Here is a 55,697-nt window from a genome sequence, read left to right as displayed (position 1 = left end):
GATCGCGGCCGGCCTGCCTCTGATCACCGCACTGGTCGGCGTCGGCATCGGCGTGGGCGGCGCGTACGCGCTCTCGACGGCCGTCGAGATGAACTCCGCCACCCCCGTGCTCGGTCTCATGGTCGGCCTCGCCGTCGGCATCGACTATGCGCTGTTCGTCGTCAACCGGCAGCGACGGCTGATCCTCGACCAAGGCCTGACCGCGCGGGAGGCGGCCGGCAGAGCGGTCGGCACCGCGGGTAGCGCGGTCTTCTTCGCCGGACTGACCGTCCTCATCGCGCTGAGCGCGCTGACCGTCATCGGTATCGCGATGCTGTCCACGATGGCACTGGTCGCGGCTTCCACGGTCGCCCTGGCCGTGCTCATCGCCCTGACCCTGCTGCCCGCACTGCTGGGTCTGGTCGGGGAGCGGATCTGCTCCGACAAGGCCCGAGCCCGACGCCGCGCCAAGGTCGAAGCGGAGTCGCACAGCGTCGCCGACCACTGGGTCAAGGGCGTGATCAGGTTCCGGTGGCCCGTCATCGCGGGCGTGGTCGCGATCCTGGGCGTGATGGCGATCCCCGCGGCCAGCATGAACCTGGGTATCCCAACCGGCGAGACCGCCAACCAGGACACCGCCGCCCGGCAGAGCTACGAGGCCGTCTCCCAGGGCTTCGGCGAGGGATTCAACGGCCCCCTCCTGGTCACCGCAGAGCCCACCGGCACCGCAGGCCGCGTCACACCCGAGCTGACCGCGAAACTCCTCGGGGAGTTCCAGGGCCGAGACGACATCGTGCTAGCCGCCCCCGTTGGCGTCAACGAGGCCGGCGACCTGGCCGTGTTCAGCGTCATCCCCACCTCCGGCCCCAGCGACGAGGCCACCAGCGACCTCGTGAAGTCGCTGCGCGAGCCCGACAACGCGATCGCCCAGGACAACCAGGTGCAACTCGGCGTCACCGGGTTCACCGCCATCGGCATCGACATGTCCGACAAGCTCGCCGACGTCCTACCGCTCTACCTCGGCATCATCATCGTGCTCTCCGTCCTGATCCTGATGCTTGTCTTCCGCTCGGTCGTCGTCCCACTCAAGGCCACCGCCGGCTTCCTGCTCAGCATCCTGGCCACCTTCGGTGCCACCACCGCCGTCTTCCAGTGGGGCTGGCTCAGCAGCCTCTTCGGGTTCGACACCGGCGGCCCGCTGATGAGCTTCATGCCGATCATCGTGACCGGCATCCTCTACGGGCTCGCCATGGACTACGAGGTCTTCCTGGTCTCCTCGATGCGGGAGGCACACATCCACGGCCAGCCGGCCCGCCAGAGCGTCGTGCGCGGGTTCGACCAGGCCAGCCGCGTCGTGGTCGCGGCCGCGATCATCATGGTCGCGGTGTTCTCCGGCTTCATCTTCAGCCACGACATCATGATCAAGCAGATCGGCTTCGCTCTCGCCGCCGGTATCCTCATCGACGCCTTCATCGTCCGGCTGACGCTCGTCCCGGCCCTGATGGCCGTCTTCGACGAGCGAGCATGGTGGCTGCCCCGCTGGCTCGACCGCGTGCTGCCCGACCTCGACATCGAGGGCGACAAGCTGCTGACCATGCTCAACCAGCAGGCCGAAGCAACCGACCGACAAAACATCGAGGTCCGCAACTGAGCGAACCGAAGCATCCAGAGCCGGACTTCTGGGGAACGCCCAGGACCCCCCGCCGGCAATCGGACCAGCGCTCCCGTATTCCCTCCAATTCGCTGGGCAGGAAACGTCGCTGCCTCGGCCATTCGGCGGCTATCACGGCCGGACTGACCTGAGACCCTTCCGCGAGCGTGGCGGAGGTGTAGCGGTCGTCGTCGTCGAGCATCGCCGAACCCCTTAACCGACAGACGTCGGGTCCCGGCTTCGTTCAGGATGGCCCGCCCTCGGATGCGAGGAACTCGACGCACCCAAAGTTACATACATTCGTGCCTGCATGTAAGGTGTGACTGTGTCAGTGCAGGCAAGGCGGCAGGAGGAACGCTCCGCAGCCACCCGTCACGTGCTGTTGGAGGCCACCGTGGCGTGCCTGGTCGACCTGGGCTACACTGGTACCACGAGTGCCGCCGTGGCCGCGAAGGCCGGTCTGTCACGAGGCGCACAGCTGCATCACTTCGGGACCCGAGACCAGTTGGTGGTCGCGGCGGTCGAGTATCTGGCACAGAAGCGCTTGCGGCGAGTACGCGAGGCGTTGGCCGACCTGTCCCCGGCCACGCCTCAAGGGGCGAAGCGTTCTCGGAGTCGGATCGAGCCGCAGGAGGCTGCGCTCGGGCTGTTGGCAGAGGCTCTTTCGGGTCCGCTGTACGCCGCCACCCTGGAACTGTGGGTGGCCGCCCGCTCACACCCCGATCTGCGAGCCCAGTTGATCCCAGCCGAGGAGCGCGTCAACGACGAGCTTGCGCAGATCTGTCGCACCTACGTCACCGACGACCCGGTCACGATCCGGCTCACCCTCGACCTCCTGCTCGGCAGGGGGGTCAGCGGCCTGCTCACCTCCCACCCAGGCCACCGCCAAGAACAGGTCCTCGCCGCCTGGGCCCAACTCCTGAGAGGCCGTCCACCCCATGACTGACCTGCCATCGATGCTTGCCACCTTGGCTGAGAAGTTCCGCCCGCACGCGGAAGGAGTCGACCTGCCGCCCCACCACGAGCGGTGCCTGGGCTGCGGACCCGACAACCCGCACGGCCACCACCTCCAGGTTCGCCGCCATGGGACGGCGTCGTGGCCGAGCACACCTTCGACAACCGGCACATCGGCGCACCCGGCATCACCCACGGCGGCGCAGTCGCCACCGTCATCGACGACCTCTACGGATTCCTGCTCTGCCTGGTCGGAACCCCCGCGGTCACCCGCCAGCTGACGGTCGACTACCGAGCGCCAGTACTGATCGGCGTCCCCTACCGGATGGAGGCACGCGTGACGAATCAAGAGGGCCGCAAACTGTTCCTCGCCGCCAGCCTGACCGACCGCGACGGATCTCTGGTCGGAACATCAACGGCCGTGTTCCTCACCGTCGGCGTCGACCACTTCACCCGGGGCACGCAGTGACCGCAGCATCGGGCGGGTGAACAACGCACCACACCGTCGCCCGAAGCGAACAGCGGGACCCGCTGCCCGTCAACGCAAGGATGGTTCCTCATGCTTCACAACGCTCTCCCGCTCTGGGCGGTACGCGCGCTCGCGGCCCTCGTCGCGCTGGTCCTCCTCGTCCTGACCCTCGGACTCGCCCTGCTCATCCCCCACATCCCGGCCCTCGCCAAGGCCGCCACCCACATGCCCGAAACCCTCGAGGTCGTCGACCGGGCCCCCGACACCCTCGACCAAGTCCAGCGGATCGACCGCAACGTCAAGAAGGTCACCCCGCCGGTCGTCAGAGCGACGAAAGACCTGTCGCTTGTCGCGCCGCACATCGAGACCCTCGCCGGCCAGGTCGACCGACTTCTGCACGACCTCGAGACGCTGCAACGCACCTCCAAACCCCTCGGCGAGGCCGCACCCAAACTCGCGCGACTGTCCGGCCAGCTCGGCGACCTCCAGACCTCCCTGCGCCGGCTCGACGGTCGCCTCGCCGGCCTCGACCAAAGCCTCGTCGAACCATTGGACAAGATGGAACGGCCGCTGCGCAGGCTCGCCTCCACCACCGGACCACTGCCCGGAAGTCTGGACCGGCTCAACCGAAGCACCGCCGTCCTCGAAGAACTCCCCGGCTACTTCGAGAACCTTCAACGGACCCTGCGGAGAGTGGAGCGGCACGTGCGTAACCTCGACGAGAAGACCGGCCCCAACATCCGCTGACCGAATGGGACCTCAACACCACGATCCGTAGTCTCCGGACACGCCCAGGCGGTTCACAGTGACGCGCTCGATGCAGGTGAACCGTCAGCCGGCCCCGCACCGGGGCATGCTGGACTGCGAGGAGCACGGAAACCGCGGCCATCGGCCCCCCCGCGCGTGCGGGGCTCGCTCCCTTCCTCCACGCCTCGTAACCCATCGCGCAATCGGCCGCCGCCATACTCATCTGAGAGACGGCATGATTGTCGTAAGTGAGTAGCGCAGCAACACGGTGCCGGCCTTGTCACCTCAGCACGGCCGGTGATCTGGGCAGCGGACTGGATGCCGATGGCCAGACGCTGCGGCCTGCGCCGCTCCAGGCATCCACGGAGGGTCACAGACGTAGGGGACGGATCGGGGCGAAGACCACCGAGGGGTCGGCGAGCCACTCCTCCGTGGCCATCACATCGACGTAGAGCTCGATCTCGTGCCCATCGGGGTCGGCGATGTAGAGCGAGTGGGTGACCGTGTGGTCGCTGGCCCCCTGGATCTGCACCCCGTGCTCGGTCAGGTGACGCACGACCTCGCGCAGGTCGTCGTCGTCGTCGCCGACCTTGAGGCCGAAGTGGTACAGGCCCACACGGTGCCCCGGGGGCATCGGCGCCGCGGCCGGGCCCACCTCGATGAGCAGCAGCTCGTGGTGGGTGCGTCCGGAGGAGAACGCCGCCGCGGGGACCGGCAGGGGGACCTCCCCGCGGATCTCGTTCCACCCGAGCACGTCTCGGTAGAACCGCCGTGAGCGCTCCAGGTCGCGGACGTAGAGCACCAGGTGGCCGAGCTCGTGGATGCGCATGATGGATGACTCCGATCTTTGTTCGACTGGTCCGGACCCGAGTGGCCCGGATGCCGAGCACGTCGGCGCTCTGTCAGTACGGCTGGTCAGGCCGGGGGGTTGGTGGCGTACTCGAAGGCGGCGGTCACGATCTGGGAGACCAGCTCTGCCTCCTCCTCGTCGCGGGGTGCGTAGATCATCACCGCGCCCGAGGTGATCAGGCCGCGGCGGGCGATCGGGTGTTGCTCTGCCCAGCCTGTCTCGATTACGCGGGAGGCGACGTCGGGCGGCAGCACCAGGTGCAGTGAGTGGTCCGGGGCGGGGTGCAGGTGAGCGAACTCGGTGCCGATCATGAAGGCCTCGGGCGGGCCCTGCGCGGCGTCTTCCGGCAGGGTCAGGGCGCGCGCTCCCGGGACCGAGATCATGCTGGGGCGCCAGACCACGTCCGGCAGCTGGGCGAGCCGCTCCTCCAGGAGGCGGCGCGGCCGATCGTCGTCCGGTTGTTGATCGAGCTGAGTGTGCGGATTGCTCGGGGTAGTGCGCGGCCTGGCGCCGCCGCGGGCGGGCAGGTCGACCAGCAAGCCGGTCACAGCGTGAACACCGGGCCGAGCACGAGCAGGCCGAGCTCGTCGCCCGCGGAGGCGAAGAACGCGAACAGGGCGAGCGCGGCACCCGCGAGGGACAGGTCCTTGAGGAACTGGGTCTGCTCGTTGGCCTTGCTCGCCGGGTCGGTCTCGCGCCAGAAGCCGTGCATCAGCACCGCCGTCGGCACCAGGAAGGCGACCAGCAGCAGGGCACCGAGGTCGGGCCAGACCCCGACGGCCACCATGAGGCCGCCCAGGATGCTCACCGCACCAGAGAAGGGCACCATCAACCCGGCGGCCGGCACACCCTTGCTCGCCACGTAGCCGGTCATCATCTCCCGCTGGCTGAAGTGGCCCATCCCGGCGCCCAGGAACAGTAGCGCGAAAAGGATCCGGCCGATGAGGACCAGAGCGTCCATGAGAGCTCCTCGTGTGCGAAGTAGACACTTACTCTTTGTAAGTGACTCTAGGAGTATCATTCCGGGAACGGCGTTGGCAAGAGTCAAGGTCCGGCGACTCGTCGGCCGCGGAGGTTGTCTGCATGGACGAGACACAGGGCTACTGTCCGGTTTTCCACCGCGCGGTCGAGCTGATCGGGCGGCGCTGGAACGGCCCGATCATCCGCGCACTCCTCGACGGAGCCGACCGCTTCGGCGAGATCCGCTCAAGAATCCCCGGGCTCACCGATCGGCTCCTCGCCCAGCGGCTCCGCGAGCTCGAGCGCGAGGGCGTGGTGGAACGCGCCTCCTCCGCCACCACCGTGCACTACACGCTGACGACCAAGGGCCACTCCCTGGCGCCGGTGATCGAGTCCATAGCCCAATGGGCTGCGGCGTGGGAACCTCCAGGATCGACCAGCTCGGCGCAGGGCCGCAGCGCCGCGGACTCGCGACGCCGGTAAGCAGACCGACCACGAACGCTGTCGCGTCGAGCTCCGCGAGAAGTGGATCCGCTTGCGGGACTCCTCCTCCACCACTCGAGCCACCGGCTCTGGAATCTCCTTGATGTTTCGGGGGGACGCCGCCTGACCTGCATAAACGCGGTGTAGGGCGCCACGTCCCCCCGCCCTTCGACGGTTCGGGGGGACGGATGGGGGGACGCTGAGCCGCCACGCTGCGGCCCGTGACCAGATTCGTCAGCGCCAGATTGTCCGAATCGTGCGCGCTGCGGTTGCTTATCGGTGGCGTGAGGATGTTGCGACAACTCTCGACCGGCGCCGCGCGGTACGTGAAAGCACGGTCATGGCTGGGTGCCAGGCTGGTCTTCGTTCCTCAGGTCGGGGTGCTCGACGGTCTTGAGGTAGCGGGTGGCGCCTTCGACGCTGAGCCCGAAGAGGTCGTAGATGCGGCGTACGTCGCCGCCGGTGGCGTGGATCTCGTGCAGGATGCGGTCTTCGCGCAGGGCCCGCGGGCGGATGCGGCTTTCCTTCCAGGGAAAGGATGGGCCGCCGGGGACGAGCCGCGGCGCGGTGCGTCGGTTGATGAGCAGGTATGGGTTCGCGGTGGCTGGCCAGGTTCGGTTGCGGTGGTCAAGCCAGGCACTCAGCCTGGCCCGAACGGGTGCTGCGAGCGGGATGTCGCGGCCGCCGAGGTGGAGGCGACCGTCGACGATGTCGGTCAGCTGCAGCTCCCCGACCTGCTTGCCGGTCAGTCCGTGGAAGGCCACCAGAGCGACGGCGAGCGCGACGGCCGGGTTCGGCGAGTCCAGTTCGGCCCGGATCACTGCGGGGTCAAGCGGCAGCGGAAGGTTCGTGGCGACACGGGTGAGGTCGATGCCCCTCATGGGGTTGGTGAAGACGAGTCGGCGGCCTTTGAGGATCTTGAACAGCGACATCAGCCCGTTCTCGGCGAAGTGGCGGTGGCTGGTGCCGGTCGGCAGGGCCGCGAGGGCGGCCAGGATGTCGTCCTTGCTGATCTCGGCGAACGACTGGCGCCCGGCTTCGACCCACGTCTGCACGACGGGCACGAGGCCCTGGATGTGGAGCTCGACGGTCTCGGGTTCGCGAGGCAGCTGGCGTGGCGCTTGTCGGGATCCGCCGAGCATGACCTGGAGCCACAGTTGGAGGTGTTCCCGCATGGTGTCCGGGAGGGCGCCGGATTCGATGAACTTGGCGTTGAAGTACCGCTCGACCCGGGTTGGGACGTCCTCGATCAGCAGGTCGGCTTCGGCGAGGACGTCGAGGGTGGAGGTGATGGTGCCGTCGTAGCGGCGCAAGCACACGACGTCACTGGCGCGGACCTTCGCGGTGGGAGTAGGTCGCAGGATCTGCAGCAGCCGCAGGGACTGGATCACGGCATTGCGCTGCCTGACGCTCCAGCCATAGCGGCGGGCGTGGTTGGCGACGATGGCCGCGCAGTACCGGGTCAGTTCGCTGTCCTCCACCAGGAGGCGTTGGCGCAGCACGTCGGGGTCGGGGTCCATCTCAAACAGGGCCAGCTGCTCAAGCGCGTGATCGTTGAACCTGGTGCCTGGCTGGTAGGGCAGCTGGTTCTTGTTCTTCTTCGACCAACGGCCAGCCCAGCTGACGTAGTCAGGCACCGGTGTCACGCGTCGCTTGAAGACCATGTTGGCGAAGAACAGCTGCTGGCTGTCCTTGTTCCCCGCGGCGACATCGGGTGCCCGCCCGGGTTTCTGTTCGAGGCGGGCATTCTCGAGGCAGAGGCGACAGGCTGGTCGGTCGCTGACGTGGCTGGCGCGGCCGCAGTGGGCGCAGGTGCCCTTCGGGTAGTGGCTCTGCCACCAGCGGCAGGACCAGCAGGTCCAGTTGTGGCGGGGGTAGACGCCCCAGGCCAGGCAGCCCTTGCAGGATCCGATGTGCTCGGGGCTGCGGGGATGACACCGGCTGCACAGCCCCTGACTGAAGTAGTCGGTCCGGGCGCGGCAGCGGTTGCACGGTGGAGCGGCGAACGGGCCGCCGGGCAGGCATTGATAGCAGAAGTCGACTCTGGGGCTGGTCCACGCGACGCGGTTGCTCTGGCAGGCGTTGCACTTGGGCGGCAGCCGCAACGCCGCGTTGGGGCCGGGCGCGGGCATGCGGTGCTCGTCGTGTCCGTGGGCGATGGGGGTGCGGGCTACAGCGGCGGGGTCGAGCGGAGCTTGCCGAGCCGCGGGGTGACCGCCGGTGGCGTGCCGCCGTTGCCGTTCGGATCGCCATCCCCGTTTCCGCCGTTGGCGGCGTCGGTGTTGCGGGGACGGCGCGCAGCGACCTTGTCCGGCTCGGGTGTCATCAGGTCGTTCGGGGTGCATTCGAGCACGGCGCACAGGACGTCGAGCTCTTCGAGGCGCATCGTCGGCGGGGTCCCGGCCCACCACGACGACATCTTCCCGGCGGAGATCTCGAGCCCGGCATCTGCCAGCATCCGCCGAAGTTCTGCGGACTTCCAGATCCCTCGTTCGGCGGCCCGCAGCCGCAAGCTCCACTGCATCTGGATCCTCTCCTTCGATTCGGTTGGGTCAGTCGGTACGGAGGCCCAGGCGGGCCTCGACGCGGTCGCTCGCGCTGTTCCACGCGCGCTCGATGTGATCGCTGCGGACGTGGAGGTAGCCCGAGGTCGTGGCCAGCCACTGGTGGCCAAGGAGCTCCTGGAGCGCCTTGATGTCCATCCCGGCCGCGTACAGCGACGATGCGCAGTAGTGCCGCAGCACGTGTGGCGTCATTCGCCCCGACCACGCCGGCAACCACTCGTCGACCTGGATCCCCAGGGCGCGGCGCAGCGCGTTCGCACCGACACGTCCACAGCGGTCCAAGTCCCTGTCGAACCGCTCAGAGGGCAGCAGTGGCGCGTCCGGGTCGGCCCAATCCTCGCCGTACTGCGGACGGACCTCGGCCAGCCACCAGTCGATCAACTGGTTCGCGCCGTTGATTCCGGGCACCAGCCGCGGCTTCGGTCCGCGGCCGCCCGAGCCCTTGCCGTGGCGGACGTGGAGCTTGCCGAACTCACCCAGATCGGGGCGCCAGTCGCGGATGTCGAGCATGACGGTCTCGTTGATACGCAGCCCGAGTCGGCGCCACAGCGAGGCGGCGAAGTAGTCGCGGGCCGCGGGAAGGTACTTGCGTGCCTGGGTGACCGACCCGCGCCAGGCGGTGAACAGCGAGTCGATCTCCTCATCCGACGGCGGAACCCGGACCTTGCCCAGCGATGCCCCGGACTGGCGATTGAACTCATCGATCGGCTGCTCGACCAAGACACCGGTCGTGCGGCGGATCGCGCCCTCGTAGCGGGCGATCACGAACTCGTAGAAGCCCGCCAGCGCGCCGGCCTTGCCGGCCCGGGTCGACACGCTGAGCCCCATCCGCCGCTGCTGGGCCAAGAACGCGTCCGCGTCCGCACAGGTGGCCTCCCACAGCGGAGTCGACAGCGAGCGAGCGAACTCGATGACGATTGCCCGCGTCCCGCCGATGTGGCGGTCAGTCAGACCTGCCGCCGACATCGCCAGCGCGTACTGGTCCACCAGCTCCTGCTCGAAGTCCTGGGCCGCCTGCGCACCTATAAGTGCCGGATCAACAGCGCTGCCGCCCGGCAACGCCACCAAACCCATCAGTCACCGACTTCAAGGGAAGCGATCATGCATCGATGCTACAGCCAAACCGTCGTTCGAGGTGACGCTTTGTCAATTCAGGCCCGTTGGAGAGCTGAACCGACGCCACCTGCACAAACGCAGATCGGAGCGCATGGACGCCTGATCGAACCTGAGTTCCTAGAGATTGCGGCGTGAATGTTCGCGGGATTTCTGACGGTTTCGCGGCGAACTTGCACCCGTTCGGCGTCTGTCGGAGGAGGCCGTAAGTCGTGAAGAAGGGCGTACTCCTCGGCCTGCCGCTGGTGATGATCGCGCCGCTGATGCTGCTCATGTTGGGCATGGGAAGCGCGAACATCGAGGCGGTCCGCGCGGCGTGCGCGACCACCGGCAGCTCGGGTACAGGCGGGTCGTTCGGGATCGGCACGCTGAACTGGCGGGGGGCGTCGCACTACAAGAAGAACCCCCATCCGGGTGAGCGGCCATACGGCGAGCGCGTGCCGAACATGGTGACCAAGATCGGCGCCTCCGGTGCCTCGATCATCGGATTCCAGGAGTTCGAGCCGCCGCAGGCAGACGCCTTCCTCAACGTCACCAACGGCGCCTGGGCGATCGTGAAGGGCAGGCGTGGTGGCCCGCACGCGTCGACCGTGAACGCGATCGCCTATCAGCCCTCCGCCTGGAAGCTGGATGAGGTCCGCTACGTGTCGATTCGCTACGGCGGACCGATGATCCAGATCCCGATGGCTCGGTTCACCTCCACCGCTGGCCTTGGGTCGGTCTGGGTGCTCAACACCCACAACCCGGCCGGCGCGGTGGGCGGCACGGACGCGATGCGCGATCAGGCCGTGCGTGCCGAGGCGCAGGCACTTCTGCGGCTGCAGGCCGCCGAGCCCAGCACCCCGTTGTTCCTGACCGGGGACATGAACGACCAGGCTCGGTTCAAGCGGTTGTTCTTGTCTCTGGCGTCGGGCTGGTCGGCTGCCAACCCCAGCAACCACCAGATCGACTGGATCATGGGAAGCCCCGGCGTCACCTTCTCCGGGACCGTCGTCGACCAGAGCACCAACGACGGGGCGCACAAGTACACCGACCATCCGTTCGTCCACTCCCGCGTGCAGCTCGCCGGCTCTGCCCCTGGCCAGCCGGGAGGCAGCGCGCCCGGGCTGGGTGTGATGCCCACCGGCAACGCGGCCACACCGGGTGGGCCGGTGAACGGCACGGTCCTGGTCGCGAACGCGAACATCAAGCTGCGGTCCGGGGCGACACCGGGCATCCGCGCCCTCGCCGGGCCGTCGCCTGACTTCATCACCCTCAACGAGGTCGAGGACGTCCCGCTGTCGCAGATGCGTGCCGCTGCGCCCGGCTACGACGCCTACCGCGAGAAGCAGCCTGCGGACAGGAACGATGCGGGACAGGCCATGGGGAGCGCCATCATGTGGCGCTCCGACACCTGGACGATGCTCGACGGCGGGCGAGTCAAGATCGTCGACGACGACCACACCGTGTTCAAGGGCAAGAACAAGCTGTGGGACCGGTTCGCCGCCTGGGGCATCTTCCAGCGCTCCGACGGCGCGGTCGTCTCCGTCATCGCAACGCACCACATGACCAACGCCTATCGGTTCCCCCGCCAGTGGGGGAACCCGTCGATGAGCCGTGCAGAGCAGTACGGCCTCGGCATGGACTACCTGATCGACCTGGTCGGTGTCCTGGCGCCGTACGGACCGGTGCTGGTCGGTGGCGACATGAACTCCCATCCCAACGACGGACCCAACGCGGCCGCGCCCCGGATGGCGGCGGCCGGCTACCGGTACACCAAGGACTCCGGCGTCATCTACAACTTCTACGCCGCCCCGGTGAAGGTCACCAAGACCTGGGAGATCAGCAGGGCCGCCGTCCACTCCGATCACCCCGCGTTGTTCACACGCATGGCCATGAACGGCGCCGGCCCCGGCAGTCCATCCGGCAACGCACCCGGCGATACGCCGCCTGGCGGAACCACCCCGGCCGGCTGCCCGCCGTGCCCCACCTCCGGGAGCCTCAGCACGGTGCTGCTCCAGCCCGTCGCGGCGACCGGCACCCAGGACGCCGCCAAGGTTGCGGCCTCAGCCGCCTACCAGGCCGGCTTCCGCGGCGAGGACCTAGTCACCGCGGTGGCCATCGCCCGAGTGGAGTCGACCTGGAATCCGAAGGCCACCAACGGGACCCACTTCGGGTTGTGGCAGATCTCCGCGCAACACAAGGGCAAGGTGCCCGGCTGGAACACGAAGGCCGACATCTTCGACCCGCTCCTCAACGCCAAGTACGCCTTCGCGCTCTACTCCGCGCGACCCGGGGCAGGGGAAGCCAAGTTCGCCGACTGGATCCCGTTCGAGAAGGAGGACTACCACCAATACCTCGACGTCGCCCGCCAAGCGGTCGCGGCCACCGGCGGCGGCACCACAAACATCGCCAACACCAGCTGCTCCACCTCACCGATCCAGGTCGCCGGCGAGCTCTCGGCCGCGCTCAAAACCCGCCTCGACGCCATGATGAACACCCCCAACGGCCTATGCGCGCTGTCGTGGACCAGGGGCGCGCCCTGCACGTACGACAACCAGTGCCCCAAGGTCGTCGACGCTCTCTACGGCGGACCCGGTGTCGGACGTGGCTACGGCAACGGGCAGGACGTCGCACGAGGCATCATCAGCGCCGGACTGGCCCAATCCCACGGCACGGGCCTCGACCCGCTCCCGCCCGTGGGCGCCGTGGTCTCCTACAACACCGGAAACGGTGTCGGCCACGTGGCGATCTACGTGGGCGGCGGCAAGATCTTCGGCAACGACTACGGCTGTAGCGCGAAAGGCGTCTACGGCTGCGTCGGCTTCGCCGACGTCCACACACCCGGCGGCTCGGTCACCTGGGCGCTGCCCAAGCAGGCGTTCGACCTCGGCGGGATGCCGGCCGCAGCCGCGTAAGCCGCTACCGAACAGCAGGCGATCGCCACCGAAAGTCGAAATCAGTCGCTCCGCGGTGTCCGATCCACGCCGCCTTGAGTTGCCTTTCCAAGCATGGGCGTACGCATCGGCACCACAGTTGACGGCCAGGCCGCCGGGTTCGACACCAGCAGCGCCCGGCCGCTGCTGCTGGTCGGCGACGTCGGCCGAGGCAAGACCACCACCGCGCGCTACCTCACCCGGTGGTGGCTGGCGAACACCCGGCGGCACGCCCACGTGTACGCCCAAGCGCCCAGCGAATGGGCAGACCTGCGCTGCGAGCCGGCACACCCCGACCAGCTGGACGAACCGATCGGGTGCGACTGCCGTCCGGGAGCCTGTCTGGTCGTGGTCGACGACATGGACCTGCTCGACGACGAACGACTCGCCCTGCTGCCCGTCGGCCGGGCACGCACCGTCCTGACCTCCCACGGCGGCAACAGCCTGGCCGGTCGCGCCCTGCTCGCCACCGACATCGCATGCCTGGGCCTGGTTCGCCCCGAGAACGCGGACCCGGCCGAGGCCGCGGTCCTGGACGGGCAGGGACGCCTGGACTGGCCCATGGGCACGGTCGCAGTCATCCCGGATCTACGGGGGCCGATCGACTTCCCGTGCCACCGCTGGCAGGCACCGGCAGGCGCGTGGATGGCGGCTGCGATGAACCCCACCGCTACTACCTCAAGAGAGGACGCCTCATGAGCATGGAACGGTCCCGGCGCGCCCGGTTCACCAACGTCGCCCCGACGGCGGGAGAGTTCAAGGTGGCCGCCCTCCTGGCCGGCCTGTTCTTCCTTCTGGTCACTCCGCTGGTCGTCCAAGGCGTCGTCGCGGGCGCCACCTCGGGAAACTTCGCGCTACCGAACGAACAGCTGCTCGACGCCTACGGCGGTTTGCTACACGGCCACTTCGGTGCGGGCCTGCCCCGCGGCGTCGCCGCTGCGCTGCCCTCGGATGCGGTGATGTGGGTGCTCACGCTCCTCGGCGAGGTGCTGGTTCTCGGTTGCACCGTCGTCGTCGGGATGTGGATGCGCGACCTGACCGGCGCCGGTTCCCGGCACGGCCTGGCCACCCCGACGCAGGCCGCGGAGGCGCTCGGGGTGCCGCGGCTGCGCAAGAGCGCCGCGGTGATCCGACCCGACCTCTACGCCCGCCCGGGGCGGCGGACCCCCGTCGGCACCAAGTAGCCGGACCCCAGACAGCAGAGAGGAATCCCGACGTGACCACCGCCCTCAAGCATGTGAAGCCCCACGACGTCGGCTGGCGACTCGGCCAGGCCGGACGCAGCGGACCCGAACTGTGGGTGCCCTTCGACCGGACCACCTGCGTCATCGGCCCCCAGGGGTCGGGCAAGACCCTCGACCTTCTGGTGCCTGCACTGCTCGACGCGCCCGGTGCCGCGCTGGTGACCCTTACCAAGCCCGAGGACCTGTTCCTCACCCTGGAGGCCCGCCAGAAGCTCGGCCCCGTTGCCGTGTTGGATCCGTTCAACGCCGCACCCGGCACCCCGGAGCTGGTGTGGGACTGCATCGCGGGCTGCGAGGACGCGATGCTCGCGGAACGGCGGGCGAAGGCGTTCGCGAACGGAACCATCAAGGGCGCCACCTCCCAGTCCTCCGACCAGGCCGCCCGGTTCTACGCCGGCGAGTGCGCGAAGGTCCTTCAGGCGTACTTCCACGCCGCGGCGATCGCCGGCATCAGCCTGGAAGAGGTGCTGATGTGGGTCTCCAGCCCGCGCGAGTACCCGCAGGCCGAGGAGATCCTACGTACCCACCCCGCCGCGGAGCCGCTGTGGGACGGGCTGCTGCGCGGAGCCCTGTACGGCGACGAGAGGACCGCCGGCAACACGATCACGACCGTCCAGCAGGCGATGGCGTTGTTCTTCCAGCGCTCGATCCGGGAGCGCTGCGTTCCCTCCGCGACCCGGCCGGCCACCGACCTCGAGGCCCTCATTCGGGACGGCGGCACGATCTACCTGCTCGGCCGCGACGACCCGTACGCCAGTGCCTCGCCGCTGATGACGGCAGTCACCGAGCAGATCCTCGACACCGCCAAGCGGCTGGGGGAGACCTCACCGCACGGGCGGCTGTGCCCCCCGTTCCTCGCCTGTCTCGACGAGCTCCCGTCGACCGCGCCCATCCCGACGCTGTCGACCCGGATGGCCAACGAGCGCGCGCTCGGGCTCTCCTTCATCCTCGCGGCCCAGACATGGCGGCAGTTCGTGGTCTGCTACGGCGAGGACGAGGCCCGCACCATCTACGGGCTGTCGAACAACCTGGTGGTCTTCGGTGGCGGCAAGGACATCGGCTTCTACAAGGAGCTGTCCGACCTGATCGGATCGACCAGCCACACCGAGACCCGGTACTCGGCGCGCGGGCACGAACTGTTCGGGGTGATGGACCGGTCCTACGACCAGCGGCGGGTGCCCATCCTCGAACCGGCCGAACTGCGTCGCATCGAGCAGCGCAAGGCGCTCGTGCTGGCCGAGATGTACGACCCGATCATCGCGAACCTGCACCGCTGCATCGACGGAAAGCGCGGCAAGGAACTCCTCGCCGCGCAGAAGCGTGCCCGGCTCGCGGCCCGCGCACCCCAACCGGAGACGCAGCCCATCCACCCGGCGACCACCGGACCGACGCTGCCAACCGAGCCGGTGTCCCGGACCCGGCAGCGGCTCGGGATGCCGAAGTAGGCGAGGAGGAGCCGATGACAACACAAGGGTTCACTGGGCACCCCTCACAGGTGGCGTCCCGCGCAGCTGCTGGGGCCGCCGCACCGAACGGCAACGGGATGATGCCACTGGTCGGAATGATGGTGCGACCGTTCCCCGAACCCGGCCCCACGATCCGCACGGCGATGGAGCAGCTGCAGCAGGCCACCGTCGAGCCTCCAGCCGATGAGGAAGAACTGCGCGAGCTCGCGCAGATGCCGAGGCCGTGGGACCCGGCCACGTGCACCGGGCTGATGCGCACAGAGCTGTGGGCGTGGCTGGACCTGGTCGCGATGTGGGTCAACGAGCAGCATCTGTGGAACGTGACCCGCCCCGGGATTCCCGAGTGCTGGCCCGCCCACCCGCACCTGGTGCACGACCTAGCGGTGCTCGCTTGCAGCCGCTACTACACCAGCTTTGCCGTCACCCCAGCCGCGCTGGAGGACTGGCACCGCTACGGGCTGCCCGGATTCCTCGAGCGGCTCCGTGACCGGCTCGGCGACGGCTGCCAGCCAAGCAAGCACCAGCCCCGGCCCCGCCGCGAACGCGACGAGACCCACGCCTCCACCCCGGTGCGCCGCGGCCGCAAGCAGCGCTACCGAGACGACGTTGAGCGCGCCGGGGAACTGGCCGCGGTCACCAGCGAGCCCGAGGACCACAAACCCGACCACGACGACCTGCACGAAAGGTGGTAGCCGCGATGGCCACTCCAGACAACAACAGCCGACGGCTTCGGCTCGTCGACGACCAGCAGGACCAACTCGCCGAAGCGCCCGATGGCGGGCTCACCGCCAAGCAGGCGGCGGCGTTCGCTGCGCTGGTCGCCAACGCGAATCAGGCCGCCGTCGCGCGCACGCTCGACCAGATGAACGCCGAGCAGCTGCGGTCGCTCGCGATCGCCCTGGCCACCCAAGTCAACGCCGCTGAGACCGCCACCGGCGAGATGGCCGACGTCGGACCCGACGGCATCTGCGCGATCGCGATCGCCACCGCCGCGCAATCCTTCGGCACAACCCGCGACGCGGTGCTCAGCGCGGACCGCCACCGGGCGGTGAGCGACGCCCGAGCCGTGGCCATGACTGCGGCCCGGCGCGGTGGTCTGACCCTGCCGGCGATCGCGTCCTACTTCGGCAAGGACCACACCAGCGTCATGTACGCCCAGAACAAGGTCGCGAACAACCCCCGGCTCAACGCCGTGTGCGCCCGCATCGTCGACCAGCTCGACGAGCACTACGCGGACCCGACCAGCGTCCCCGCCGGGGACCTCGCCGCCCCCGACGGCGGTCGCAGCACCACGCTGCAGCTCGCGGCCCTCGATCAGACCCGCAACGACACCACCCGCCGCCACCAGGACGAGGACGGCCAGCAGCGCGCGGTCTCGGCCGCGCCCGTCAGGTAGTGCGGGCCGAGCGCGATGCTGAGCCGGGACCAACAGCAACTGCTGGGGTCGCTGGGTGCCGGGATGGCGGCCGACGCCCTCCTCGATCGTCTCCGCGACCGCGGGACGCTGGAAGGCGGCCGGTCGGCACCGCAGGACGGCTGCTGGATCAGCTACAACCGCAAAGCGGTCTGGCTCGAAGACCATTCGGGGTTCTCTGAGGCGATGAAGGCCGCCGGCTCCGACAAGCAGGCCTGGCGCCGAATCCGGCCGAAGGTCGTGTTGAAGGTGACCTGGGCCGAGGCAGCGGCGTACGGCACGTCCCTGCCGCAGGACGTGCGCACCGAGTTGGACACGCTGCGGCGCACCGAGCGCGCTGAGAATCGCCGTTGGAGTGAGTTCAGCGATGCGCGCGGCGGCTGGCCCTGGCGCCGACGCTTCGACTCCGACGAGGAGCATCAGGAGGCTCAGGCCGAGTGGGACAAGGTCTACGGCAGGCACCTCGTCGCGCTGCGTGACGTGTGGGCCCGTCAGAAGGCGGCTATCGCGCGCGCACTCCCGCTCACCGTCGACGACGAACCCGTGGACCTCCTCGAGCTGCTCGATCAGCAAGCAGCCCGCCCAACCGCGCCGACCCCCTCTGCAGCGTTGCAGGCGAGCGCAATCCAGGGCGCGACCACCGGTCCGTCTCCGACGGCGCCGCAGGAGGAAGGGCTCTTCACCCTCCCTAGGAGACTGCTGAACAACTTGTCATCTGGCGGCGTGGGTGGCGGGCGGAGCGCCGCCAAGGCCGTCGAGCGGCGAGTTTGAGTCAGCACTCTGGGTGCGACAACGGGGTCGTTCCGCCCGCCGTCGGCCATCCTGCGCGGCTCTGCAGCCGCGTGCAAGGGGCGGAATTGAGCCCGCGAGGGCCCTGTCAGGCCAGGGCCCAGGCTCCGTCGGTCATCGTGAGGCCCATGGCGAGGAGTCGACGCAGGTTGAGGGCGGCGACGCGGTGGTGGAGCCAGTTGTTGTTCTTCTCGACGCCTCGGTATGGGACGCGTCGGGCGCCGCGGGTGAGCCAGGCGATCGAGCGTTCGACCATCGGTCGGTGCTGTCGATAGTCGGCCTGGAAGCCGTCGTCGGCGGCTCGCTTGCGGTGTTCGCGTTGCAGTTGGTGGTGTTCGCCGATCAACACAGTGCGACCGCTTGCCGAAGTGGTGCATCGCTGTCGTAGCGGGCAGCCGCGACAGGCAGCACCGAAGGTGACGGTGCCCTTCGCGGACCGCTTCCTGGTGATGCCCGCCGGGCAGGTCAGGGCGTCGGCGTCGGGGTCGTAGCGGAAGTCATCGAGGGTGAATCCGCCTTCGACCGTGGGGCGCAGCGGCCACGGTTTGAGCAGCGGTAGCCACTTCTTGCCGTCCAGGGTGTGGAGCATGTCGCCGGTGGCGTAGGCCGAGTCCCCGAGCACCTCGACCTGCTGGTCGGTCGCGAGGGTCGAGTCGGCAGTGACCAACTCGGCACCGACGGTGGCGTCGGAGTTGGCTGGGCCGTTGGTCTTGGTCAATGCACACACGGTGGTCAGCCCGGTGTCTGGCTCCACCACGACGTGGGCCTTGAACCCGTCCTGGCGTCGTTCCCGGGTCTTGTGGGCGTGCCGGGTGTCGGGGTCGACGGTCGAGATCACCCGATCCGGCGCCGTCTTCCGTGCGATGCGCCACCGGCCGTCGGTGCCATCGGAGTCCTCGGCCGGCTCCACGTCCTGGCCCGCGACCAGCGCCAGCAGCGCGACCGCATCAGCCGGCTTCCCGCCCGTCTTGGTGATCGCCTCGACATCCAGCACAGCGAGCAGGGCGAGTGCGTCGCCGACCAGCGCGGACACCAGCTCGGCACGGGCAGCCGGGTCGTCCCACGCGATCGGCGGCTTCCCGGTCGAGTGGTAGTCCTGTCCGGTCAACGCAGCCAGGCGGGTGCAGTGCTCGGTGATCAGGTCCTTGGCGCCAGGAACCTCACGGCCCACGCGGCGGATCTGCGCGATCAGCTGCGTCACGGTGTCCTGGCGGGCGACCGCGTCGTCGAGGATCGTGGAATCCAGCGCCCGACGCTGCTTCCCGGCCACCGCCCCGGTTTCGGTGATCACCTCGCGGACCACCTCGAAGATCCGCTGCGGCCGGTTGCTCGCGGCCAGCCGGCGACGCCAGTAGGTCAGCGTCGACGGGTCGAAGCCCGGCTTGTCGATCGCGTACCCGCACGCTGCCTTCCATCGCAGGTCGAAGGTCAGGGCGTCGACGGCTTCGCGGTCCGAATGGCCGTAGAGCGCCTGGAGCACGATGACCGAGGCGATCACCTCGCCCGGGATCGAGGGCCGACCGCGGCCGGTCGGGAACAGGTCGGCGAACAACTCGCTCGGGAACAACCGGTCCCGGTGCTCGGCCAACAAAGCGAACACACTGCCCGGCTCGAGCAGATGACCAGCGACTGACTCAACGTCCAGCAGCTCACGCTGCCGATCGGACTCACCCTGCATGCCCTCAGGATTTCAGGTCAGCCCGAGGACCTCGGGAGGCGCGCCTTTTGTTCAGCAGTCTCCTAGCCCCAGTCCCGCGACCGGCCGCTGAACAACACAACGAGGACCTCGCCGCCAGTGTCGGTGCCCGCGGCTACGTTGACCGCATGCAACTCACGGCGGACGAGGTCGACCGGTTCTGGTCGCACGTCGTGAAGGGCCCCCGGGAGACCGACTGCTGGCTCTGGGCAGCGGGGGGAACCGCAGCTATCGGTGACGACGGGTACGGGCGCTTCTGGATATCGCGGGACGGTCACCAGAGGGTGCTGAGGCCTCATCGGGTGGCCTGGGCGCTTGCCGAGGGAGTCTCGATCGACCTTCCCCCGGTCGTCGAGCACATCGTGTGTGACAACCCGATCTGTGTCCGCGCCGAGGGCACCTTGCTCGATCACCTCGAAGGGTCCACGCAGGCAGCGAATCTTTCCCGGATCGCCCAGCGTGGCCGCCGCGGTGCGCGTGGTTACCGCAGCCGGATGTTCGGCCGAGAGGCCATGTACCGCCGGTCGCTCGCACTGCGAGCCGCCGTCGCGGAAGGCTGGGATGACGAGCGGATCGCCCGCGCGCTGGCGTCGGTCGACGAAGCGCAGATGGCGCTCTTCTAAGAGCGCCATCTGCCATTCAGTCGCCGGTGAGTCTCGCCGCGTAGCAAAGAGCCTCGTCAAGCGACGTCAAGAGACTGGTTCGCTCGCCCAGGTAGAGGCGTCCGGTCACATAGAGGACCTCTGCCCATATGTGCTCCGGGCCGGGAACGTAGCCGGGGTGGCACGGCCAGCCGCTCGCCGGGCACTGCCGCGCGTCGCCGACCAGCCAACTGCCCACCAGGGTGTACCCATCGACGACACCCGGCTCGAACACGTCGACGTGGCGGGTGGCCAGCTGCTCTGGCGTTCGTGGGTGGATCAGGCGCATCAGGCCGAGGCCTCGTGCGACCGTCAGGGGATCGTGGCGGAGCTGAGTACACAGTTCGACGAGAACACAGTCGGGGCGCGGCAGTGCCCGGCCACTCCAGCCAACGGAGATCATTGGGGGGTCATCGCGGTCACCCTTGTTGGGCCACAGCGATGCCCAGTAGGAGCGGGTGTTCAGGTCGTATCCCCAGGTGCTGTGGTGCTCGTAGCCCGGGATCTCCACGGAGTCGCTCAGCTCTTCGCCCACCACCAGACCCGCGTTCCGAGAACCGAGGTCTATCTCCATGACGGTCGAGTGTTCCACGCCGCGCCGACACTCGACAGCGACACGGGCGCGGCCGACCCAACTCACTCGTCTCGCGCAGATTCCTCACCATCACCGCGGCGCCGTAAGGTGCGCTCCGAAATCCGGCCTGACGCCTTGCCCGTTGCTGACTTGGCTCGGACGAAGGTCTCGTTGCCCACCCGCTTGGCGGCGTCGACCCGGTCGGCGCCCTTCTCCAGGGCCTTCACCTTGACCTCGGAAGCAGCCGTCCGCCAGCGTCGTGCCTCCAGCGCCTCCCGCTCACGCTCGATCCCAAGTAGTCCGTGAAAGTCCAGGATGGAGTCGGAGACCTGGTTGCTGGCCTGCACGAGCGCCGGCGCCTTGGACGGATGCAGCAGCACCCGGCTATTGGCTGTCCCGGCGGCCGCGTCCATGCGGCCGAGCAGGCGCACCGTGCTGCCTGAGATGAGTTCGAGACGGTGCTCACGGGCTGCCCGCAGGCCGAGGCGATGCCGATCCAGCTCCTCGGGGGACGCGTCCAGCACACGGTCGAGTTCGAGGACCGCGATCGCGTCGTGCAGCTGGAAGCAGCGAGCCAGCACGGACAGCCACTTCTGGACTTCCGCCTGAGCGTCCTTGGTCGCCTTGGCGAGATCGCCGACCTTGTTCTTGCGCTCCAACTTCTCAGCAAGATCGTTCAGCTGACGTAGCGCATACGCCTGAGTGTCGAGGATGGTTGACGAAGTGGCTTGCACCTTCGACCAGGTGACCTCGGAGACACGGCCAACCGAGTTGCGCACGCTCATGGCTTCCCGGATCGCGAGGTCAACGCCGTCTACACGCGCCAGCACCTGATTGGTCTGGGCGCGGAGGACGTCATCGAGCTTCTCGTCGATCGTGGCGAGATAGTCGGTGATCTCATCCATCGTCTGTTGCATCGCCAACTGCGCCATGATGCCCGCGGCTCCGGCGAGTACCGCCGGGTTACTGAGCATCGTCCCGGGGCCTTTGGCGAACTCGACGAACCCCTTGATCTGGCCCTTCTTTCCCTTCACCACCCCGGTGCTAAGGCCGGACTTGGAGCTCTCCCGCAGTCCGTGCTTCTTGACGAGTTTCGACGACTCCTTGGTCAGCTTCACCCAGCGGCCCGAGTTGGCGGCGATCTCGGAGCCTGCCTGTGCGGCCGCACCACCGGTACTGAGGACGGTGCCGAGGCGGGGCAGATCGAGGTCCCTCGATGCCAGTCCCTCGGACGCGAGGAAGCGTTCCACTGCCGTCGGCTCCCCGATCACCGCCAGCCCATCGCCGTCGCTGATGAGCTGGATCTCGTTCTCCATTGATCAGCTCCTGAGGGCGGGACTTGGCGGGGGTCGCGGTCTTCCAATTTGCGAGCCTACGGAGGGCATCCGACGGAATGGGCCGGGACCTGCCAAACGCTACCGCCGGGGCGGCCCCTCCAGGCGCCGTTCGGGTGCATCAGCCGCGGCGAGAGAACCGAGAGTCTCAGCTCAGCAGCAGCTGTCGAGACGACAGCGAACATTGGTGACCGCTCCGAGGTCGATCCAGCACCTGGTGAGTCGCCGGTCGCTGGCTCAAGGTAGGCGGCGAAGGCCCAGACACAGTCCTCCGCCGTCGGCCGCCCGCGCACCGTTGCTCCCCGAGCTGTCCTCGCGAACGGCCACACTGGTGCTGTGACCGGGTCCAACTTCTTCGAAGCGATGTTCGTGAGCTCGCCGACGGTGCCGACGAAGGTGTCGTCGCGCACCTTGAGAGCCGCCATCGAGGACGCGCTCATGACCTATACGCGGGTCAACCTGGAGACGGTCTTGGCCGAGGAACTCCGGTTGCCATGGCCCCACACCGACCGACAGCCGAACGACTCGCTCTACACCAAACGAGACGTCATCCAGGCCTACACAGAAGGCTGGGACTTTTCCCGCCTAGCCGGCCTTGCGCGTCGCATAGTCACCGAGCTCGATCTGACCGACGCCGTCCTTGCCGACCTGACCGCACTCCTCGCTGAATACGACCGCGGCGGCGGTGTCGGCACACCAGCGAAGAACCTGATCTTCGCTGCGAACGGACCGAAGCCCGAGCTCGTCTTGCGCGACGCGGTCAACAACGACATCGAGATCGTCCGCAACAGCGAGTACTGCCTGATCTACGACCAGTCCATCCCTGCTGACGGCTTGACCTTCCGCCATCTGATCGACTGGTGGAGAGACCGCCAACGATTCGATGCCGACGTGGCGACCCGCGATGTCGCGCTAGATCTGCACGACCGCCTCCGATCCTCGCTGGCCAACAACCCAGCCGAGCTCCGCGTCTTCGATGCCTACTCAAAGCGCTACCAGGGCGAGCAGTTCGACATCCCCGCTCTGATTCCACAGGTCTACCTGCACTTCGACCCAGTGACCCAACATGCACGCCGCTCCGCGGGCGAGAGCGGGAGCCCCTTGGCCCGACAGCGGATGGACTTCCTCATCCTTTTCTCCAGCAGGCATCGTGTCGTTCTCGAGGTCGACGGCAAGCAGCACTACGCGAGGGGCGACATCGCTAACCCCGCCCTCTACAGCGAGATGGTCGCCGAGGATCGCCGCCTCCGGCTCGCCGGATACGAGGTGTACCGATTCGGTGGTGCCGAGCTCGTTGCGAGCAGCGCCAACGACATGCTCGCCGACTTCTTCACCCAACTCGCCGATCGCATGCATTGAGGCCGGCGCTCCGCGAGTTCCTCCGTATCTGGAAAGGAGGAGATCAGTTGTCCTTCAGCCGTGGCGGGGTAGGCGCGTGCCGCGCCATCAGTCCGGAGGCGGTGGCACGGAATGCCGCACCGCCGTCCTGGGTCAGGAAGAACATCTGCTGTGCCGGGTGACCGATGAAGTCGCGCAGCACGAGCAGCCGCTCGACCAGCTCATCATCGTTGTTCGGCAACCGTCGGTGGTCCAGCGGGTCGAACAGGAGTTGGGCCGTTACCGCACCCCGCGCGGGGTGCTCGGCGCGGATCTGACGTGGCGTGCCTGGGTTGTCAGCCAGCAGCTTGTAGAGGAACTTGGTGGCGCCGAGGACCTTCGGCCGCGTATCGCGGCGGTGTGACTTCTCGTCGAGTTCGTCGATGACCAATAGTGGTACGACGATCCGCAGCTCGTCCTGCATCGCAGGGTGGCTTGGGCCTGCCGCGTCTGCGAGTGCCTGGTGCCAGTCCAGGGCGTCGAGATCGCTGAGCGTCTTCTCCATCCAGAAGTTGGTATCGATCAGGACGTAGTTGGTGAACTGACCATCGTTTGGCGACCAGGCCGCGGCCTGTTGCGCGACGGCCTCGGCGGTCGCCTCGAGTACCCGCCTGCGGTGCTGCAACTCGTCAGTGATCACGTTGACGATGGTGAGCACCGAGGTCCTGTCCGCCTGCGTCGCCCAATAGCGCGGCGTGGTGATCAACCGGTCCAGATCGCTGGGCGAGAGCATTCCCTGGAGCATGCGGACCTGGTCGGCCGCCCAGCGAAGATAGCCGTCGACGACGTCGGTCGCGCCCCCTGACACCGAGTGAGTGGCGTTAGCGGCCGACCGTAGCGTCTCGGCCAGTTGCGCGCCTGTGCAGCTGACGGGCCAGACCATGTTTCGACGGTCCACCACACACACCTTCCTCCGCAATGGCAAACGTACGGACAATGCCACGGACAGCCCGTTCGGGCCAAGTGCTGGTTCCGATCAACACTGACAGGTGACCCCGCACGCCCAGGCGGTTCGCCTGCGCTCGCCGTACGTCGACCGGTAGCCTCGCTACGAGATGTGCGCCGACCGCACCGTCTCGGACGCACGGCATGCGGCCAAGAGGGGTGGGAGCAATGGCAACCAACAGCGCTATCGAGTGGACCGAGGTCACCTGGAACCCGGTCACCGGCTGTGACCGGGTGGCCGCGGGCTGCGACAACTGCTATGCCCTTAGCCTGGCGAAGCGCCTGAAGGCGATGGGTGCCGAGAAGTACCAGAACGACGGTGATCCACGCACCTCCGGTCCCGGGTTCGGTGTGACGGTCCATCCGGCCTCCCTGACCCAGCCATACCGCTGGCGCGGGTCGAAGGTCGTGTTTGTCAACTCGATGAGCGACCTGTTCCACGCGAAGGTTCCGGTCGACTTCATGCGCGACATCTTCGACGTGGTCCGCGAGACCCCGCAGCACACCTATCAGGTGCTGACGAAGCGCGCGCATCGCATGGCACGGCTGGCGGACAAGCTGGACTGGCCCGACAACCTCTGGATGGGCGTTTCGGTCGAGTCGTTCGATGCTGTCGACAGGATCGACCACCTGCGCGCGACGCCTGCCGCGGTGCGGTTCCTATCCTGCGAGCCGCTGCTGAGCGCGCTCCCCAACCTCGACCTGAGGGAGATCGACTGGGTGATCGCTGGCGGAGAGTCCGGACCTCGCGCGCGTCCGATGGACCCGGCATGGGTCGAGGACATCCGCGACCAGTGTGTCTCGGCAGACGTGGCGTTCTTCTTCAAGCAGTGGGGCGGCCGGACGCCCAAGGCGAACGGTCGTGAGTTAGACGGCCGCACGTGGGATGACATGCCCGATCTCTCCGCCGCTGTCGGGTAGTCACCACCAGGGCTGCAAGGTCGGGTCCCAGCAGGGCTCGCTCTTCCACTCCGGCACCTTGGCCGGGGCCACGTCGAACAGCGCCCCCTGGCCACTCTGGGCCTGGAGGGCTTCCTCCTTCATCTTCGGCTCTCGTTCGGCAGCCTTCTGGTAGAGATACGACATGATCTTGAGCCCGGCCTCGTGGTCGGTGGCGAAAACCATGTCGTAGAGGTCGGTCCCGTTGGCCATCTTCATGGGAATCCGGATGGTGTGGGCGTAGCCGAGTTGCTTCTCGAACTGCCAGCGCAGCAGGTTGACCATCTCGGCTCGGAACTCGCCAGCGGTGATCGGCTGCTCTGACTCGAACCGGGCGGCGAGGATCTTGCGCCAGTCTGCCGACCCGTAGAGCCGGTCTACCTGGGCTGCGAACTTGTCCTTGTTGGTTCCTGTGACGCCCTTCACGATCATGGCTGGGGACCAGAGGATCCACTGCTCGGCCTTGGTCTTGCCCTTACGGAAGTCGGCGAGAGCGCACATGGTCTCCCAGTGCAGTTCTGCGGCCTGCTGATCGAGGAACGCGAACGCCGGAGCCCACTTCACGTCGCTGAGATCGGCGAGCATGCTGTGGATCTGGACGTTGCTGTCGCCCGGGTAGACCTTGAAGGGCGCGCCCGGGTGACGGGCGTCCAGATCGGCCCGCAACTTCGCGGCCTTGGGCAGCATCTCGCCGAACGCCAACCGGGTGAACCCTGGCTGGGATGCCAACGCGAGGCGGGCCGAGCCGTCGAACTGTTCCTTGGTGTGCTTGTCGAAGTTGACCGGCTCTCCGGCCATGAGGTCTATGTAGATCCGTTCCGGCGACTTCTGCGCGGCCCGGTTGAACGCGGGCATGTAGCCCTGGAGGATCTCCAGCTTGTTCCGCGACCAGTAACTCCAGCCGCGACCTGACTTGCCCACTGGCGCCTCCCTCGACCCTCGCCTCATCCGCAACGGTGCCAGACCGAACGGGGATCTGTTCGCGGATTCGGGCTCGGCGGCCTCTACTCGTCGCAGTCGCGGGACGTGAGGAGGCGCCTGAAGCTGACGATGACTGGCACGAGCGGCGCCGCTGATCCGCACAGGGGCAAGGCCGCCAGTCGTCGAGGTCGATCTCCTCGGAGTACATGTCGGGCCCAGCGGGGGGTCCGGTTCGAGGAGGTATCGCCAGCCGCTGCGCGCCACTGAAACGAGTAGATGTTGCCTGGCACCCGTGCATCTCGACAGCACAGCAGCGCTTGTTGTTGTGGGTCAGGCGCAGAGCTTTCGGGTCGAGATGCGCTCGCAGTTCGCCCAGATCGCTTCCTGGCGAACGTTCGACGGCAGGATCAGGCACCGAGGCGACCGTGTGGTGCTCCGAGTTCGCTCAGAGCGATCCTGAGCGATGCGGGGTCACCGTAACGGTGCGGCCGGACCGCGCCCCCCAGGGGGCATCGTCTGGTCGGGCGGAATGGTGGCGGCGCTTGCGGCGAGCCTGCTTCCGGCGGCGTGGCGAAGGGGGCTGTCGGATTTGGCGGCCTGCTTGCGGGCCTCGTCGTTGATCTCGTCGATGCGCGCTTGGGCGTAGGCCGGGCGGTTGCGGTCGCGCTCCATGCTCTCGGTGACGGTCTGGTGCTCGAGGATGCCGGGTGCGAGGTGGAGCCGGTTGCGGAGCCGCTCGAAGCCGTCGAGCCAGTGTTCGGACCCGCGGGAGCCGAGCACTCGGGCGGTCTGGTGGATGAGCTTCTGCCGGACGTCGGTGTCGGACCAGTGTCCGGCGGTGCGGAGCAGGTGGTCGATCATCGCGTCGCCGAGGGGGGATCGGTTGTCGATGGCGGCGGTGATCGCGGCGGCGCCCTGGGTCTCGAACAGTTTGGCTGGGTCGAGTCCGTCGGGCAGGTCAAGGTGGGTGGGGTCGAGGTCCGCGGCGGTCAGGTGCCAGAAGGCCTTCTGTGCCGACTTCCAGCCGGCCGGGTCGGAGTCGGTGGCGACGGCGATGCGGTCGCGTCCGTCGACCATGTCGATGTGGGCACGGAGCAGCCTGATCTGGTTGACGGTGAGCGCGGTTCCCATGGGGGCGATGCCGACGGCGGTGCCGTTGCTGCCCAGGGTGATGGCCAGCGCGTCCATGGGGCCCTCGACGATGACCGGGAGCGCGCCGTCGGTGAGAGGTTCGCGGGCCTCGGCGTACCCGAAGAGTGCCTCGCCCTTGGTGAAGACCGGGGTGGTGCGGGTGTTGAGGTACTTCGGTCCGGCGTAGTCGTCGTCGGTCTTGTTGGGGTTGCGGCGGCCGACGAAGCCGAGGATCGCCTGCCCGCTCGGGTCATGGGGGTCGCGGATGGGCATGATGAGTCGGTCGCGGAAGAAGTCGCGGTAGTACGTCGTGCCGTCGTTGCGTTCACGCTGGGAGACGAGGCCGGCCTGCTCCAGCTCGTCGGGGGTGGCTCCCTGCTCGGTGAGGTGCCGCATCAGGCTGCGGCCACCTCCGGGTGCGTACCCCACGGCGTAGGTGGTGTGGTCGGCGAGGTCGGTCCCTAGCCGCTCGCGAAGATAGCCCGGTGCCCACGAGCGCGGGTAGCAGGACTCGAAGTAGGCCAGTGCCTGCTGGTTGAGTTCGTGGATCCGCTCGGCCGGGATCTGGTTCGGGTCTGGGAAGGCGTGCTCGGCGGTGACCTCGTCGGCCTGTTCCCACGGCAGGGGGGTCGCGTACGGGTCCTCGACGTACAGGTGGTGAGCGGCCGCGCCGGCGTCGTACGGCGCTGGCTCGTGCTCGACGAGGTCCGGCTCCCAGGCGACCGGCTCGGTCGCGAGGGTGTCGTAGTCGTCTGGAGTGGGGGCGTGGGCGAGAGGGATATCGGTGTCGTCGGGTCGGTCACGGTAGAAGGCGGCCATGAACTCGTCGGCGTCCTCCGGCGGCAGCAGGTCCGGGTCCGCGGGCATGTCGGCGTCGCTGTACGGCGAAGGCTCGTCACCATGCACGGGCGGCTCTGCCGGCTGGTCGGTGAGCATGGCGATGCGCAGCACGAGCGCGTCGGCGACCTCGACACCGGTCAAAGACCCGTCTTGCGGCACGCCGGCGAGAGCGCTGGAGAGGATCTCGGTCGGATTCCAGCCGTGGTGTTCGCAGGCTTCGTCAACCGCCGCCACGAGCGCGGGCCACGCTGGCGCCTTCTGCAGATACTCGGCCTTGGTGGTGCCGACCAGTTCGGTCAGCGCGCTGCGCCATGTCGGCTGCAACAGGTTCGCTGAGTGCTCGTCGGCGCCGAGTGCAGCCGGCCCGAGGTGCGGAACGAGCCGCCACCAAAGCGCGGCAGCCTGCTGCTCGTCGGGCAGCGGCCGCGCGCCTGCAGACGTGTCCGCGTCGGTGGCGGACTCGCTGCCCGAGAGCGAGGGATCGGCGGCGAGCGCCTGCTGGATGTAATCGGTGACGGGCAACCCTGCGCGTTCTAGCCGGGCGAGTCGCTGGCACAGCGGCGTGATCCAAGGGTCGGCGCGGACGATCTCCGGCAGCACCTGGTACCAAGTGCGCTGGGAGAAGGGGTAGCTGGGACGTGCCGAGCGGACGGCCCGGTTGAGCTTGGCCTGGTAGGCGCCCGGGGCGCCGATGGTGCGGTCGCCGGTGGGGCGCAGGTCGTTCTCGTCAGTCCTGGCCACTGCCCGCCACACCGCGAGATCGGCCCGCAGGTCGGCCTCTTCGTCCTCGAGGAAGGGCTGTGCCCACACGGGCGCGGTGGCGCCCGTCCAGCCCCGAGCCTCCTCGCGTACGGCGTCGATTTGCTCGCGCACGAGCTGGTGGTAGGCGGCCGCGAACGGCCCCCAGTCGTGGGCCTCGGCCAGTCGGCCGGGGATGCCGGGCAGCCACGGCAGCGGCCCGTCGGTGGGCGGGGGAGTGTCCGGGTCGTGTGGCCGGGCCGCGGTGAGTTCCGCGACGAGGTCGTCGATGCGGGCGTCGAGCACAGCGGCGGGGTCGCGTGCATCGGCCAGCGAACCGACGCCCACGGCGGCGGTCAGCAGCTTCAAGGGGCTGTGCTCGTCGAGCGCGATCAGGGCGAGATGGGCCCGCAATGTCGGCCAGGCCGGGGCCTCGGTGAGTCCCGTGAGGAGCGTTTCGGCGTGCGCGTCGATCTTGTCCATGCCGACGGGACCGATGAGGTTCTCGGCGCCGGCCGTGACGGCGTCGTGGTAGCGGGCGGCCATGTCGCCGAGCAGCTGGTGCGGGTTGGCCTGCTCGCGCAGCGTGGTGGTCGCGGAGACCGGCGAGCCGTCGCGGCGCAGCATCTCGGCGATCCGGTCGAGTGCGGTCGGCGGGATCAGTGCCTCAGGCCGGATCAGGTTGTGCGGGTCGCCGTCGCTGGCGACGTTGAGGTAAAGGTGGTTGGCGAACTTGCCCCGCGACAGCGCGACGTAGAGCAGGTTGCGGTCTTCGTCACCGGTGAGGACGACGTGGCAGGTGCCGGTGGTGATGCCCTGCGCGCCGTGAACGGTGGTGGCGTACCCGAGCTGGACGGTCTTGGAGACGTAGTCGGCGGGCAGGCTGATGGTCTTGCCGAGTTGGTCGTGGACCACGCGCAGGGAGCCGTCGGCGTTGACCTTCTTGACGTGCCAGCGGTCGCCGTTCTTGACCCAGTTGGTGCGGCTGATGCGTAGGCGGCGGTCGTTCTCGCGGGTGATGATCCGGTCACCTTCGGACACCTTGGTGCCGTCGGCCAGCGTCAAGACGCGCCCGATCGCCTTCTCGTCGATCCCAGCGAGGCGGTCGTTGCGGGCGCGGGTGTTGAGCTCGGCAACGATCTCTCGGGTGGGTGCGATCAGGACTGAGTCAGTGCCGTCGGTACGGTCAGCGGCCCACGCGGCGTAGGCCTGGTCGGCGCAGGCCCCGAGGTCGCCGACATGGATGCGGCCGCGGTCGGCGTAGAACGCGATCGCCGACGGGTCGCCGTCGCGCAGCGCGAGGGTGGCGGCTGCTTCGGCGTGATTGAGGCTGCCGTCGGGGTTGCGGAAGCGGTGCACTTCGCTGAGGGTGACCGCGCCGATCTGGTGAGAGATGTCGCGCAGGACGCCGCCGGCGGCGACCGAGGCGAGCTGCCGGTCATCACCGACGAGCCGCACCTGGCCGCCGCGGGAGGTGATGTAGTCGATAGCGGCTGCCAGATCTGTGGTCGCCGCCATGCCCGCCTCGTCGATCAGGACGAGGGTCGTGGGGTTGATCTTCTCCATCCAGGTCGGTGCTCCGCCGTGCTTGGCGTGCCACACGAGCTTGGCCAGAGTGTCGGCGCGAACCTTCTTCCGGCCCGGGCGCCATGGCCCGTTCAGCAGTCCCTTGGCCTTCGTGGCGCCCGCGTCGCCGGCTTCAGGGTTGATGGAGGCGCCCAGTTCTTGGGCAGCGACCGCGGAGGGGGCGAGGCCGATGACGGTTCCGCCGGAGTCCTGCCATGCGCGGGTGAGGACCTGCATGGCGGTGGTCTTGCCGGTGCCGGCGGGCGCGAGGGCGAGCTGGACGGCTCGGCCGCTGGTGGCCATCTCGCGGACAAGGGACTGCTGGGCGGCGTTGAGCTGGAGCTCGTTGGCGGCGGCTTCGGCGATCGCGATGCCGACGCGTACTTCGCTGATGGCGCGGCCGCCGGTGCGGCGGGCGGACTCGACAATGCGTCGTTCGGCGTCGATCACGGCCTGGGAGGTGTACTGGCGGGCGCCGGCGAGGCTGTAGACGCTGACGATCTCCTCGCCGCTCCCGCCGTGTTCGACGCGCTGCAGGGGATCGGGGATCGTCACTTCCTGCTCGGCCGCAGTGGTCGCGTGGGTGAGCGGGTCGGGGTCGTTGAAGGCGATCGAGTGCTCCTCGATCGCGGTGGCCACCACGCGATCCACGGCGGCGTCGAGGTCGGGCAGCCGGACCCCGTGGGCGCGTGCCTGGCGCTGTGCCTCGGCGCGCAGGTGCCAGACCTGCCAGGTTGCACGGTCCTCGGCGACCCGTTCGACGACCCGGTGCGCGGTCTCGGCGACCCACTCGTCGGTGACGTCCTGGGCGTCCGGGCGATGGCCGAGGCAGTCCTCGACCATGTCACGGACGGCCTGCTCGCTGCCGATGATGGCGGCGGCCTCGGCCAGCCAAGCGGCCCGCTGATCGGCTTCGGCACGGGGTGCGTGCTTGGCCTGCCGGGTCTGGTCCCACGCCTTCTCCGCGAGGGTGACGGCCTCACCTTCGGTCGGCGGGCGACCGTGCTCGGACTGGAAGGCGGCCGCCAGCTCGCGGCGGCGTGCCTCAATGGCGCTGTGCCGCTTGGACCAGGTCTTGGCCAGACGCTCGTCGACGCCGACGATCTCGCGCACGGGCCGCTTGTCGACACCCTTGTCCAAACCGCTCCTGCGGTTCTCGAACCGCACTCCCAATCGGGCGATCAGCTCGGACTCGATGAGGGTGTTGTACATCTCCGCGAGGGTGACGTTGGCCTTGTAGAGAACGCGCCCGTCGACCGCGAGCCAGCGGCCGGTCTCGTCCTGGACCTTGTTGCTGACCGCGACGTGGGTGTGCAAGTGAGGGTCGGACGAGCGGGCGTCGCGGTGGGTGAACATGCCCGCGATCAGCCCGTTCGCCTTGACCTGCTGGAGCCCGCCGCGGCCGCGGCGCGTGAACAGCACCTCCTTCTCCAGCCACGACAGCGTGGCCGCGACGGCCGAGTGGTGGGCTGCCTCGATCTCCTTGGCGACGTCGCGATCGGCCAGGGCCCACAGCGTCGAGACGGACTTCACCGGGGCGAAGGTGAGGTCGTAGCCGGCCACCGCGGTGGTCTGCTGCCGGGTCGCCTTGGCCATGAAGGAGCCGCGCTCACGGTCGTCGATCGGCTCCCGGCCGTGCTCACGGAGGAAGTGCTCGTTACCCAATTCGGTGCGGATCTTCGCCCGCACCTCGGCCGGAACCGGGGTCTTCCAGTGCTCGCCGTTGGCCAGGTTGTAGGAGATGTAGCGCTTGGCGGTCTCCTGGATGAACTCCGGCTGATTGCCCAGGTACCGCGCGAACACGCGGCCGAGCTGGGAGGCCTTCTTGGCCTGCTCGACGCTCTTCCCGGCGTCCAGCGCCGCGTTCTCCAGACGCTCCGCGTCGGGGTGGCGACCCTCGCCGAACAGGTTCCGCATGTGGGCCTCGGTGACCTGCGAGCCCGCCTCGAGGTCGAGCGCACCGAGCCCGGCGCCGAACCAACGACCCGGTGACTCGCCCTTCTCGGCGTAGTAGTCGGCCAGTCCCGCATGGCCGCGGTCGGTCGCATCGTGCACGGCGACCTGGCGGGTCAGGTACGTGTACCCGTCTCCCGCGGTCAGCTTGTGCACACCCATCACGCCACGGAGAAGCAACCGCCGCGACCCGGTTTCGGACACCTGCCCGGCACCGAGTTCCGACAGTGCATGGGGTGCGAGGGCTTTGGTGAGTCTGGCGAGGTCTGAAAGTTCGCGAGTCGTCGGGGTCGAGGTGTCCGATCGGGGTCGGTCGAGGTTGCTTCTTGCTGGTGAAGGGGTCGCGGTGGATTTCCGTGACATGCCGATCAAGGAAGAGGTGATCCCCGATGGGGAAGGCGACGCAGGCCCAGGCGAGTCGGGATCGGGCTCGGGATGCCCGACTGAAGGCGGCGCGGGAGCGCCGGCTGAAGCTGGACCCGGACCAGCTGGCGCGGGAGCGGCGCATCGACGAGGCGTCGGTCGACGTCGAGGTGGCCTGGGAGGAGCGGGCCCGAGCCGAGCAGGCCGTGACCGACGCGGAGGCCGCGGCCGCGGCCGCAGTCGAGCGACTCGTCGCGGAGAAGCTCGCGATCAAGGACATCGTGAAACTGACCGGTCTCGACACACCGACGGTCCGTCGGCTGCGGCAGCTCGGGACGGACACGACCGAGGGCAACGACGAGGAGGACGCCGGCGACGCTGCTCAGGTCGGAGTCCAGGTGGCGTGATGGACACCGCGACGAGGTGCTCCGCTCCGCTGGTGCGAGTTGCGGCCTTGCGGGATCAGGAGCTTGGTACGACCCCGATCATCACCGGCCATGACCTGCCATGCCCGTGGTGCGGCCACTCCCACCACTTCCTGCCCTGCGAGGACTGCGCGTGTCCGCCGCACAAGAACTACCCGGGAGAGGCCTCATGAGCGCCGGGCAGAACGCTGACGACGGGACCCGGGAGGCGGCCGTCCGCGAGCTCGGCGAGGACGCGGTGCGAGCGCTCGAGGTCGAAGTCGTCAAGGCGAACGCGGACCGACTGAGCCTGGGGACCTTCGTGGCCATGGGTATCCCCACGGCATCGATCCTCGAGGGACTCGGCTGCGAGCCGGGGTCGTCGGCGACGCGGCGGGAGAGCAGCGGACTGTCGGTCCGAGCGCGCGGGCGGCTCGACCAGGCGGTCGCCTGGAGCAGGGGTCGGATCTGCTACCGCGAGCCAGCGACCGGGGCCTCGGGTGAGGTCTCAGGACGGATCGAGGCGAGCCCGGCCGGTCCGGGACGGACACACGCCTCGCCGGCGGTCACGGTGACTCGACACACCGACGGCAGCGTGGCGCTTCAGCTGAACAACCAGGACCGCCCGATCCCGGTCACGGACACCCACGTGGCTGACGTCCTCGGCGTCGAGCTGGAGACGTGGGTGCGCAGCCGCGACTCGATCGAGAAGGCGCTCGCCGCCGTCGCCGGCGCGCGGCCGCCGCTCAAGCCGGACAGCACCCGTCGTCCGCATCGTCCCGAGGAGCTGAGCACGACCTCGCCGGTCACCCCGGCCCCCGGACCCGGGCTTGCGTCGTGACCGGGCAGGCAACAGTCGTCACAAGCCGGCGGCGTCAACGCGAGCTGTTGAGATCGTGGCCGGCCTGGGCGCTGACCTCGATCCTGGTCGACCCAGCGAAGGTTGCGCAGGTTCGTGAGGGCGGCTGGTCAGGCACACACCACCGCGACCCGGAAACGGGGGCGCGGATCGTCGGCACCACAGAGGGCCTGGGCTTCGGTGTCGACGACGCATGGCACAACCCGGCCGAGGTCATCCCGTGGCCGGAGATCGAGGCGATCGCGCTTGCGGTGCCCGACGACGTCCGCAACCAGTTCGTCGAGTTCCGCGCGCGGTGGCGCGCCCACCAGTCCGCCTACCCGCGGTTCACGGCCAGCGCGGCCGCGGTCGGGTGCGGGCCGATCGTCCCAGGCGAGCCGCTCACGCCGCGCCAGGACGCCTATGTACGCGAGTACCAGGCCTTCGAGGCCAGCGGCGTGCTCGCGGCGTGGGAGGAGCGCAGGACCGCGCTTGAGACCGAACGGCTCGAGCTGCACCTGCGTGCGCTCGGCGCCGATGCGGGCGGGCAGGAGGAGGCCGGGGACCTCCTCGAGCTCCTGGAGGATCAGCAGCTGGGACGGCCCATCACGGCGGCGAGCTCGGGGACGCCGATCCTGCCGATCGGTGAGGACAGGGCGCGGATCTCCGTCGCTGAGGTGCGCCGCACGCTGCCGGTCGGTTCGCGCATCCAGGTCTTCTACCTGTCCGGCCAGCGCGAGCAGACGACACCCGATGTCCGCACGGTGACCAAGCAGACGGGCTACGAGATGGTGAGTACCCCGCTCGGCGTCGACCAGGGCTCGCACCTCGCATGGGCCGGCCAGCAAGCCGAGCGGGACGCGAGCGGCATCCTCATCATTCGCGATGCCGACGGCACCCCGTTCGTTGCCTACAAGGCGCTGGCCTCCGATGTCCCGGCACCCACGCGGGCGACCCTGCCGATCGATCCTGCACTCGTCCTGCACTACACCGAGGCTCGCCGCAGCACCGACCCCGATGAGCTCGCCGCGATCGCGAGCAGCGAGATCGCCCTGAACCGCCGCACCGTCGCAGAGAACCACGCGGCCTCGGCCGCGACCTTGGCGGGCCTGGGCACGGATGAGGACGTCAAGGTCCGCCGGGCCGTCGCCGGGAACCCGAACACCCCGATGGAGACGCTCGACCAGCTGGCCGATGACCCCGACGAGGCCAGGGAGCTCACGGCGACGAAGGTCCGCTGGCTGGTGGCCACCAACCCGCGCACCGCCGAGGCCACGCTCGCGCGGATGGTCGGGGATCCCGACCAGATGGTGCTCGCCGCGATCGGCCGGCACCCGCACGCGTGCGCAACGACGCTGGAGCACCTCGCGACGACGCCGTCGCCGGGACGCCAGTGGATCGACTCGGACGTTCGCCACGCGGTGGCCAGCAACCCGAACACCCCATCGCGCATCCTTGCCGGCTGGGAGCACACGGACGGCAACACCATGGCGCAAGTCGCAAAGAACCCCTCGACGCCGGCCGACGTGCTGGAGCGCATGTCCAGAGACACCTCGACGGGCAACCACACGCGCGCCCTGGCCGCGACCAACCCCTCTCTCCCGATCGCGGCCCTGCACCGGCTCGCTCACGAGGACACCGACGCCTGGGTGCGCGAGCACGCAGCGAAGAACCCGAACATCGACGCGGCCGACTCACACCGGGTCGCGCTCGACCAGGAGCCCAAGGTCCGTCGAGCTCTGGCCCGCAACCAGCACGTCGACCCCGACGTGCTGACCCGTCTCCAGGCCGACCCGGACCCGAGCGTGCGAGTCGCGCTCGCGAAGAACCCGGCCATCAACCCGGCGACGCTGCACGCTCTGCTCGGCGACGCGAACCCGCGGGTCCGGGCAGCGGTCGAGCAGGGCCCGGCTGCATCAGGGGCCGCCGAGGAGGGCCGCACCGACGTGCGGCCGGGCCTGCTCCCACCCAGCCCGCGGCCGCTTCGCCAAGACGAGCTCCACCAGCCAGCCAGCACCACGCTCCGGGCGGAGGTGGCTCGATGATCGCGAGCAAGCCGATACGGCTCCTGTCCCTGGCGATCGTGGCCGCCGTGGTCGTCGTCGGCGTCCGCGGGATCGTCGGCGGCTTCGCCGCTGGCGGCGACATCCTCGACACCCCCACCAGTTCCGGAACACGAGGTGAGCGCACCGCCGGCGTCGTGGCCTACGTCCTCGACGGGGACACGGTCCAGGTCACCACCGACGACGGTCGCGACGTCCGGGTGCGGTTCCTCGGGATCAGCGCTCCCGAGATCCCGCATCCCGGCAAGCCGGGGGAGTGCTACGGCCAGGCGGCCACCCGGCACCTCAAGCAGCTGCTGCCGGCCGGCACCCACGTCACGCTCGTGAGCGACCCCACCCAGGACGACGTCGATACCTACGGCCGGTGGCTGCGCTATGTGCAGGTCTCCGGCCGCGACATAGGCGCCGCCCAGATCCGCGCTGGGGCCGCGGGGGCACGCGACAGCTCCATGCCCGTCCTTCGTCGCGACTCCTATGCCCAGCTCGAGGCGGCCGCGCGCAATCGGCAGGCCGGGATGTGGTCGACATGCCGATGACGAACTCGCCGGGGACTCGTGCGCGAAGGGGGTTTACATGGAGTATACCCGGGGTATACGGTAGACCCAGGGTATACGCCCTAGGGAACCATCCGTTAGGCGATGGAGGTCGTCGATGAGCATCTGCGAGGCCTGTGAACAGCCGGGACATGGCCCGGAGGAATGCGCGAACCAGGACAGGCCGATGTGTGCCCAGACCTGCACCTGCCGGCACGCGGCACCCGAGTCGGACCCGGCGCCGTACTGGACGGCAGTCGCCGCGGCCGCCCACACGGAAGGGGCGGGCGCATGAGGGGCAAGGGCCCTTACCCGTACCCCTGCCCGGAGTGCGGAGAGACGGTCAATGCGACCGCGGCCTACCAGGCGCGGCAGCGCAACCCGTGCCGGGCCTGCATCCGGGTCCGCAACGGGTGGACGTGCCGGGCCTGCGGTAGCAACGACCCGCGGCACCCGTCCCCGTGCCCGCAGGAGGTGTCCGCGTTGAACACCCCCGTGCCGAGCGACATCGCCGCGCTGCCGACCGACGCCGAGCGGCTCACCGCGGTGCGCGAGTTCCACCACAACTGGGGCGATCAGGAGACCGACAGCCTCGACGTACTCGACTTGTGGGAGCAGCTCGGCCGACTGCTGGGGGTGAACCCGTGAGCGTCTACGTCATCCCGGAGCACCAGACCTCCTACTTCACCTGCGACTTCATCGGCGGCAAGCCCGAGCACCGGTCGGCCTGCAGCGCCAGCGTCTCGGTTCGCTCCGACCAGGGCGCGCAGTGGCTCGAGCCGTCTACCGCGGAGATGCCGGTTGGCTGGGTCCGCTCAGGCGGTGGGCACCTGTGCCCCGATCACGCCGACCGCGTTCCTCAGGACGGCCACGTCGCCTCGCTGGTCTTCTCGGGGACGGCGTCATGACGGGGGAGTGGATCCGCAACTCCCACGGCCTCCTGCGTTGGATTCCGCCCACGACGGGCCACGTCCGGATCTGGTCCGGCGTGAACGCCGAGGCCCGCCACCAGGGCGTGATCGATGGCTGGAACGGCAACCCGCCGCGGCCGCGCGGCTCGTTCCCGACCGAGGATGCCGCCGAGGTCTACCGGATCGGCTACCTCGAGCACTTCCGCGGCCAGATCGGCCTGTTCCCCGCCAGCGAAGGCTGCGGCCGGCTCGGTGCTGAAAGGGGACGACCAGCATGAACCTCGTCGACATCCTCGAGCAGCACCACCTCGACGTCCTGTCCTACCCCACGCGCTACTCCTGCATCTGTCAGCGCCGTGAGCCCGGCAGCACGCGCCTGGAATGGCCCGCCTCCAGGGCCGGCTACCGAGCCTGGGCGCAGCACGTTTCGGCCGAGTTCGTGAAGACTCAGGACGGTGCGCTGTGGTGACCGAGGCGGAGTGGCGGCCCGCCCTGCAGCAGCGCCGCTTCAAGCACGACACCCTCGTCGCAGTCGACCTCTTTTCCGGCTTCGGGGGTCTCACGCAAGGGATCGCCCACGCGGGCTTCGACGTGATCACCGCGGCGAACCACAACGAGTACAAGGTCAAGGTCCACGAGGCCAACCACCCGACGACCGAGCACTGGATCGCCGACCTGGTCGACACCGAATCACCGGCCTACCACTCAGTCCGGGAGCTCCCGGCCGGTGACCTTCTCACCGCGGGGGTGTCTTGTACTAACCACTCGCCCGCGAACACGAAGAAGGCCTACGAGCAGGGCCTCTCGCTGTTCGACCTCGAGGACCCGGACTACGAAGCGTGCGTCACCCGCTCCGAGCGCGATCGAGCCACCGCGAACTGCGTGCTCGCCTACGCCGCCCAGCATCACCCGCGGCTGATCCTCGTCGAGTGCACCACCGAGCTCTACTCGTGGGGTCAGCTGGTTCCCGGCAAGCGGAAGGTCGGTGACGGGTCGACCTACCGGTGGTGGCTCAAGCAGTTCGACCTGCTGGGCTACAACCACAAGGTCCTCTACCTCAACTCGATGTTCTTCGGTGTCGGCCAATCCCGTGACCGCGGCTACTGGGTCTTCTGGGACAAGAAGCTCCCGACTCCAGACCTGGACCACCGGCCCGAGTCCTGGTGCGACCACTGCCAGCGTGTCGTCGAGGCGGTGTGGTCATGGAAGACGGGCGTCCCGCCGACGGGGTCGGTTCGGTACGGAAAGCAGTACAACTACCGGTGCCCCTCGTGCTATCGCGAGGTGATCCCGCCGTTCACACCCTCGCTCGCCGCGCTCGACTTGTCGAACCTGGGCACTCGCATCGGGGACATGAAGGTCAAGGAGATCCGGGACAAGAAGACCGGCGAGCTCTACCGCGCACCCTTGGCGAGGGCGACTATGGCGCGGGCTGAGCGGTGCCGCCAGCGGTTCGCCGAGTTCCCGGCCGTGATGGTGCCGGCGACGTCGCAGTTCGGCCCGGAGCCTCACCCGTGGCGACCGAGCGGCGGCCAGCAGGAGGCCGCGGTCGTCGCGACCGGGGCGGTGATGGCGGCCGCCGGGAACACCTTCGAGTGGCCGGGCTCGGTGTGCCGGACCCGGGACTTCTCCCAGCCGCTGCCGTCACAGACCTCGACGAACGCGAACGGACTGCTCACCCCACCGGTCGCGATGGCGATCGACAACTTCCAGGGCGCTGCGCGCGGGGTCGACGAGCCGCTCCCGACCCAGGGCGGGTCCGAGACGATGGCCCTGCTCTCAGCTGGTGTGCTGCCCTATCGCCAACACACGACCCCCACCACGCACGGTGAGGCGATGCCGACCGTGACCGCGGACCAGATCCCCGGTTTGCTCACTGCGGCCGGCACGATCAAGAACAACGGGTCCATCAGCGAGGCCAAGTACCGCGCCCACCCGGTCTCGGATCCACTGGGCGCGATCACCGCTGAGCCGACCCAGGCGCTGCTGTTCTCCGGCTGGTACAAGCAGAACGGCTCGACGGGGACGGAGACGGCGCCCCATCCGGTCACCGATCCGTTCGGGACGTTGACCTCGCGCGACACAACGGCGCTGTTGATGGCCGAGTGGCGCGAGGCACTGGAGGACCTCACGCTCGAGGACTGCTTCTTCCGGATGATGTACGACCACGAGATCGGCCGGGGGTGCGGGTTCGACGTCGACTTCGCCGGCTACCAGGGCACCTTCCAGGTCTGGGGGTCCGCAAGCGACCGGGTAGATGGCTACGGCAACGCCGTCTCACCGCAGGTCGGCTGGTGGATCAGCAACCGGCTCCGTGCGGTCCTGCACGGCCCTGAGGGCAACGGTTTCCGGCCGGCTCTTCTGCCGCCGGCGGCCCGGTCCCTGCGCCCTGAGGATCGCACCGTCGCCACTGCCGGCCTCACGACTCCGACCGAAGCGATGTTGCTGTGAACCGAACTCGCACGACGGGAAGTACGACGCGCCGGCTCCGGGCCCCCGCCCGGCACCCGAACTGCTCCTTCCGCCCGACCACTACGGAGGCCCAGCCTTGATGACCGCACCTTCCACTCCCTGCAGCCACTACACCGCCCTCCTGTCCAGCGCGATCAACCTCAACCGGCCTTCCTGGAGCTCGTGATGGACCGCGTCGCGAACCACCGCAACATGACGGCCTCCGCCGAGGGCGCGGCCGCGACAAGCCTCGCCTTCCACCGCGAGCAGCAGCACCTGGGGGCCACTTGCGACTTCCCGGGGTGCGAGCGGCATGCGGAGCTCGGCGCCCGTATGTGCGACTACCACGAGCTGGTCCGCCTGTCCTCGAACGGCTCGTGGGTCGACGACAAGCATGCAGATGGAGGTCACGGCTGATGTGTTACCGAGAGACCGCGCACTACGTCGTCCTGTGCGACCGCTGCGGCCTGGCCGCCCCGGAGGGGACCGGTTGGTGGACGCCCTCGATCGCGGACCAGGCCGCCCTCGAAGCGGGGTGGGAGATGACCGCGACCGAGCACCTGTGCCCGACATGCCTGATCGCCGGCGTCACCGACGAGGCCGGGGGAGGCGCCGCCGAACGTCCTGCTCTCCCGCCACCTGGCGGAGTGCAGAGGCGACCGGACGTCTGTTGGTCTTGGCCCGCATCTGCCGCAGCGCGCTCATGGGAGGAGTCGCGGTGAGGGACACGACGGGCATCGAATGGGCCGACGCGGAGAGCTCCGCCTCGAGGTCGTCGACCCCGCGTCGACCGTCAGCCCGTGACGCTACGGACGGAGGTGTGCCGTGGCGATCAAGATCCACGAGCACCCTTGCGTGACGGTCCTGTGTGACGACTGCGGCGACGACTGCTGGGACGAGATGGGAACGCCGCACTTCGACTCCGTCGACGACGCGGAGGGCTGGATCCGTCGGCACTGTGAGCCATGGCTGTCGACCGCGGAGGTCCAGCTCTGTTCGCGCTGCTGGGCACGTCGTGTCTGCGTCCAGGAGGGCCATGATTGGGGGGAGTGGTTCGAGTCCGCGTCGGACACGCTGACGGTCTGGCGTTACTGCGAGCGGTGCTCGTGGCCGGACTACACGGTGCGGGCCGACCGGTGAGCGCGGAGATCGTTACAGTCGGCGGCATGCAGCCTGAGGATGTGACCGCCGCGCCGGCCGAGGTGGTGGCGGAGGTGCTTCGTGACCCCGCCGGCTTCCTCGCGGCTGCCGCGGAGGCCGCTCCTGGCTGGTCGGCTCGGTACGGCGGTCCAGAGGGCGTCGCTCAGCTGACCAGCGTGCTGCACGAACACCTGGCGCAGCTCACCCAGAGCAACGCCGCGCTGCGGACCGCCACGGTGCTCTACCTACGAACCCACCCGAAGATGTCGCTGTTGACGATCGCGCGTCTGCTCGGTGTGACCAAGGGTGTCATCCAGAAGGTCATGCGCCGGGCTGAGGAGGACGCGGCTGGGGGGCCGCGGCCGTTCGCACGCCTGGAGTCGCCCGCCGGCTGGGAAACCTGACAGCAGCGGCACGACGATGCCTGTGTGGACCGTTGCCGGCGTGTGCGCCGTCGTTGCAGCCGCCCTGGCCTGCGCGGCTCCGGCCGTCGTCCGCCGGCTTCCGCTGCCGGTCGGCGGCGGAAGGGATGACACGGGCACGACCGCCGTGGTGGGGGCACCCACCATGGTCTACAGCGCGATCGCGGACACACGGTGGTTTCTGCCCGGTGGCGTGATCGTGTCCGGGGCCACGGCCGGCACCCTGGGTTTGGCCTTCGGGGCCGACCGGCTGCTGCTGGTTCTCGTGCCACTTGTGCCGATTGGGTACGTCCTGGCGGTCGTCGACGCGCGGGCGCAGCTTCTGCCGCGCCGCTTGGTCGTCTCAGCCACGATCGCCGTCGCGGCCGCGTTGGTCGTCGAGTGGGCCCTGACGGGCGAGCTCGACGTGTTGGTTCGCGCGGCGCTCGGCCTCGTGATCGCCAGGACGGGGTTCTGGCTGCTGTGGTTTTTCGGATCCGGGCTGGGGTTCGGGGACGTACGGCTGGCGGCCCTCGTCGGCATGGTGACTGCGCGGGTGGGATGGGAGCCGTTCGTGGTCGGGATCTACGGCGCGTTGCTCCTGGCCTTGGGCTACTCAATCGTCCGCTCTGTGGTGACGAGGCGGTCATTGCGAGGCGTCGGGATCCCGCTCGGGCCCTTCGTGGTCATCGGCGCCGCTGCGGGTCTGCTCGTAGGAGCCGGCGGGTGAGGCCGAAGCGATCGGTCTGGCCGCTCCTGCAGCAGTCAACGGACGGTGAGGAGCTGGTTCCAGTTGGTCGTGCCAGCGGGGGAGAGGCGTTCTCGTCTCATGTCCCACCGTTGCCGCTCACGAAGTCCAGTTGGGCCCCAGCCGAGGGCATTGCGTCCGTAGCGGCTGGTGAGGTCGTCGACGGCCGCGGCGAGCCGTCGTCGCGCCGGCGTCTCGCCCGGCCAGAGCTGGGGAGAGGCGCCGGCCGGCGACAGCCCGGTGAGCAGGATCCCGGCTCGGTTGTAGGGCCAGCCCCCCCGCATCTTCGGCAGCACGGCGCGAGCGCCGCAGATGAGCCGCAGCGGGTCGCTGGTCGGCGGGTCGAAGGCCGTTGCCGCGGAGTGATGGGCGACGTCGTCGCGGAACCGGCTGCTGCTGATCCATACCTGCAACAAGGCGGCGTCGAGGCCGTGGGCGCGTAGACGTCGGGCAGCTGCGGCGGCGTACTGCGCGAGCACGCTGCGCATCTCGGCCGAGGTGCTGACCGTGGCCCCGAGCATGCGCGAGTACATCAGCTGCTGTCGGTCCTTCGGGCTGAACCCGACGGGCATGCAGGGGACGCCTGCGAGCTCGCGGGCGGTGCGCTCGAGGACGACCGACCAGCGGCGCCGCAGCACGCCGGCGTCTGCCAGAGCGAGGTCCGCCGCGGTGTGGATGCCGAGCCCTGCGAGGCCGGCTGTTAGGCGCGGGCCTATGCCCCACACCTCGGAGACTGGGGTGGCGTCGAGGAGAGCGCCGACGTCATTCCGGCGCCAGGTGGTCAGGTCGACGAGGGGTTGCCCGACGGTCTTGGCGTGCCGTTGGGCCACCTTGGCCAGCGTCTTGGTCGGCCCGATCCCGGCTGCGGTGGGCAGGCCGGTCCACTGGCGCACCCGTGCCTGGATCTCGGCCGCGGCCGCGGCCGGCTCGAGGCGGGGAAGGCCGACGAAGGCCTCGTCGACCGAGTACGTCTCGGTCGTCGCCGAGACACTGGCCACGGTCTCGTGGAACCTGCTGGAGAAGGCGCCGTACTCCTCGTAGTTGCTGGACTTCGCGACCAGGTCGAACAGGTGCGGCTTCTCGCGCAGCTGGAACCAGGGTTCGCCCATCTGCACGCCGAGTGCTTTGGCCTCGTCGGAGCGCGCCACGGCGCAGCCGTCGTTGTTGGACAGCACGATGACGGCACGATCGCGCAGCGTCGGGTCCAGGACTCGCTCGACCGAGACGAACATCGAGCGGACGTCGACGAGCGCGATCGGCGGCGAGGTGTTGTCCGGGCCCCAGGCGCAACGCTTCATCGGGCTACCGGGCGTAGTTGCGGCGGTCGCGGTCCCCGGCGGGACCGAGTGGAAGGTGGTGAAGCAGCACCGTGGCAACACCCCAGGGCTCCACGTCGGACGTGAGAGGGATCTGCTCGAGGTCGGTGGCGAGCACTGCCCGGCCGTCGACGATGTCGAAGCGGCCGAGGCGGCGTTCACTGTCGACAACGACTACGAGCACACGGCCAGGTGCAGGGTCCAGGGCACGGTCGACCAGCACCTCGTCTCCGGCCCGGATTCCCATACTGGCCAGTGCATCCGAGCTCACCCGCAGGACGAAGGTCGAGGTAGGTCGGCGCACCAGGTGACGGTCGAGGGACAGGTGACCCTCGAAGTAGTCCTGGGCCGGGTTGGGGAACGACGCGGTCGTCTCGACCGACACCCCCCGTCTCGGTGTGGTCGAACGTGTGTTCGACATGTTCCGAAGAGTAGCCGCTCCGCCGAGCACTAGACGAACTTCCCCTGGCGACGTGAGCACGCCGCCCGCCGTCGTGCTCCACGCCCGCGGCTACTCCTACCGCCGGATCGGTGAGCAGATCGGTGTCACGGCCCAGGCGGTCGAGGGCTTCGTGAAGTACCGCCAGAGGAGAGCTGGCCGATCGTCGTGGGGTCGCCCCCCGTCCGGCAATGGCGGGGAAACCCCTAATGGTGTCGGGCCCGTGTCGTAGTTTCGGGCCATGGAGACGAACGGCCGCGATGCCATCCGGTTCACGCTCAACGGCCAGAGCTATGAGCTGTCCCGTGAGGACGTCGCAGCAAGACTCGTCAACGTCGCGCCCGATGCAATCCGCAAGCACGCGGTGAAGGTCAACGCGACCTGGTTCCCCGTCATTCAGGCGTTCGAGGTGGCCGCCGGCATCCCCCGTACGGAGTTCATGTCCAACACGGCTCGACGCCACCTCGCAGCCCTCGGCTACGAGATCTCCGGCCAGGTCGAGCGGCGCAGCCCCACCCCGGCAGCCTCGGCGCAGCCGCCTGCACCGGCTGGGCGACCGCGTGCGCAAGAAGTCGTCGATGCGGGCGACTCGACGGAGGAGTGGCACACCGAGGCCAACGTTCAGGCCGCGCTGGTCACCGCGCTGGCCGGCAAGGGGTGGCGCATCCTGTCGGTGGCCAACACCGCCACGAAGGAGCACGGCATCGACGTGATCGCGGCCCGCGATGGCCGGACGGTCGGCGTCGAGGTCAAGGGGTTCCCCAGCCGCAACTACGCCGACCCCGCGCGCGCCGGCGAGGCCAAGCGGACCAGCCCGAGCACCCAGGCCGGCCACTGGTATTCCCAGGCTGTGCTGGCCGCGATGCGGCTGCGAGGCAAGGAGCCGGACTGGGGCAGCGTCATCGCCCTCCCGGACTTCCCGCGTTACCGCACCCTGCACGCCGAGACTGAGGGTTCGCTCGCCGCGGCGCAGATCGAGGTCTGGTGGGTGGACCAGACGGGCGCGGTTGACCTGCCGTGACCGCGCCGCGGTGGTACCGCCGGCCCGAGGGGGACGGCGTGGTGCTCCGGAAGACTCCGCGCCTGGCCAGCTGGAACAAGTCGACCGATCCCGACCAGGTGCGGCTCCGCGAGTACCTCGAGGACACTGCACAGCTCGTGGCGCCGCACCTGACATCCGGCCGCCCTTGGGCGCTGCTGCTCGAGGTAGGCCTGCCGACAGGGCGCGATCTGGTCGACATGGCTGACCTGGACAACTACGCCTTCCCGCTGGCCACCCGGCTCCGCAACGAGGACCTCGTGGCGGTGTGGTGCACCAAGAGGCACGCCGACACTTCCCGGGTCCTCATCGCACCGGCGGGGGAGAGCGCCGCACCCGGCGCCACCTACACGGTCCGCACCACCGTCTCGGCCTCGACGGCGGCGTACAAGGCGCAGGTCCGGTCCGCAGTCGTCGACGCCGGGGCGATCCCCGCCGGCGCCGTGCAGCTGCAGCTGTCCTTCGTCGTCGGTCCGCAGCGCAATTGGCTGACCCTGTGGAAGCCCACGATCGATGCTCTCGACCCGCTGCTGGGTCGCACCCGCGAGGACCGCGACTGGCATCCCCAGGACGGGCGGATCACTGACCTCGGCCTGCACGTCGTGGTCGATCCCTCACTTGGCCACGACGTGCTGGTCAGCATCGCCGCGGCTCCAGCCGCCACCGGAACGGAAGATCCCGCATGACGCTCACCTTCGCCTCGATCATCGCCAGCGCGGGCCTCGACCCGGCCGCGGCCCTGGTCATCCGGCACGCCTACGTGCGTGAGCACGAGGACGGGACGGTAGGCCTCCACGGCGACTCCTCGGACGAGGAGATCCTGGCCTACACGAGCGTCCAGGTGGCCAACCACCGGATCTTCCCGGCGCAGCCTCCCGGCGTCTGGATCGTATTCCGCCCCGAGGGCGGCGACCGCGCCCGGCTGTGGTCGGTCCTGGTGAACCATGGGGAGACGCAGAATGACGGCCTGCGTCGCACCTTCCACCTCGAGCACTCCGAGCTGATGAGCGACCTGCGCAACCGGCTCGTCATCGGGTGGCGCTCCCCGCGAACGTGGCGGATCCACGCGACCACCGCGGCCGCGTACCCGGTGATGGAGATCGCCGACGCCGAGCCGGTGAGGTTCCCCGGCTTCGACGCGCTCACGCTGGACTACCCCCAGCTGCAGGCCGTCATCCGAGAGCACCGCTACGCCGCATGGCGCACCGCCCTCTCGTCCGTGATCGGTGTCTACCTCATCACCGATACCCGCGACGGCCGCCACTACGTGGGCAAGGCCGACGGCGCCGAGAACATCCTGCAGCGCTGGGCCGCGTACGCGACAAACGGTCACGGCGGGAACGTGGAGCTCCGCAACCTGGACCCCTCCGGCTTCCGCCTTTCGGTGCTGCGGGTCTTCGACCCGGCAACCCCCACCCGCGAGATCGACGCCGCCGAGAGCCACTACAAGTACGCCCTCGACTCACGCCGGCACGGCCTCAACCGCAACTGATCCGCACACTTCTGTCGGCCCTCTGCGGCAGAGTTGCCCTCGTGCCGCTGACGGCGCAGCACGCCGTGACCGGCGTGCTCGACGCAACCGTTGATCCGCTCGGTGAAGGTGTGCCCTGGGGGGCGATCCACCGGGCGCGGCCGCGCGCGCCCCTGACGTGTCGCGAGTGCGGGCATGGACTCCACGCCAAGCTCTCGCCGAAGGGGCTGCGGTTCTTCGCTCACGACCGCGCGGCGCCAACGTGCTCACTGGTCGGCGAGACCATGGCCCACCGGCTGCTCAAGCTGCAGTTGGCCTCGGCGATCCGCGACGCTGGTTGGTACGCCGAGCTCGAAGTGGCCGGCGAGGCCTGGCGCGCAGATGTACTGGCCACCAGTCCGGACGGGGTCAGGCGGATGGCCTGGGAGGCCCAGCTGGCGCAGATCACGGTCGACGAGCTGCTCGAGCGCACCGCGCGGATGCGGGCTTCGGGCGTTGCAGTGTGCTGGGTGACCGACCAGGATCGCCCGTGGGTGAGCGCGGTGCCTCCCGTCCCCGCCGTCCGGCTCTCCCCGGCCCCCGAGCCGAGGGCGGCCGCGACGACGGAGGCCGAGGTCGTCGGCGGACTCGGAACCTTCCGCGAGCGCTGGTGCCCCGATCGCCGGCGGTGCTTCGACGACCCTCTCGGCCCCTGCGCCGGACACGCCTCGTGGGCACATGGGACGCATCTCAACCTCGGAGTGTTCGTGGCCGGCGTCCTGGCTGGCACCGTCAGACCACACCAGGTCCCGCGGTGGTCAACCGAGACGCGCACCGATGGGACAGGATTCGTGTGGACAACGCAACAGCACGTCGCCGCCGAACGCGCACAAGCGCAGGCCGCAGCACGCCGGCGCGACCGCGCCGCGCTCGTCGCCGACGAGCGGCAGCGCCACCTTGCGGCGATCGCGGCCAAACTGGCCCGCCAGCAGGCGCTGACGGCGCCGGCAGTGGAGCTGGTTGGCCGAGAGGCACGCGGCTACGTCGGGGTGCGGGACGCGGCGCCGGCGTGGGCGATGGGGGTGCCGCTGTTCGTCCACGACATGCCGCAGGGAGTGATCAGTCCGGTGATCAGCAGGATCTCGGCCGAGGTCCTCGACCGCTTCCGCGAGCTGACCCTGTTCGTCGCTACCGAGGCTGAGCGCCGCGTCCTCATGCGAGCGTGCGGGCCGGCACAGCGAATCGTGCTGTTCGAGGTCCAGATCCCAGACAAGCCGCGGCCGCCAGCGGCCACCTACCGAAAGGCGGGCCGGATGCGATAGCCCTGGACGTGGGCACGCAGCGACTGGCGTCAAGAACTCTTGCCGAACCGGTTCTGAGCGGCCTGCTTCGTCAGTCCAAGGGCGTCCCCGATCCTCGACCAGGGCTCGTTGTCTGCGCGCATCTGCGCGACCAGAGTCGCCTGGGCGTCCACCAGCTGCACGATCGCGGCAGTGAGGTGCTCGAGCTGCCCGCCCGCGTGGCGGGCCCTTTGGGCGTGCCCCAACTCGGCCTGCGCTGCGCGGACGGCCTCCTCGACCGCGTCCGCGCGCTCGAGGGCAGTTCGGCGGGCCCGGAACTGGACGCGCGAGTGGCTCGGCACGTAGCCGGGCGCCTTAGGGCTGTTGGGCCGGACCATGCGTCAAGAATACTTGACGCATGGCGGCGGCGGGGCTCTGGCCGGGTCAGGCGCGAGTCGGCACGGCAATCCACCCCTCGACCGCCGCGGCCGCGAGGTGCTCTTCGGGGATCTCCTCGGTCTCCCCTCGCAAGGCCAAGCCGGCGATCGCCGCGCAGAGCACGGCGTCAAGGGCATCGTCGACGTCCACGCAGAGCTCGGCGAACTCGCCTAGTTCGAGCCACGGCAGTACCGCGGAGGTCAGCTGGACCAGCTCAGCGCGCCGACGGGCGTTGGCCGGCTCGCGACCCTTATAGCCTTGGTGGGGGAGGCCCCACAGTTTGAGAGCCGCCGCGGGGTAGACCTCGACGACGGGACCGGAGCGGCCGGTTCGGTCGATCTCGACGCCCTCGCGGGTGAGGCCGGACAAGATGGCTGCGCACCGCATCGCCGCTGCGCCGATCCGGTCTGCCGAGACGCTGAGCGGCTGCAGTCTCAGGGTCTCGCGCAGGTGCAGGTCGGTAGCGCGGTTGGTCAGTGGGTGTCGGGTCGGGGGCACAACCAGATCCCGGCCGCCGGCGCGGTGCGCGATGAGGTAGTCGACGAAGGCGATCGGCCAACCCAGCGGGCAGTCGATGCCGACCTTGTCCACGACTCCGATCAGGTCCGCCAGGTCTCCATCCGAGTGCCGGCCGACATCGAGACCAGTAACTATGGCGCCGGTCTCGGCCCACTCGAGGATCGCGACGCCCGTCTTCTTCGGGTCAGCGGACAGATCGATGCCGGCGCTCAGCACGGTGGATCGTGTCGCCACGCTGCGGGGCTTCACGGGGCGAGGTTGACGCGGTAGACGGTCGGGTCGGCAGCCGCGGCCACGGCCTGCCGGTCGAACCTGGTCAGGGTCGGCGAGTCAGACAGCGCGTTGGTCACCACGGCCAGCAGCCAGTCGGGATCCGTTTCGGCCTTGCGCAGTTCGTTGCGGGTGAGCAGCACCGAGGGCAGCGAGCTCGACACACCCTTCACCTCGACGTGGAGTTCTTGGCCGTCCTGCGCGGCGGTGAGGTCCCATCCGCACTTGAGGTGGGCGACCCGGGTCACCTCCCACCCGTCGGCTTCGTAGTGCTTGCGAACCGCCTGCTCGGCTGCCAGCTCGACCTCACGGTTGGTGGCGGCGTCGCCGAATCCAGCGCCCCAGGCGCCGACGGCGATCGTGCTCGACGACTCTCGGGCGTCACCGGGATGGACGGGGGTCTCGATCGGTCCGCTGTACTCGCGCACCAGCACGGGCACCGACCGCGGGTGCGTCCGGTAGCCCAGACCGCGCTCGGTGAGGGCCTTGACCAGGTCGGTACGGAGCGTGATCAGCCGCTGGCGAGTCTCGGTGCCGATCTCGAGCAGCTCGGCCCACAGGGTCATGATGTTGCCGGGGGAGCGGTGCCAATCGTCGTCGTAAGGAGCCGCGGTGTCCCACAGGTAGGCGTGGAGGAGCGTGAGGAGCTCTTCCTGCTCCTCGGGCGGGTAGAGCTTGAGCGGGACCCGGGCGCGGCCGAGTTCGTCGGCGCGGCTCAGGCCGGCACGGATGAGGTCGGCGAGCCGGGAATTGGAGTCGTTCGAGCTCACGGGTGATCGCTCGCCGCGCCCAGCGGGTACTCGATGCCGAAGTGCGAGGCGATGATCTCGGTCGTCTCGCAGCCCCATCCACCGCGGCGATCCATCGGGGCGGGATCGTCGTCGATGTCGTCACAGACTCCCGACCCCGATCCGCAGTCGCGGTGTAATGCGATGAGCTTGCGGGCGAGAGGGTCGTTGATCGTGTTGAGGTGACGCATGGCGTCCACCCACCTCGAGACCGGTGCCGGGCTGTCGTCCACCTCGTACACCACGTCCATGTGCTCGGCCGCGCTGGCTTCCTCGTCGTACTCGTAGCGGACCATCAGCGCATCCCGAAGAACGAGGTGATCCGGTCGACCTGCTCCAGGTCGAGGAGCGCCGGCCGGCAGGCCCCGTAGGCGTTGGTCAGGTCGATCACCAGCTGACGGGTCTGGTCGAGGCTCAGGTCGATCGTCGCCGTCTCGCCATCGATGCTGGTGACCTTGAGGTCGATGCGCTGGACGTCCTCGTCGACGTATCGGGCATGAGCCCCGATCTTCTTGGCCCGGACGGCCTCGCTGCGCTTGAAGAGTCCCACGGGTGAATCGTGGCACGCGGGGCCCTTGGTCGGGCGGGAACAGAACGAGGCAGCCCGGGCCATTGGTGCTTGGCGGTGCTACAGGGAAGGCAGGGCCCGGATCCGCTCGGGCATCAAGGACATGTCGGCGCCGAACGGGATCACGGTGAAGACCTTGCTCACGTCGGTCATGCTGATCCGGGCCGGGTTCAGGGCCGGGAGTGCGGCGCCGAGCGGGCGGATGCGCTCTAGCCCGACCTGAGCTGCGGCCTGGTCCAGGCGGTCGTCGTGATCCGGTCCCGACGGGTAGGTGCGTCCGACGACCAGCAGCACGACCTTGCCGATGCCGATGGACTCGGAGGCGTTGATCGGCCCGGTCTGGATGCTGAAACCGCTCGGTCGACGGTGGGCGTCGAGGTAGACCCGGGAGTCCCCGTGGAGCGCGAGGGCGTAGGGGACCCTGGGCGGATCAGCGGGCTCGACGTAGTCGGCGACCCGCGCGGCGTATACCCGGACGCCCTTGGGTGTGCCGCCGTGGCCAGTGCTGAAGCGTCGCAGGAGCAGTTCCCTGCTGGTCTCGGCGCCCAGCACCCCGGAACCGCGCTCGAGGGCGAAGAGCAGCGTGACCCAGACCGCCCAGTCGCCGAGGTGGTCCAGTGTCTTGCGGGTTACGGGCTCGCCCGTCTCGATCAGGCTCATCATGTCGGGCCGCATGTGCAGGGCGCTCGTCGCTTGGTTGTGCGGGTCGCAGAGGGTCGTCCAGAACTGAGCGAGGTCCTCGCGGTTGGGGTCGATGCCGAACCGCTTCCAGAGGGTCTGCGGGATGATGTGCTCGAGGGTCGGATCGGCGAGCGCACCGCACAGCAGGCAGGGACCTGAGCCAGGGTCTGGTGTTGCCTTGTGGGCTGTCGTGGTGCTCACTAGGTCGCCTTCGGCTCGAGGTAGCCGATCGGACCGCCGCTGGAGACGACGATGCGGCTGGTCATGATCTGCTTGGCCATCCGGCGAAGGTGGCCCGGGGTGTTCTGGGGGTAGGTCACCGACATGCCGGGGTGAACGCGTGCGAGGAGCTGCCCTGCGTAGTGGTGCCGCGGGACGTCCTCGTCGGCTCTGGTGACGCTGTCGGCTCGCTCGAGGATCCGGTAGGCCGCGACCGGGAAGGTCGCCACGGTCACGACGAACAGTTCGTTGTCGACGACCTTGGCGGGGTCGGAGCGCCACCACCGGAGGCTGGCGGCCTCGAGCTCGTCGTCGCTGTGCTCGACGTGGAAGCCCATCCACTGGCGGGGGTCGGCGGGGTACTTCGTGCGGTCGGCCTCTTCCCGGGCATCGGTGCGCAGCACGGTGAGGGCGCCCGACGTCACCTGGAGCCGGTCACGGCCGGTCAGGTGCTCGACCTCCGTGGCGGTGATCGGCGTGCTCAGGATCCCAGCCCGGACGAGCTTGTCGATGCCGGCAGGGTTGAGCTCGAGCCGGGCGGCGGCCTGGGTGCGGGTGAGGGTGTCGGACTCGGGCGTGGGTGTCGCGGGCGGAGCGAACGTCGGCAGCGGCATGTGCTGTCCCTTCGGTAGGGGCCGGCCCTGAACCTCGGTGGCGCCCCGGGCATCGGTGGGTCCACTCTACCTGTGCGTTGACTAACGCACGAATGGTGTTGCTGGGCATCGGCCTTCCCGACGGCGGGGGGTGGGGGAGTGGGTGTGGCCGGCCGAGGGGTCTAGGACGACTACCGCCTCTTGCCTCCCTCAAAGCTGCCGGGAACGAGGCGATCCATGGCGTCCCGCCGTTCGTGGTAGGTGACCTGCACGCCGCCGCTGCACTCGGTCAGGCCCGCGCGCGTCTGCTTGGTGTGGGCTTCCACTGTCCAGTCGCCCGCCTTCAGTGTGATGGTCACGCTCTGCAAGCACACTGGGCACTTCCGGGTTCGAGTGGGCGCTGGTTTCTTCGTCTCGCCGCCGCTCTTCCCCTTGCCGGTGCCTCTGCTGGTCTTCTTGTACTTGCACTTGATGCACGTGCCCAGCTCGTCGTCGAAGGAGAGCACCGACTTCTGCTTCTTGCAGACCGGGCAAACCTTCGTCTGGACGGGTGCGGTGACCTTGGCCCGCTTGCCGTAGCCCTGTGCGCAGCGAGGTCGCTCTGGCGGAGCCGTCTGGGTCATCTGGGCCTGCAGATACGCCTCGCAGGAGGCATGGAGGGAGAGGTACTCCTCGGCGGCGGCAAGTTCATCAGGCGTGAGTGATCCGTCCGCAGCGTCCACGAGCTCCCGCATCCGACGAAGCTTCCGTCGGTGGGCGGGTTGCAAGCGATAGGCGTAGCCCATCCTGCCGGTCCTTCTCTGTCAGGCCCGCCCGTTATGGCGGTGCTGCAAGGGAAGCACAGGCGCCCGACACTAGAGACCGATTCCGGAGGTTCTGCGCGCCGCTAGCGTCGGCGACCGGTGCCGGGGGGCCGACGATGAGGTAGCCCGGCGGACGATCGGGGGGTCACCTTGTGGTCTCCTGGTCGACCGGAGCACTTGCAGCAACTGAACTTTTCGAGCCTGCGGGCCTGGGCGTAGGTCATGTGGTCCGAAAGATAGCTCTCGACATCGCGGCCCTTTGCAGCTTCGGCCGCGATCCGGTCTCGGACGCTCGCTTCTGCGCACGTTCGGTCTCCGTGCAGGCGCTGGTGGAAGATCTCGCCTGTCGATTTGATGCGTGTCACTTGGACCCATCCGCTGGGGGGCTCATAGGCCATGGCGCTGGCTTTCGGCGCGCCCGGGAGTAGTCACCTCAGGATCGTATGCCGCCTCGAATCCGAATGCTCCTGAATCGGGCCAGTGGTCGGCATGTCATCGGTCGGTTGGGTCGATGTCGGTCGAGGGCTTGGGCAGCCGCAGCCCGTTGACTGCGTCTCGTTTGGTGTCGAGCGAGCGGCGGTCGTATCGGCTGGTGGTGCGTGGGTCGGCGTGGCCGGCAAGCGCCTGGGCGGTGGCTAGGTCGGTGCCGTTGTCGAGGAGGTCGCCGATGAGGGTGCGGCGCAGGTCGTGCGGCTTGATGGGGAGCGCAACACCTGCCTGGACTCGTCGTCGCTCGAGGAGGTCCGCGATCGTCTGTGACGTGAGATGGCGGTGTTCGACCTTGCCGCCCTTGCGTAGCGGACAGAAGAGGGCGCCGGGCTTGCCGCCGCGCAGCCGCAGCCAGGCCTCGAGCCAGGGGATCGCAGCCTCACCGATGGGGACGACTCGTTCCTTGTTGCCCTTGCCGACGAGGCGCAGGGACTGGGCGGCCGCCGAGTATGACGCCAGGGTGAGGTCGGCGGCCTCGGTACGTCTGACACCAGTCACGTAGACGACCGCGATCACCGCGGCGTCACGAACGCCGAGCGGACTGTCGTCGCAGGCGGCCAACAGCGCGGCGAGCTCGGTTTCGCCGACGTCTCGGCCAGCTGGCTCGCGCTGGCCTTTGACCGGCTCGAGGTCGATCGCCCGGTGGTAGTCGTCCGCGGTCATTAGACCGAGGCGCCAGGACTCCTTCAGGACGCGGCGGAGGGCACTGAGGTGCTTGTTAATGTGGCTGGGCGACCAGCCGATGTCGAGCATGACGGCTCGGAGCGCGGCGGTGCCCTCGTAGCGCAGCTGCCACCAGGGCACCCAGGCTCCAGTGACGAGCGGGACGCCACGGTTGAGGTCCTCGGTGGACGGCTCGTCGAGGCGTACGCCGGCGAGGATCCGTGCGAGGCGGTCGAGGCAGCCGCGCATCGTCCGCAGGGTCTCGCCTCTCAGTTGGCCCCACCTGACTTGCGGCCCGACCTACTGGTGCTCGACATCCGACTGACCGACGGCAGTGGCCTTGATCTCCTGGAGCGGATAGCCGCGACGGCGCCGGGGACCCGGGTGGTGATGCTGAGCATGTACGGCGCGAAGGGCTACATCGAGAGGGCCCGCGAACGTGGCGCGCGGGGGTACATCACTAAGGAGTGCCTTGACGAGGAATTGGTGTCGGTGCTCCGGGCTGTGATGGCTGAGGAGGGCTTCGTGTCGTTCCGCGCGGGGGCGTCGGGCGCCAGCAGGAGCGAGCGGCGCGGAAGTGCGGACATAGATGCGCTGTCCTCCCGGGAGCTCGAGGTGATAAAGTTGCTCGCAGCTGGCCTGACCTCCCGTGAGCTGGCTGAGGAGCTCGCCGTTTCGCCACGCACCGTGGAGAGTCATCGCGCGAGCATCCAGCGCAAGCTGCAGATCCGCACGAGGGCCGAGCTGGCGAGGATTGCGCTGGACGAGGGCCTCCTCGACTGAGCCTGTGGCGAAGCGTGGCGTTCAGTCCAGTCACGCACCGTGCCATGCGAGGAGCCTGAGTTCGAAGGCTGCCGGGAATCATCGGATCCTGGGGTGACCAGCCGGCCGCGAGCCGCTTGGCGACGTTGTGCCCGGGCAGCAGCGGCAGCGGTTCACCCCGGCGTTCGCAGTCGGCGAGCAGCCGTGCGATCTCGTCCGTGGGCAGGCGGGAGGCGGCGACGTGCTCGCCTGGTTGCAGAGACCACCTCCGGTCGGCGTCATTGACCGGCTCGTCGTAGTTGAACGTGGTCGTGTCGTAACGCAAGGCGGCTCGTGTCCTTGCTGAGCATGTGTCCTGTCGAGACACCCCACCTGAAGGACACGAGCCGTGAGCGAGCCTACGTGGCCGCAGCGTGATACTGCGAGCCTCATCTTCAACCTGCCTGGATACTGCGTGGTCGATGCCGTCGATCTCCCGATCGAGGGACGCCGGTCACCGTCCGTGCCGAGCACCAGGACGAGGGGTGTCAACGGCCAGTTTCTGGTCCCCGCAGCGGGTCAAGAACATCCCGGCTGGTGGTGACCTCCTCGAGGTCGTGGTGAAGAAGCCTCGATGGCGGTGTGCCGAGCCGGCGTGTGGGCGGCGGACGTTTGTCCAGGTCACCTACCAGCTCCCGTTCCGGGCGCGGTGTCTGACCCAGCCCGCGACAACAACCGCAGCGATCCCTGTGACCGTCGTATCCATCGCCGCCGCTCAGACGGTGGCCTGACGCGCTGCGGTGAGGGTGAGGGCGATGTCGTAGATCATGTCCTCCTGGCCGCCGACCAGACGCCGGCGGCGACCGCACTCCAGCAGCAGTTCGCGGACGTCCACGTCGTAGCGCTGCGAGGCGACCTCGGCGTGGCGGAGGAAGGACGAGTAGACGCCGGCGTAGCCGAGTGTGAGGGTCTCGCGGTCGACCCGGACGGGGCGGTCCTGCAGGGGGCGGACGATGTCGTCGGCGGCGTCCTGGAGCTTGAAGAGGTCGCAGCCGTGCTTGAAGTCCATGATCTCGGCGACGGCGACGAACGGCTCGATGGGGCAGTTGCCGGCGCCGGCGCCGTGGCCGGCCAGGGAGGCGTCGACGCGGTAGGCGCCGTTCTCGACGGCGACGACGCTGTTGGCGACCGAGAGCGAGAGGTTCTCGTGGGCGTGGATGCCGATCTCGGTACTGGGGTCGAGGACGTCGCGATAGGCCTTCACTCGGGCGGCGACGTCGTTCATGGTGAGCCGGC

At 69.0% G+C, this 55,697-nt stretch carries 58 protein-coding genes and 1 pseudogene (2 of these 59 running past the window's edge); 35 read left to right on the top strand and 24 right to left on the bottom strand.

Features of this window, described 5'->3' with window-relative positions; translation table 11 throughout:
* The 4 genes from BJ993_RS24945 to BJ993_RS24930 form a co-directional block, all read left to right on the top strand.
* On the top strand, positions 1-1,630 hold the 3' portion of the coding sequence (locus tag BJ993_RS24945) for an MMPL family transporter (protein ID WP_179652842.1). Its footprint begins 710 nt before the window's first position; the window shows 1,630 of its 2,340 coding nt (coding positions 711-2,340); the start codon falls outside the window, past its left edge; it ends in the stop codon at positions 1,628-1,630.
* A 325-nt stretch (positions 1,631-1,955) separates the two neighbouring features.
* Entirely contained in the window at positions 1,956-2,576 is a 621-nt protein-coding gene (locus BJ993_RS24940; RefSeq protein WP_179652840.1) for a TetR/AcrR family transcriptional regulator, read from the top strand.
* Positions 2,577-2,726: 150 nt separating this feature from the next.
* A complete protein-coding gene (locus BJ993_RS26430) occupies positions 2,727-3,053 on the top strand; it encodes a PaaI family thioesterase (protein WP_308645720.1) in 327 nt (108 codons plus the stop codon).
* 90 nt (positions 3,054-3,143) lie between these two features.
* Positions 3,144-3,800: a hypothetical protein gene (locus BJ993_RS24930; protein WP_179652838.1), complete on the top strand. Its 657-nt coding sequence runs from the start codon at positions 3,144-3,146 to the stop codon at positions 3,798-3,800.
* Between the two features lie 370 nt (positions 3,801-4,170).
* Here the strand turns inward: BJ993_RS24930 and BJ993_RS24925 are convergent, their stop codons facing one another.
* The 3 genes from BJ993_RS24925 to BJ993_RS24915 all read right to left on the bottom strand — a co-directional run bounded on the left by BJ993_RS24925 (position 4,171) and on the right by BJ993_RS24915 (position 5,611).
* Positions 4,171-4,629 carry a VOC family protein gene (locus BJ993_RS24925; RefSeq protein WP_179652835.1) on the bottom strand — a complete coding sequence of 153 codons (459 nt, stop codon included), beginning with the start codon at positions 4,627-4,629 and terminating at the stop codon, positions 4,171-4,173.
* A gap of 86 nt (positions 4,630-4,715) precedes the next feature.
* Positions 4,716-5,198: a luciferase domain-containing protein gene (locus BJ993_RS24920; RefSeq protein ID WP_013601282.1), complete on the bottom strand. Its 483-nt coding sequence runs from the start codon at positions 5,196-5,198 to the stop codon at positions 4,716-4,718.
* Positions 5,195-5,611 (bottom strand): DoxX family protein, encoded by a 417-nt coding sequence (locus BJ993_RS24915; protein WP_179652833.1) that lies wholly within the window; start codon positions 5,609-5,611, stop codon positions 5,195-5,197. Before BJ993_RS24915 ends, BJ993_RS24920 begins: the two co-directional genes overlap by 4 nt.
* 122 nt (positions 5,612-5,733) lie before the next feature.
* Here BJ993_RS24915 and BJ993_RS24910 point away from each other — a divergent pair, with 122 nt between their 5' ends.
* Positions 5,734-6,093 (top strand): winged helix-turn-helix transcriptional regulator, encoded by a 360-nt coding sequence (locus tag BJ993_RS24910; RefSeq protein ID WP_179652831.1) that lies wholly within the window; start codon positions 5,734-5,736, stop codon positions 6,091-6,093.
* Positions 6,094-6,431: 338 nt separating this feature from the next.
* On the opposite strand, the gene BJ993_RS24905 is transcribed toward BJ993_RS24910, so the two are convergent.
* From BJ993_RS24905 to BJ993_RS24895, 3 genes are read right to left on the bottom strand one after another with little or no spacing between them, the layout of a single operon-like run.
* Positions 6,432-8,225: a site-specific integrase gene (locus tag BJ993_RS24905; protein WP_179652829.1), complete on the bottom strand. Its 1,794-nt coding sequence runs from the start codon at positions 8,223-8,225 to the stop codon at positions 6,432-6,434.
* A gap of 38 nt (positions 8,226-8,263) precedes the next feature.
* A complete protein-coding gene (locus BJ993_RS24900; RefSeq protein ID WP_257027729.1) occupies positions 8,264-8,605 on the bottom strand; it encodes a helix-turn-helix domain-containing protein in 342 nt (113 codons plus the stop codon).
* 40 nt (positions 8,606-8,645) lie between these two features.
* The gene (locus BJ993_RS24895) at positions 8,646-9,731 is read right to left on the bottom strand and encodes a tyrosine-type recombinase/integrase (RefSeq protein ID WP_179652825.1); all 1,086 of its coding nucleotides are present in this window, start codon (positions 9,729-9,731) and stop codon (positions 8,646-8,648) included.
* A gap of 251 nt (positions 9,732-9,982) precedes the next feature.
* On the opposite strand from BJ993_RS24895, the gene BJ993_RS24890 reads away from it, so the two are divergent.
* The 7 genes from BJ993_RS24890 to BJ993_RS24860 all read left to right on the top strand — a co-directional run bounded on the left by BJ993_RS24890 (position 9,983) and on the right by BJ993_RS24860 (position 17,580).
* Positions 9,983-12,667: an endonuclease/exonuclease/phosphatase family protein gene (locus tag BJ993_RS24890; RefSeq protein ID WP_308645719.1), complete on the top strand. Its 2,685-nt coding sequence runs from the start codon at positions 9,983-9,985 to the stop codon at positions 12,665-12,667.
* Between the two features lie 93 nt (positions 12,668-12,760).
* Positions 12,761-13,384, top strand: coding sequence for an ATP-binding protein (locus tag BJ993_RS26275; protein WP_179652823.1), 624 nt, complete (start codon positions 12,761-12,763; stop codon positions 13,382-13,384).
* A complete protein-coding gene (locus tag BJ993_RS26270; protein ID WP_179652821.1) occupies positions 13,381-13,869 on the top strand; it encodes a hypothetical protein in 489 nt (162 codons plus the stop codon). Before BJ993_RS26275 ends, BJ993_RS26270 begins: the two co-directional genes overlap by 4 nt.
* 32 nt (positions 13,870-13,901) lie before the next feature.
* A complete protein-coding gene (locus BJ993_RS26265; protein ID WP_179652819.1) occupies positions 13,902-15,374 on the top strand; it encodes a type IV secretory system conjugative DNA transfer family protein in 1,473 nt (490 codons plus the stop codon).
* A 164-nt stretch (positions 15,375-15,538) separates the two neighbouring features.
* Positions 15,539-16,087 (top strand): hypothetical protein, encoded by a 549-nt coding sequence (locus BJ993_RS24870; RefSeq protein WP_257027727.1) that lies wholly within the window; start codon positions 15,539-15,541, stop codon positions 16,085-16,087.
* Between the two features lie 5 nt (positions 16,088-16,092).
* Positions 16,093-16,791 (top strand): helix-turn-helix domain-containing protein, encoded by a 699-nt coding sequence (locus BJ993_RS24865; protein WP_179652815.1) that lies wholly within the window; start codon positions 16,093-16,095, stop codon positions 16,789-16,791.
* A 15-nt stretch (positions 16,792-16,806) separates the two neighbouring features.
* The gene (locus BJ993_RS24860; RefSeq protein WP_218865378.1) at positions 16,807-17,580 is read left to right on the top strand and encodes a hypothetical protein; all 774 of its coding nucleotides are present in this window, start codon (positions 16,807-16,809) and stop codon (positions 17,578-17,580) included.
* Positions 17,581-17,686: 106 nt separating this feature from the next.
* Here the strand turns inward: BJ993_RS24860 and BJ993_RS24855 are convergent, their stop codons facing one another.
* Entirely contained in the window at positions 17,687-19,276 is a 1,590-nt protein-coding gene (locus BJ993_RS24855) for an IS1182 family transposase (RefSeq protein ID WP_179652813.1), read from the bottom strand.
* Between the two features lie 146 nt (positions 19,277-19,422).
* Here BJ993_RS24855 and BJ993_RS24850 point away from each other — a divergent pair, with 146 nt between their 5' ends.
* On the top strand, positions 19,423-19,917 hold the full coding sequence (locus tag BJ993_RS24850) for a hypothetical protein (protein ID WP_179652811.1): 495 nt from the start codon (positions 19,423-19,425) through the stop codon (positions 19,915-19,917).
* A 16-nt stretch (positions 19,918-19,933) separates the two neighbouring features.
* Here BJ993_RS24850 and BJ993_RS24845 read toward each other — a convergent pair whose 3' ends face one another.
* Together BJ993_RS24845 and BJ993_RS24840 are read right to left on the bottom strand one after the other, a co-directional pair.
* The gene (locus tag BJ993_RS24845; RefSeq protein ID WP_218865377.1) at positions 19,934-20,509 is read right to left on the bottom strand and encodes a hypothetical protein; all 576 of its coding nucleotides are present in this window, start codon (positions 20,507-20,509) and stop codon (positions 19,934-19,936) included.
* A gap of 62 nt (positions 20,510-20,571) precedes the next feature.
* Positions 20,572-21,825 (bottom strand): hypothetical protein, encoded by a 1,254-nt coding sequence (locus BJ993_RS24840; RefSeq protein WP_179652807.1) that lies wholly within the window; start codon positions 21,823-21,825, stop codon positions 20,572-20,574.
* Between the two features lie 354 nt (positions 21,826-22,179).
* On the opposite strand from BJ993_RS24840, the gene BJ993_RS24835 reads away from it, so the two are divergent.
* Positions 22,180-23,202 (top strand): putative endonuclease domain-containing protein, encoded by a 1,023-nt coding sequence (locus BJ993_RS24835; RefSeq protein ID WP_218865376.1) that lies wholly within the window; start codon positions 22,180-22,182, stop codon positions 23,200-23,202.
* Between the two features lie 43 nt (positions 23,203-23,245).
* On the opposite strand, the gene BJ993_RS24830 is transcribed toward BJ993_RS24835, so the two are convergent.
* Positions 23,246-24,103: a PIN domain-containing protein gene (locus BJ993_RS24830; protein WP_179652805.1), complete on the bottom strand. Its 858-nt coding sequence runs from the start codon at positions 24,101-24,103 to the stop codon at positions 23,246-23,248.
* A gap of 230 nt (positions 24,104-24,333) precedes the next feature.
* Between BJ993_RS24830 and BJ993_RS24825 the strand changes: the two genes are divergently transcribed.
* The gene (locus BJ993_RS24825; protein ID WP_179652803.1) at positions 24,334-25,086 is read left to right on the top strand and encodes a DUF5131 family protein; all 753 of its coding nucleotides are present in this window, start codon (positions 24,334-24,336) and stop codon (positions 25,084-25,086) included.
* Here BJ993_RS24825 and BJ993_RS24820 read toward each other — a convergent pair whose 3' ends face one another.
* Both BJ993_RS24820 and mobF read right to left on the bottom strand, forming a co-directional pair.
* Complete coding sequence (locus tag BJ993_RS24820; protein WP_308645718.1) at positions 25,087-26,025, bottom strand: three-Cys-motif partner protein TcmP; 939 nt, start codon at positions 26,023-26,025, stop codon at positions 25,087-25,089.
* Positions 26,026-26,496: 471 nt separating this feature from the next.
* The gene (gene mobF / locus BJ993_RS24815; protein WP_179652801.1) at positions 26,497-32,415 is read right to left on the bottom strand and encodes a MobF family relaxase; all 5,919 of its coding nucleotides are present in this window, start codon (positions 32,413-32,415) and stop codon (positions 26,497-26,499) included.
* Between the two features lie 227 nt (positions 32,416-32,642).
* On the opposite strand from mobF, the gene BJ993_RS24810 reads away from it, so the two are divergent.
* The 13 genes from BJ993_RS24810 to BJ993_RS24755 all read left to right on the top strand — a co-directional run bounded on the left by BJ993_RS24810 (position 32,643) and on the right by BJ993_RS24755 (position 42,087).
* Complete coding sequence (locus BJ993_RS24810; protein WP_179652799.1) at positions 32,643-33,023, top strand: hypothetical protein; 381 nt, start codon at positions 32,643-32,645, stop codon at positions 33,021-33,023.
* A gap of 187 nt (positions 33,024-33,210) precedes the next feature.
* Positions 33,211-33,861, top strand: coding sequence for a hypothetical protein (locus BJ993_RS26815; RefSeq protein ID WP_373366972.1), 651 nt, complete (start codon positions 33,211-33,213; stop codon positions 33,859-33,861).
* Between the two features lie 785 nt (positions 33,862-34,646).
* Positions 34,647-35,903, top strand: coding sequence for a hypothetical protein (locus BJ993_RS26810; RefSeq protein ID WP_373366974.1), 1,257 nt, complete (start codon positions 34,647-34,649; stop codon positions 35,901-35,903).
* Positions 35,900-36,457 (top strand): thermonuclease family protein, encoded by a 558-nt coding sequence (locus BJ993_RS24800; RefSeq protein ID WP_179652795.1) that lies wholly within the window; start codon positions 35,900-35,902, stop codon positions 36,455-36,457. Before BJ993_RS26810 ends, BJ993_RS24800 begins: the two co-directional genes overlap by 4 nt.
* A 480-nt stretch (positions 36,458-36,937) precedes the next feature.
* Positions 36,938-37,102 (top strand): hypothetical protein, encoded by a 165-nt coding sequence (locus tag BJ993_RS24795; protein ID WP_179652793.1) that lies wholly within the window; start codon positions 36,938-36,940, stop codon positions 37,100-37,102.
* A complete protein-coding gene (locus tag BJ993_RS24790; protein ID WP_179652791.1) occupies positions 37,099-37,362 on the top strand; it encodes a hypothetical protein in 264 nt (87 codons plus the stop codon). Before BJ993_RS24795 ends, BJ993_RS24790 begins: the two co-directional genes overlap by 4 nt.
* The gene (locus BJ993_RS24785) at positions 37,359-37,643 is read left to right on the top strand and encodes a hypothetical protein (protein WP_179652789.1); all 285 of its coding nucleotides are present in this window, start codon (positions 37,359-37,361) and stop codon (positions 37,641-37,643) included. Before BJ993_RS24790 ends, BJ993_RS24785 begins: the two co-directional genes overlap by 4 nt.
* On the top strand, positions 37,640-37,834 hold the full coding sequence (locus BJ993_RS24780; protein ID WP_179652787.1) for a hypothetical protein: 195 nt from the start codon (positions 37,640-37,642) through the stop codon (positions 37,832-37,834). The genes BJ993_RS24785 and BJ993_RS24780 overlap by 4 nt, the downstream gene beginning before the upstream one ends.
* On the top strand, positions 37,831-39,816 hold the full coding sequence (locus BJ993_RS24775) for a DNA cytosine methyltransferase (RefSeq protein WP_308645717.1): 1,986 nt from the start codon (positions 37,831-37,833) through the stop codon (positions 39,814-39,816). Before BJ993_RS24780 ends, BJ993_RS24775 begins: the two co-directional genes overlap by 4 nt.
* 186 nt (positions 39,817-40,002) lie before the next feature.
* Positions 40,003-40,233, top strand: coding sequence for a hypothetical protein (locus BJ993_RS24770; RefSeq protein ID WP_179652783.1), 231 nt, complete (start codon positions 40,003-40,005; stop codon positions 40,231-40,233).
* Between the two features lie 408 nt (positions 40,234-40,641).
* Entirely contained in the window at positions 40,642-40,956 is a 315-nt protein-coding gene (locus tag BJ993_RS24765; RefSeq protein WP_179652781.1) for a hypothetical protein, read from the top strand.
* Between the two features lie 26 nt (positions 40,957-40,982).
* Positions 40,983-41,360: a hypothetical protein gene (locus tag BJ993_RS24760; RefSeq protein WP_179652779.1), complete on the top strand. Its 378-nt coding sequence runs from the start codon at positions 40,983-40,985 to the stop codon at positions 41,358-41,360.
* A 16-nt stretch (positions 41,361-41,376) separates the two neighbouring features.
* Positions 41,377-42,087, top strand: a complete 711-nt coding sequence (locus BJ993_RS24755) for a prepilin peptidase (protein WP_179652777.1) — start codon at positions 41,377-41,379, stop codon at positions 42,085-42,087.
* A 35-nt stretch (positions 42,088-42,122) separates the two neighbouring features.
* Here BJ993_RS24755 and BJ993_RS24750 read toward each other — a convergent pair whose 3' ends face one another.
* A complete protein-coding gene (locus tag BJ993_RS24750) occupies positions 42,123-43,403 on the bottom strand; it encodes a Y-family DNA polymerase (RefSeq protein ID WP_179652775.1) in 1,281 nt (426 codons plus the stop codon).
* Between the two features lie 4 nt (positions 43,404-43,407).
* Positions 43,408-43,842: a LexA family protein gene (locus BJ993_RS24745; protein ID WP_179652773.1), complete on the bottom strand. Its 435-nt coding sequence runs from the start codon at positions 43,840-43,842 to the stop codon at positions 43,408-43,410.
* 52 nt (positions 43,843-43,894) lie between these two features.
* On the opposite strand from BJ993_RS24745, the gene BJ993_RS24740 reads away from it, so the two are divergent.
* The 5 genes from BJ993_RS24740 to BJ993_RS24720 are packed head-to-tail and all read left to right on the top strand — an operon-like array spanning position 43,895 to position 47,671.
* Positions 43,895-44,092 carry a hypothetical protein gene (locus tag BJ993_RS24740; protein WP_179652771.1) on the top strand — a complete coding sequence of 66 codons (198 nt, stop codon included), beginning with the start codon at positions 43,895-43,897 and terminating at the stop codon, positions 44,090-44,092.
* Positions 44,093-44,101: 9 nt separating this feature from the next.
* Entirely contained in the window at positions 44,102-44,881 is a 780-nt protein-coding gene (locus BJ993_RS24735; protein ID WP_179652769.1) for a hypothetical protein, read from the top strand.
* A gap of 38 nt (positions 44,882-44,919) precedes the next feature.
* The gene (locus tag BJ993_RS24730; RefSeq protein ID WP_218865375.1) at positions 44,920-45,585 is read left to right on the top strand and encodes a hypothetical protein; all 666 of its coding nucleotides are present in this window, start codon (positions 44,920-44,922) and stop codon (positions 45,583-45,585) included.
* A complete protein-coding gene (locus tag BJ993_RS24725) occupies positions 45,582-46,391 on the top strand; it encodes a GIY-YIG nuclease family protein (protein WP_179652765.1) in 810 nt (269 codons plus the stop codon). Before BJ993_RS24730 ends, BJ993_RS24725 begins: the two co-directional genes overlap by 4 nt.
* 41 nt (positions 46,392-46,432) lie before the next feature.
* Complete coding sequence (locus BJ993_RS24720; protein ID WP_179652763.1) at positions 46,433-47,671, top strand: competence protein CoiA family protein; 1,239 nt, start codon at positions 46,433-46,435, stop codon at positions 47,669-47,671.
* Between the two features lie 29 nt (positions 47,672-47,700).
* Here BJ993_RS24720 and BJ993_RS24715 read toward each other — a convergent pair whose 3' ends face one another.
* From BJ993_RS24715 to BJ993_RS24675, 9 genes are all read right to left on the bottom strand, one after another.
* Positions 47,701-48,027, bottom strand: a complete 327-nt coding sequence (locus BJ993_RS24715; RefSeq protein WP_179652761.1) for a hypothetical protein — start codon at positions 48,025-48,027, stop codon at positions 47,701-47,703.
* A gap of 46 nt (positions 48,028-48,073) precedes the next feature.
* Complete coding sequence (locus tag BJ993_RS24710; protein ID WP_179652759.1) at positions 48,074-48,835, bottom strand: DUF429 domain-containing protein; 762 nt, start codon at positions 48,833-48,835, stop codon at positions 48,074-48,076.
* On the bottom strand, positions 48,832-49,626 hold the full coding sequence (locus BJ993_RS24705; protein ID WP_179652757.1) for a protein NO VEIN domain-containing protein: 795 nt from the start codon (positions 49,624-49,626) through the stop codon (positions 48,832-48,834). Before BJ993_RS24705 ends, BJ993_RS24710 begins: the two co-directional genes overlap by 4 nt.
* On the bottom strand, positions 49,623-49,940 hold the full coding sequence (locus BJ993_RS24700) for a hypothetical protein (protein WP_179652755.1): 318 nt from the start codon (positions 49,938-49,940) through the stop codon (positions 49,623-49,625). Before BJ993_RS24700 ends, BJ993_RS24705 begins: the two co-directional genes overlap by 4 nt.
* Positions 49,940-50,194: a hypothetical protein gene (locus tag BJ993_RS24695; protein ID WP_179652753.1), complete on the bottom strand. Its 255-nt coding sequence runs from the start codon at positions 50,192-50,194 to the stop codon at positions 49,940-49,942. Before BJ993_RS24695 ends, BJ993_RS24700 begins: the two co-directional genes overlap by 1 nt.
* A gap of 78 nt (positions 50,195-50,272) precedes the next feature.
* Positions 50,273-51,094 carry a hypothetical protein gene (locus BJ993_RS24690; protein ID WP_179652751.1) on the bottom strand — a complete coding sequence of 274 codons (822 nt, stop codon included), beginning with the start codon at positions 51,092-51,094 and terminating at the stop codon, positions 50,273-50,275.
* Positions 51,094-51,726, bottom strand: coding sequence for a hypothetical protein (locus BJ993_RS24685; protein ID WP_179652749.1), 633 nt, complete (start codon positions 51,724-51,726; stop codon positions 51,094-51,096). Before BJ993_RS24685 ends, BJ993_RS24690 begins: the two co-directional genes overlap by 1 nt.
* Before the next feature lie 170 nt (positions 51,727-51,896).
* Positions 51,897-52,439, bottom strand: a complete 543-nt coding sequence (locus tag BJ993_RS24680) for a hypothetical protein (protein WP_179652747.1) — start codon at positions 52,437-52,439, stop codon at positions 51,897-51,899.
* A 561-nt stretch (positions 52,440-53,000) separates the two neighbouring features.
* Positions 53,001-53,801, bottom strand: coding sequence for a tyrosine-type recombinase/integrase (locus tag BJ993_RS24675; RefSeq protein WP_308645716.1), 801 nt, complete (start codon positions 53,799-53,801; stop codon positions 53,001-53,003).
* Here BJ993_RS24675 and BJ993_RS24670 point away from each other — a divergent pair.
* On the top strand, positions 53,709-54,443 hold the full coding sequence (locus BJ993_RS24670; RefSeq protein WP_308645715.1) for a response regulator transcription factor: 735 nt from the start codon (positions 53,709-53,711) through the stop codon (positions 54,441-54,443). The two genes, BJ993_RS24675 and BJ993_RS24670, sit on opposite strands and share 93 nt — an antisense overlap.
* Positions 54,444-54,976: 533 nt before the next feature.
* A pseudogene (locus BJ993_RS26260) lies at positions 54,977-55,123 on the top strand (ISL3 family transposase); the annotation flags it as partial.
* Positions 55,124-55,176: 53 nt separating this feature from the next.
* Here BJ993_RS26260 and dmpG read toward each other — a convergent pair.
* Positions 55,177-55,697, bottom strand: the 3' portion of a protein-coding gene (dmpG, locus tag BJ993_RS24665) for a 4-hydroxy-2-oxovalerate aldolase (RefSeq protein WP_179652743.1). It continues 505 nt past the right edge of the window; the window shows 521 of its 1,026 coding nt (coding positions 506-1,026); the start codon falls outside the window, past its right edge; the stop codon is at positions 55,177-55,179.

Source organism: Nocardioides aromaticivorans (assembly GCF_013408525.1).
Taxonomy (GTDB): Bacteria; Actinomycetota; Actinomycetes; order Propionibacteriales; family Nocardioidaceae; genus Nocardioides; species Nocardioides aromaticivorans.
The sequence above is the reverse complement of the archived record's forward strand: the minus strand, read 5'-3'. Positions and strand labels throughout refer to the sequence as shown.

Excerpts from the sequence above, each read along its gene's own strand:
- BJ993_RS24905 (WP_179652829.1), bottom strand. The coding sequence starts at position 8,225 with ATGCCCGCGCCCGGCCCCAACGCGGCGTTGCGGCTGCCGCCCAAGTGC.
- BJ993_RS24700 (WP_179652755.1), bottom strand. The coding sequence starts at position 49,940 with ATGGTCCGCTACGAGTACGACGAGGAAGCCAGCGCGGCCGAGCACATG.
- BJ993_RS24825 (WP_179652803.1), top strand. The coding sequence starts at position 24,334 with ATGGCAACCAACAGCGCTATCGAGTGGACCGAGGTCACCTGGAACCCG.
- BJ993_RS24735 (WP_179652769.1), top strand. The coding sequence starts at position 44,102 with ATGGAGACGAACGGCCGCGATGCCATCCGGTTCACGCTCAACGGCCAG.
- BJ993_RS24910 (WP_179652831.1), top strand. The coding sequence starts at position 5,734 with ATGGACGAGACACAGGGCTACTGTCCGGTTTTCCACCGCGCGGTCGAG.
- BJ993_RS24760 (WP_179652779.1), top strand. The coding sequence starts at position 40,983 with ATGCAGCCTGAGGATGTGACCGCCGCGCCGGCCGAGGTGGTGGCGGAG.
- BJ993_RS24870 (WP_257027727.1), top strand. The coding sequence starts at position 15,539 with ATGGAGCAGCTGCAGCAGGCCACCGTCGAGCCTCCAGCCGATGAGGAA.
- BJ993_RS26815 (WP_373366972.1), top strand. The coding sequence starts at position 33,211 with ATGAGCGCCGGGCAGAACGCTGACGACGGGACCCGGGAGGCGGCCGTC.
- BJ993_RS24725 (WP_179652765.1), top strand. The coding sequence starts at position 45,582 with ATGACGCTCACCTTCGCCTCGATCATCGCCAGCGCGGGCCTCGACCCG.
- BJ993_RS24840 (WP_179652807.1), bottom strand. The coding sequence starts at position 21,825 with ATGGAGAACGAGATCCAGCTCATCAGCGACGGCGATGGGCTGGCGGTG.
- BJ993_RS24770 (WP_179652783.1), top strand. The coding sequence starts at position 40,003 with ATGGACCGCGTCGCGAACCACCGCAACATGACGGCCTCCGCCGAGGGC.
- BJ993_RS24845 (WP_218865377.1), bottom strand. The coding sequence starts at position 20,509 with ATGGAGATAGACCTCGGTTCTCGGAACGCGGGTCTGGTGGTGGGCGAA.
- BJ993_RS24860 (WP_218865378.1), top strand. The coding sequence starts at position 16,807 with ATGCTGAGCCGGGACCAACAGCAACTGCTGGGGTCGCTGGGTGCCGGG.
- BJ993_RS24780 (WP_179652787.1), top strand. The coding sequence starts at position 37,640 with ATGAACCTCGTCGACATCCTCGAGCAGCACCACCTCGACGTCCTGTCC.
- BJ993_RS24830 (WP_179652805.1), bottom strand. The coding sequence starts at position 24,103 with ATGGTCTGGCCCGTCAGCTGCACAGGCGCGCAACTGGCCGAGACGCTA.
- BJ993_RS24750 (WP_179652775.1), bottom strand. The coding sequence starts at position 43,403 with ATGAAGCGTTGCGCCTGGGGCCCGGACAACACCTCGCCGCCGATCGCG.
- BJ993_RS24850 (WP_179652811.1), top strand. The coding sequence starts at position 19,423 with ATGCAACTCACGGCGGACGAGGTCGACCGGTTCTGGTCGCACGTCGTG.
- BJ993_RS24755 (WP_179652777.1), top strand. The coding sequence starts at position 41,377 with ATGCCTGTGTGGACCGTTGCCGGCGTGTGCGCCGTCGTTGCAGCCGCC.
- BJ993_RS24810 (WP_179652799.1), top strand. The coding sequence starts at position 32,643 with ATGGGGAAGGCGACGCAGGCCCAGGCGAGTCGGGATCGGGCTCGGGAT.
- BJ993_RS24680 (WP_179652747.1), bottom strand. The coding sequence starts at position 52,439 with ATGCGGGAGCTCGTGGACGCTGCGGACGGATCACTCACGCCTGATGAA.
- BJ993_RS24855 (WP_179652813.1), bottom strand. The coding sequence starts at position 19,276 with ATGCAGGGTGAGTCCGATCGGCAGCGTGAGCTGCTGGACGTTGAGTCA.
- mobF (WP_179652801.1), bottom strand. The coding sequence starts at position 32,415 with ATGGGTGTGCACAAGCTGACCGCGGGAGACGGGTACACGTACCTGACC.
- BJ993_RS24895 (WP_179652825.1), bottom strand. The coding sequence starts at position 9,731 with ATGGGTTTGGTGGCGTTGCCGGGCGGCAGCGCTGTTGATCCGGCACTT.
- BJ993_RS24685 (WP_179652749.1), bottom strand. The coding sequence starts at position 51,726 with ATGCCGCTGCCGACGTTCGCTCCGCCCGCGACACCCACGCCCGAGTCC.
- BJ993_RS26275 (WP_179652823.1), top strand. The coding sequence starts at position 12,761 with ATGGGCGTACGCATCGGCACCACAGTTGACGGCCAGGCCGCCGGGTTC.
- BJ993_RS24925 (WP_179652835.1), bottom strand. The coding sequence starts at position 4,629 with ATGCGCATCCACGAGCTCGGCCACCTGGTGCTCTACGTCCGCGACCTG.
- BJ993_RS24785 (WP_179652789.1), top strand. The coding sequence starts at position 37,359 with ATGACGGGGGAGTGGATCCGCAACTCCCACGGCCTCCTGCGTTGGATT.
- BJ993_RS24715 (WP_179652761.1), bottom strand. The coding sequence starts at position 48,027 with ATGGTCCGGCCCAACAGCCCTAAGGCGCCCGGCTACGTGCCGAGCCAC.
- BJ993_RS26810 (WP_373366974.1), top strand. The coding sequence starts at position 34,647 with ATGGTGAGTACCCCGCTCGGCGTCGACCAGGGCTCGCACCTCGCATGG.
- BJ993_RS24865 (WP_179652815.1), top strand. The coding sequence starts at position 16,093 with ATGGCCACTCCAGACAACAACAGCCGACGGCTTCGGCTCGTCGACGAC.
- BJ993_RS26270 (WP_179652821.1), top strand. The coding sequence starts at position 13,381 with ATGAGCATGGAACGGTCCCGGCGCGCCCGGTTCACCAACGTCGCCCCG.
- BJ993_RS24915 (WP_179652833.1), bottom strand. The coding sequence starts at position 5,611 with ATGGACGCTCTGGTCCTCATCGGCCGGATCCTTTTCGCGCTACTGTTC.
- BJ993_RS24800 (WP_179652795.1), top strand. The coding sequence starts at position 35,900 with ATGATCGCGAGCAAGCCGATACGGCTCCTGTCCCTGGCGATCGTGGCC.
- BJ993_RS24930 (WP_179652838.1), top strand. The coding sequence starts at position 3,144 with ATGCTTCACAACGCTCTCCCGCTCTGGGCGGTACGCGCGCTCGCGGCC.
- BJ993_RS24745 (WP_179652773.1), bottom strand. The coding sequence starts at position 43,842 with ATGTCGAACACACGTTCGACCACACCGAGACGGGGGGTGTCGGTCGAG.